At 63.8% G+C, this 54,458-nt stretch carries 55 protein-coding genes, 1 tRNA gene and 1 pseudogene (1 of these 57 running past the window's edge); 33 read left to right on the forward strand and 24 right to left on the reverse strand.

The features are described 5' to 3' along the window. The first annotated feature begins 212 nt into the window (after positions 1-212). The 3 genes from aroA (at position 213) to rpsA (ending at position 4,183) form a co-directional block, all read left to right on the forward strand. Positions 213-1,568, forward strand: coding sequence for a 3-phosphoshikimate 1-carboxyvinyltransferase (aroA, locus tag RTP54_RS00800; RefSeq protein WP_312360118.1), 1,356 nt, complete (start codon positions 213-215; stop codon positions 1,566-1,568). Positions 1,569-1,674: 106 nt separating this feature from the next. Then, positions 1,675-2,310, forward strand: coding sequence for a (d)CMP kinase (gene cmk / locus RTP54_RS00805; RefSeq protein WP_312360120.1), 636 nt, complete (start codon positions 1,675-1,677; stop codon positions 2,308-2,310). A 166-nt stretch (positions 2,311-2,476) separates the two neighbouring features. Beyond that, on the forward strand, positions 2,477-4,183 hold the full coding sequence (rpsA, locus tag RTP54_RS00810) for a 30S ribosomal protein S1 (protein ID WP_077499319.1): 1,707 nt from the start codon (positions 2,477-2,479) through the stop codon (positions 4,181-4,183). A 171-nt stretch (positions 4,184-4,354) separates the two neighbouring features. On the opposite strand, the gene RTP54_RS00815 is transcribed toward rpsA, so the two are convergent. Next, positions 4,355-5,959 (reverse strand): hypothetical protein, encoded by a 1,605-nt coding sequence (locus RTP54_RS00815; protein WP_312360122.1) that lies wholly within the window; start codon positions 5,957-5,959, stop codon positions 4,355-4,357. A gap of 383 nt (positions 5,960-6,342) precedes the next feature. Here RTP54_RS00815 and RTP54_RS00820 point away from each other — a divergent pair, with 383 nt between their 5' ends. Then, on the forward strand, positions 6,343-6,675 hold the full coding sequence (locus RTP54_RS00820) for a DUF6665 family protein (RefSeq protein WP_312360124.1): 333 nt from the start codon (positions 6,343-6,345) through the stop codon (positions 6,673-6,675). Here the strand turns inward: RTP54_RS00820 and RTP54_RS00825 are convergent, their stop codons facing one another. Together RTP54_RS00825 and RTP54_RS00830 are read right to left on the reverse strand one after the other, a co-directional pair. Then, positions 6,676-7,425, reverse strand: coding sequence for a hypothetical protein (locus RTP54_RS00825; protein WP_312360126.1), 750 nt, complete (start codon positions 7,423-7,425; stop codon positions 6,676-6,678). Between the two features lie 147 nt (positions 7,426-7,572). Then, entirely contained in the window at positions 7,573-8,079 is a 507-nt protein-coding gene (locus RTP54_RS00830) for a BA14K family protein (protein WP_312360129.1), read from the reverse strand. Positions 8,080-8,295: 216 nt separating this feature from the next. Between RTP54_RS00830 and RTP54_RS00835 the strand changes: the two genes are divergently transcribed. The 3 genes from RTP54_RS00835 to RTP54_RS00845 all read left to right on the forward strand — a co-directional run bounded on the left by RTP54_RS00835 (position 8,296) and on the right by RTP54_RS00845 (position 11,173). Next, complete coding sequence (locus tag RTP54_RS00835; RefSeq protein WP_312360131.1) at positions 8,296-9,723, forward strand: phosphomannomutase; 1,428 nt, start codon at positions 8,296-8,298, stop codon at positions 9,721-9,723. 77 nt (positions 9,724-9,800) lie between these two features. Further along, positions 9,801-9,887: transfer RNA gene (locus RTP54_RS00840), tRNA-Leu, on the forward strand. A 338-nt stretch (positions 9,888-10,225) separates the two neighbouring features. Further along, positions 10,226-11,173, forward strand: coding sequence for an adenylate/guanylate cyclase domain-containing protein (locus tag RTP54_RS00845; RefSeq protein WP_312360133.1), 948 nt, complete (start codon positions 10,226-10,228; stop codon positions 11,171-11,173). A 21-nt stretch (positions 11,174-11,194) separates the two neighbouring features. On the opposite strand, the gene RTP54_RS00850 is transcribed toward RTP54_RS00845, so the two are convergent. The 3 genes from RTP54_RS00850 to RTP54_RS00860 all read right to left on the reverse strand — a co-directional run bounded on the left by RTP54_RS00850 (position 11,195) and on the right by RTP54_RS00860 (position 14,751). Next, entirely contained in the window at positions 11,195-13,171 is a 1,977-nt protein-coding gene (locus RTP54_RS00850; RefSeq protein WP_312360135.1) for an adenylate/guanylate cyclase domain-containing protein, read from the reverse strand. A 140-nt stretch (positions 13,172-13,311) separates the two neighbouring features. Next, positions 13,312-14,343 carry a hydroxyacid dehydrogenase gene (locus RTP54_RS00855; RefSeq protein WP_312360137.1) on the reverse strand — a complete coding sequence of 344 codons (1,032 nt, stop codon included), beginning with the start codon at positions 14,341-14,343 and terminating at the stop codon, positions 13,312-13,314. Between the two features lie 96 nt (positions 14,344-14,439). Then, positions 14,440-14,751, reverse strand: a complete 312-nt coding sequence (locus RTP54_RS00860) for a hypothetical protein (protein WP_312363114.1) — start codon at positions 14,749-14,751, stop codon at positions 14,440-14,442. Between the two features lie 112 nt (positions 14,752-14,863). On the opposite strand from RTP54_RS00860, the gene RTP54_RS00865 reads away from it, so the two are divergent. Further along, on the forward strand, positions 14,864-15,490 hold the full coding sequence (locus RTP54_RS00865; protein WP_112809255.1) for a ribonuclease D: 627 nt from the start codon (positions 14,864-14,866) through the stop codon (positions 15,488-15,490). A 29-nt stretch (positions 15,491-15,519) separates the two neighbouring features. Here the strand turns inward: RTP54_RS00865 and RTP54_RS00870 are convergent, their stop codons facing one another. Together RTP54_RS00870 and RTP54_RS00875 are read right to left on the reverse strand one after the other, a co-directional pair. Next, complete coding sequence (locus RTP54_RS00870; RefSeq protein ID WP_112816616.1) at positions 15,520-15,864, reverse strand: YqaA family protein; 345 nt, start codon at positions 15,862-15,864, stop codon at positions 15,520-15,522. A gap of 83 nt (positions 15,865-15,947) precedes the next feature. Further along, positions 15,948-16,229 carry a SelT/SelW/SelH family protein gene (locus RTP54_RS00875; protein ID WP_025425523.1) on the reverse strand — a complete coding sequence of 94 codons (282 nt, stop codon included), beginning with the start codon at positions 16,227-16,229 and terminating at the stop codon, positions 15,948-15,950. A 299-nt stretch (positions 16,230-16,528) separates the two neighbouring features. Between RTP54_RS00875 and RTP54_RS00880 the strand changes: the two genes are divergently transcribed. Next, the gene (locus RTP54_RS00880; RefSeq protein ID WP_112809254.1) at positions 16,529-16,984 is read left to right on the forward strand and encodes a DoxX family protein; all 456 of its coding nucleotides are present in this window, start codon (positions 16,529-16,531) and stop codon (positions 16,982-16,984) included. A gap of 141 nt (positions 16,985-17,125) precedes the next feature. On the opposite strand, the gene rnk is transcribed toward RTP54_RS00880, so the two are convergent. After that, positions 17,126-17,533, reverse strand: coding sequence for a nucleoside diphosphate kinase regulator (gene rnk, locus RTP54_RS00885; protein WP_112809484.1), 408 nt, complete (start codon positions 17,531-17,533; stop codon positions 17,126-17,128). 362 nt (positions 17,534-17,895) lie between these two features. On the opposite strand from rnk, the gene RTP54_RS00890 reads away from it, so the two are divergent. From RTP54_RS00890 to RTP54_RS00905, 4 genes and pseudogenes are all read left to right on the forward strand, one after another. Next, a complete protein-coding gene (locus tag RTP54_RS00890; protein ID WP_112809483.1) occupies positions 17,896-18,645 on the forward strand; it encodes a type 1 glutamine amidotransferase in 750 nt (249 codons plus the stop codon). Continuing rightward, positions 18,645-19,124, forward strand: a complete 480-nt coding sequence (locus RTP54_RS00895; RefSeq protein WP_312360143.1) for a GFA family protein — start codon at positions 18,645-18,647, stop codon at positions 19,122-19,124. Before RTP54_RS00890 ends, RTP54_RS00895 begins: the two co-directional genes overlap by 1 nt. Positions 19,125-19,144: 20 nt before the next feature. Then, positions 19,145-19,685 (forward strand): annotated as a pseudogene (locus RTP54_RS00900) (sugar O-acetyltransferase). A gap of 37 nt (positions 19,686-19,722) precedes the next feature. Then, positions 19,723-20,214 (forward strand): GNAT family N-acetyltransferase, encoded by a 492-nt coding sequence (locus RTP54_RS00905; protein ID WP_312363116.1) that lies wholly within the window; start codon positions 19,723-19,725, stop codon positions 20,212-20,214. A 130-nt stretch (positions 20,215-20,344) separates the two neighbouring features. Here RTP54_RS00905 and lepA read toward each other — a convergent pair whose 3' ends face one another. Then, positions 20,345-22,171, reverse strand: coding sequence for a translation elongation factor 4 (gene lepA / locus RTP54_RS00910; RefSeq protein WP_409517082.1), 1,827 nt, complete (start codon positions 22,169-22,171; stop codon positions 20,345-20,347). Between the two features lie 82 nt (positions 22,172-22,253). Beyond that, positions 22,254-23,495 (reverse strand): MFS transporter, encoded by a 1,242-nt coding sequence (locus tag RTP54_RS00915; protein WP_312360146.1) that lies wholly within the window; start codon positions 23,493-23,495, stop codon positions 22,254-22,256. 210 nt (positions 23,496-23,705) lie between these two features. On the opposite strand from RTP54_RS00915, the gene RTP54_RS00920 reads away from it, so the two are divergent. From RTP54_RS00920 to RTP54_RS00935, 4 genes are all read left to right on the forward strand, one after another. Further along, positions 23,706-24,284, forward strand: coding sequence for a helix-turn-helix domain-containing protein (locus RTP54_RS00920; RefSeq protein WP_162703530.1), 579 nt, complete (start codon positions 23,706-23,708; stop codon positions 24,282-24,284). A gap of 2 nt (positions 24,285-24,286) precedes the next feature. Beyond that, entirely contained in the window at positions 24,287-24,814 is a 528-nt protein-coding gene (locus RTP54_RS00925; RefSeq protein ID WP_312360151.1) for a GNAT family N-acetyltransferase, read from the forward strand. A 220-nt stretch (positions 24,815-25,034) separates the two neighbouring features. Beyond that, positions 25,035-26,060 carry a histone deacetylase family protein gene (locus RTP54_RS00930; protein WP_312360154.1) on the forward strand — a complete coding sequence of 342 codons (1,026 nt, stop codon included), beginning with the start codon at positions 25,035-25,037 and terminating at the stop codon, positions 26,058-26,060. 126 nt (positions 26,061-26,186) lie between these two features. Beyond that, complete coding sequence (locus RTP54_RS00935; RefSeq protein ID WP_312360156.1) at positions 26,187-26,534, forward strand: antibiotic biosynthesis monooxygenase; 348 nt, start codon at positions 26,187-26,189, stop codon at positions 26,532-26,534. An 81-nt stretch (positions 26,535-26,615) separates the two neighbouring features. Here the strand turns inward: RTP54_RS00935 and RTP54_RS00940 are convergent, their stop codons facing one another. Continuing rightward, positions 26,616-27,254: an exopolysaccharide biosynthesis protein gene (locus tag RTP54_RS00940; RefSeq protein ID WP_112816415.1), complete on the reverse strand. Its 639-nt coding sequence runs from the start codon at positions 27,252-27,254 to the stop codon at positions 26,616-26,618. Positions 27,255-27,460: 206 nt separating this feature from the next. On the opposite strand from RTP54_RS00940, the gene RTP54_RS00945 reads away from it, so the two are divergent. Then, complete coding sequence (locus RTP54_RS00945; protein ID WP_312360160.1) at positions 27,461-28,126, forward strand: OmpA family protein; 666 nt, start codon at positions 27,461-27,463, stop codon at positions 28,124-28,126. 90 nt (positions 28,127-28,216) lie between these two features. Here RTP54_RS00945 and RTP54_RS00950 read toward each other — a convergent pair whose 3' ends face one another. From RTP54_RS00950 to epmA, 5 genes are all read right to left on the reverse strand, one after another. Continuing rightward, positions 28,217-29,032, reverse strand: coding sequence for a class I SAM-dependent methyltransferase (locus RTP54_RS00950; RefSeq protein ID WP_312360163.1), 816 nt, complete (start codon positions 29,030-29,032; stop codon positions 28,217-28,219). 148 nt (positions 29,033-29,180) lie between these two features. Beyond that, a complete protein-coding gene (locus RTP54_RS00955; protein WP_312360166.1) occupies positions 29,181-30,623 on the reverse strand; it encodes an MFS transporter in 1,443 nt (480 codons plus the stop codon). 195 nt (positions 30,624-30,818) lie between these two features. Then, the gene (gene sigJ, locus RTP54_RS00960) at positions 30,819-31,703 is read right to left on the reverse strand and encodes an RNA polymerase sigma factor SigJ (RefSeq protein WP_312360169.1); all 885 of its coding nucleotides are present in this window, start codon (positions 31,701-31,703) and stop codon (positions 30,819-30,821) included. A gap of 113 nt (positions 31,704-31,816) precedes the next feature. Continuing rightward, the gene (locus RTP54_RS00965; protein ID WP_312360172.1) at positions 31,817-32,869 is read right to left on the reverse strand and encodes a lysine-2,3-aminomutase-like protein; all 1,053 of its coding nucleotides are present in this window, start codon (positions 32,867-32,869) and stop codon (positions 31,817-31,819) included. Beyond that, positions 32,866-33,918 (reverse strand): EF-P lysine aminoacylase EpmA, encoded by a 1,053-nt coding sequence (epmA, locus tag RTP54_RS00970; protein WP_312360175.1) that lies wholly within the window; start codon positions 33,916-33,918, stop codon positions 32,866-32,868. The genes RTP54_RS00965 and epmA overlap by 4 nt, the downstream gene beginning before the upstream one ends. 195 nt (positions 33,919-34,113) lie before the next feature. On the opposite strand from epmA, the gene efp reads away from it, so the two are divergent. Together efp and RTP54_RS00980 are read left to right on the forward strand one after the other, a co-directional pair. After that, positions 34,114-34,683 (forward strand): elongation factor P, encoded by a 570-nt coding sequence (gene efp, locus RTP54_RS00975; RefSeq protein ID WP_112809237.1) that lies wholly within the window; start codon positions 34,114-34,116, stop codon positions 34,681-34,683. 253 nt (positions 34,684-34,936) lie between these two features. Continuing rightward, positions 34,937-36,178 (forward strand): SAM-dependent methyltransferase, encoded by a 1,242-nt coding sequence (locus RTP54_RS00980; protein ID WP_112809236.1) that lies wholly within the window; start codon positions 34,937-34,939, stop codon positions 36,176-36,178. A 39-nt stretch (positions 36,179-36,217) separates the two neighbouring features. On the opposite strand, the gene RTP54_RS00985 is transcribed toward RTP54_RS00980, so the two are convergent. Then, positions 36,218-37,027 (reverse strand): lipo-like protein, encoded by an 810-nt coding sequence (locus RTP54_RS00985; RefSeq protein ID WP_112809235.1) that lies wholly within the window; start codon positions 37,025-37,027, stop codon positions 36,218-36,220. Positions 37,028-37,190: 163 nt separating this feature from the next. Here RTP54_RS00985 and mbfA point away from each other — a divergent pair, with 163 nt between their 5' ends. Beyond that, a complete protein-coding gene (gene mbfA, locus RTP54_RS00990) occupies positions 37,191-38,174 on the forward strand; it encodes an iron exporter MbfA (RefSeq protein ID WP_112809234.1) in 984 nt (327 codons plus the stop codon). Positions 38,175-38,302: 128 nt separating this feature from the next. Here the strand turns inward: mbfA and RTP54_RS00995 are convergent, their stop codons facing one another. Both RTP54_RS00995 and RTP54_RS01000 read right to left on the reverse strand, forming a co-directional pair. Next, positions 38,303-38,923 carry a transglutaminase-like cysteine peptidase gene (locus RTP54_RS00995; RefSeq protein ID WP_112809233.1) on the reverse strand — a complete coding sequence of 207 codons (621 nt, stop codon included), beginning with the start codon at positions 38,921-38,923 and terminating at the stop codon, positions 38,303-38,305. 288 nt (positions 38,924-39,211) lie between these two features. Further along, positions 39,212-40,021, reverse strand: coding sequence for an alpha/beta hydrolase (locus RTP54_RS01000; protein ID WP_312360181.1), 810 nt, complete (start codon positions 40,019-40,021; stop codon positions 39,212-39,214). A gap of 218 nt (positions 40,022-40,239) precedes the next feature. On the opposite strand from RTP54_RS01000, the gene infC reads away from it, so the two are divergent. From infC to pheT, 10 genes are all read left to right on the forward strand, one after another. Further along, positions 40,240-40,776 carry a translation initiation factor IF-3 gene (gene infC, locus RTP54_RS01005; protein WP_077503129.1) on the forward strand — a complete coding sequence of 179 codons (537 nt, stop codon included), beginning with the start codon at positions 40,240-40,242 and terminating at the stop codon, positions 40,774-40,776. 183 nt (positions 40,777-40,959) lie between these two features. After that, entirely contained in the window at positions 40,960-41,505 is a 546-nt protein-coding gene (locus tag RTP54_RS01010) for a hypothetical protein (protein ID WP_112809231.1), read from the forward strand. 337 nt (positions 41,506-41,842) lie between these two features. Beyond that, positions 41,843-42,346, forward strand: a complete 504-nt coding sequence (locus RTP54_RS01015) for a hypothetical protein (RefSeq protein WP_312360183.1) — start codon at positions 41,843-41,845, stop codon at positions 42,344-42,346. A 7-nt stretch (positions 42,347-42,353) separates the two neighbouring features. After that, positions 42,354-43,019, forward strand: coding sequence for a response regulator transcription factor (locus tag RTP54_RS01020; RefSeq protein WP_112809229.1), 666 nt, complete (start codon positions 42,354-42,356; stop codon positions 43,017-43,019). Further along, positions 43,016-44,383: a sensor histidine kinase gene (locus RTP54_RS01025; RefSeq protein WP_312360189.1), complete on the forward strand. Its 1,368-nt coding sequence runs from the start codon at positions 43,016-43,018 to the stop codon at positions 44,381-44,383. The genes RTP54_RS01020 and RTP54_RS01025 overlap by 4 nt, the downstream gene beginning before the upstream one ends. 172 nt (positions 44,384-44,555) lie before the next feature. Then, entirely contained in the window at positions 44,556-44,759 is a 204-nt protein-coding gene (gene rpmI / locus RTP54_RS01030; RefSeq protein WP_025425550.1) for a 50S ribosomal protein L35, read from the forward strand. Positions 44,760-44,798: 39 nt separating this feature from the next. After that, complete coding sequence (rplT, locus tag RTP54_RS01035; RefSeq protein WP_025425551.1) at positions 44,799-45,203, forward strand: 50S ribosomal protein L20; 405 nt, start codon at positions 44,799-44,801, stop codon at positions 45,201-45,203. Positions 45,204-45,293: 90 nt separating this feature from the next. Continuing rightward, the gene (locus RTP54_RS01040) at positions 45,294-46,121 is read left to right on the forward strand and encodes a serine/threonine protein phosphatase (protein WP_312360222.1); all 828 of its coding nucleotides are present in this window, start codon (positions 45,294-45,296) and stop codon (positions 46,119-46,121) included. A gap of 52 nt (positions 46,122-46,173) precedes the next feature. Further along, positions 46,174-47,256 carry a phenylalanine--tRNA ligase subunit alpha gene (gene pheS / locus RTP54_RS01045; protein WP_077503122.1) on the forward strand — a complete coding sequence of 361 codons (1,083 nt, stop codon included), beginning with the start codon at positions 46,174-46,176 and terminating at the stop codon, positions 47,254-47,256. 29 nt (positions 47,257-47,285) lie between these two features. Further along, positions 47,286-49,712 carry a phenylalanine--tRNA ligase subunit beta gene (gene pheT, locus RTP54_RS01050; protein WP_312360228.1) on the forward strand — a complete coding sequence of 809 codons (2,427 nt, stop codon included), beginning with the start codon at positions 47,286-47,288 and terminating at the stop codon, positions 49,710-49,712. Between the two features lie 336 nt (positions 49,713-50,048). Here the strand turns inward: pheT and RTP54_RS01055 are convergent, their stop codons facing one another. Then, a complete protein-coding gene (locus RTP54_RS01055) occupies positions 50,049-50,408 on the reverse strand; it encodes a nuclear transport factor 2 family protein (protein ID WP_112809225.1) in 360 nt (119 codons plus the stop codon). A 105-nt stretch (positions 50,409-50,513) separates the two neighbouring features. After that, positions 50,514-51,509, reverse strand: a complete 996-nt coding sequence (locus tag RTP54_RS01060) for an aldo/keto reductase (RefSeq protein ID WP_312360232.1) — start codon at positions 51,507-51,509, stop codon at positions 50,514-50,516. A 227-nt stretch (positions 51,510-51,736) separates the two neighbouring features. Here RTP54_RS01060 and RTP54_RS01065 point away from each other — a divergent pair, with 227 nt between their 5' ends. After that, complete coding sequence (locus RTP54_RS01065) at positions 51,737-52,627, forward strand: LysR family transcriptional regulator (protein ID WP_112809223.1); 891 nt, start codon at positions 51,737-51,739, stop codon at positions 52,625-52,627. Between the two features lie 9 nt (positions 52,628-52,636). On the opposite strand, the gene RTP54_RS01070 is transcribed toward RTP54_RS01065, so the two are convergent. Further along, the gene (locus RTP54_RS01070; protein WP_112809222.1) at positions 52,637-53,092 is read right to left on the reverse strand and encodes a GNAT family N-acetyltransferase; all 456 of its coding nucleotides are present in this window, start codon (positions 53,090-53,092) and stop codon (positions 52,637-52,639) included. A 19-nt stretch (positions 53,093-53,111) separates the two neighbouring features. Continuing rightward, positions 53,112-54,062, reverse strand: coding sequence for an aldo/keto reductase (locus tag RTP54_RS01075; protein ID WP_312360235.1), 951 nt, complete (start codon positions 54,060-54,062; stop codon positions 53,112-53,114). Between the two features lie 177 nt (positions 54,063-54,239). Here RTP54_RS01075 and RTP54_RS01080 point away from each other — a divergent pair, with 177 nt between their 5' ends. Beyond that, positions 54,240-54,458: the beginning of a Gfo/Idh/MocA family protein gene (locus RTP54_RS01080; protein ID WP_112809220.1), read on the forward strand. Its footprint extends 768 nt past the window's final position; only the first 219 of its 987 coding nucleotides appear in the window; it begins with the start codon at positions 54,240-54,242; the stop codon falls past the right edge of the window.

Genomic DNA, 54,458 nt, shown 5'->3' on the forward strand with positions numbered 1-54,458 from the left:
CCATAATCATCTTGGCCGCATCTGTCAAAGATAAAACTTGAAAGCCCTGCGCCGCCTGCTTTTTCTTCGCACCCGCAGGATGATCGCGCCATCGCATTGTGTTAGGCAGCGCAAGCTTGAGGCGCTCGCGCCTTCGCTGTCGATCGGCGCGTCGCTTAGGATGGCACGGTCGCAGGTTTGAGGAAGGTTTGGCAGGTTTGAGGAAGGTCTGAATGTCCGCTGGCTCGATCGCAAAGTCTGCCCTTGCACGCAAGCCCATGGCGTTGACCGGCACGGTGCGCAGTCCGGGCGACGGATCGATATCTCACCATGCGCTGATCCTTGGCGGGCTCGCGGCCGGGCGGACACGCATAAACGGCCTGCTGGAGAGCAATGACGTCTTCGATACGGCAAGAGCGATGCAGGCGCTCGGCGCGACGGTGCGCCCGGACGGCGACGCCTGGATCATAGACGGTCTCGGCAACGGCGCGCTGCTTGCACCGGAAAAGCCGCTCGATTTCGGCAATCGCGGAGCCGGTTGCCTGCTCGTCATGGGACTGGTCGGCACTTACGATTTCGCCACCACCTTCGTCGGCGAGATATCGCCGGGTGGGTGTTCGGTGGAGTGGGTGCTCGACGCCTTGCGGCAGATGGGCGTTCAGGCGATCGCAACCGGGGGCGGCCACCTGCCGGTGACGCTCCACGGGCCGAAGACGACCAGCCCGATGACCTACCGCTTGGAGACGGCCTCGGCCGATCTGAAATCCGCCGTGCTGTTCGCCGGCCTGAATGCGCCCGGCATCACCACGGTGATCGAGCCGGTGCCAACCGCCGACCATGCCGAGCGACTGCTTCAGGCCTTTGGCGCGAACCTGACGGTCGAGGATGGCGCTGACCGCGAACGCATCATCCGCCTCGAAGGGCAGGGCAGGCTCATTGGTCAAGACATCGACATCCCCGGCGACCCTTCCCTGGCGGCCTTTCCGCTGGTGGCGGCGCTGCTGGTGCCAGGCTCCGACATCACGATCCTCAACGTGCTGATTAACCCGTCCAGCACCGGACTGATCCTGACGCTGCAGGAGATGGGCGCAAAGATCGATGTGCTGAATGTGCGGATCCAGTGCGGCGAGGACGTGGCCGATCTGCGTGTCCGGTTTTCCGGGCTGAAGGGTGTCACTGTGCCGGCGGACCGTGTTCCCTCGATGATCGACGAACTGCCGATCCTTGCTGTTGCGGCCGCCTTTGCCGAGGGGCGCACGGTGATGGCAGGCCCTGAGGACCTGCGGATCCACGACACCGATCGCCTGGCTCAGCTTGCCGCAGGGTTGAAGCATAATGGCGTCCAGTGTGACGCTGAACAGGGTACTCTCGTCGTTTGCGGCCGCCCCGGCGGCAAGGGTCTCGGCAATGCCGTCGGGGCTGCCGTTGCCACCCATCGCGACCCTCGCCTTGCCATGAGCTTCCTCGTCATGGGCCTCGCCTCGGAACATCCGGTCGCCGTCGACGACACGACGATGATCGCGACAAGCTTTCCAGGATTTATAAAGCTGATGGTCGGACTGGGCGCGGCGATCGCGCAAGGTTCGTAATCGACGCAATCTAACTGCCGTAAAGGGACGGTAGCAAAGGACGCGTGGATTCCATGCGGTTTTTGATTTATCTGGCGCAACAAGCTATTTGATTGCAGGACCAACCATGATCACCATCGCCATCGACGGCCCCGCTGCGGCAGGAAAAGGCACGCTCTCGCGCCAGATCGCCGAAGAATACGGCTTTCACCATCTCGACACCGGGCTGACCTACCGCGCGACGGCAAAGGCCCTGCTTGATGCCGGCCTGCCGCTCGACGATGAGGCTGTGGCCGAGCGCATGGCGCTGGAGGTCGAGCTCGCGGGCCTCGACCGTTCTGTGCTGTCGGCTCATGCGATCGGCGAGGCGGCCTCGAAAATCGCCGTCATGCCGGCGGTGCGTCGCGCGCTGGTGGAGGCGCAGCGGGCGTTTTCGAGGAAGGAGCCCGGCACCGTGCTCGATGGCCGCGATATCGGCACTGTCGTCTGCCCCGATGCCGCAGTCAAACTCTACGTCACGGCCTCGCCGGAAGTGCGGGCAAAACGTCGTTTTGACGAGATCGTCGGCAATGGCGCAGCCGCCGACTATGCGGCGATCTTCGACGATGTGAAGAAGCGCGACGAGCGCGACATGGGCCGCGCCGACAGTCCCTTGCGCCCCGCCGATGACGCGCACTTGCTTGATACGTCTGAAATGAGTATAGAGGCGGCGTTTCAGGCCGCGAAGTCTTTGATCGACGCGGCCCTGATCAAGAAGATCTGAAGAAGAGCCTTTTCCCGACACTGTCAGGATCGCTCTTCTTGCATAAGCCTGAAATCCCGTCCACGCGCCGGATTGTTCCTTTGATGGGACGGACTGGGTTCAGGCTTTTTCAACACCAACCCCCGGCGCATGTGCGTCTCTGATTGAGATGCATGCAGGAGATTCCATGTCTGCTACCAACCCAACCCGTGATGATTTCGCAGCGCTTCTCGAAGAATCCTTCGCGAAGACCGATCTGGCCGAAGGCTATGTTGCCAAGGGCATCGTCACGGCCATCGAAAAGGACGTCGCCGTTGTCGACGTCGGCCTGAAGGTCGAAGGCCGCATCGCTCTGAAGGAATTCGGCGCGAAGGCCAAGGACGGCTCGCTCAAGGTCGGCGACGAAGTCGAAGTCTACGTTGAGCGCATCGAAAACGCGCTCGGCGAAGCTGTTCTTTCGCGCGAAAAGGCTCGCCGCGAAGAAAGCTGGATGCGCCTGGAAGTGAAGTTCGAAGCCGGCGAACGCGTCGAAGGCATCATCTTCAACCAGGTCAAGGGTGGCTTCACCGTCGATCTCGACGGCGCCGTTGCCTTCCTTCCGCGCTCGCAGGTCGACATCCGTCCGATCCGCGACGTGACCCCGCTGATGCACAACCCGCAGCCCTTCGAAATCCTCAAGATGGACAAGCGTCGCGGCAACATCGTCGTTTCGCGTCGTACCGTTCTGGAAGAATCCCGCGCCGAGCAGCGTTCTGAAATCGTTCAGAACCTTGAAGAAGGCCAGGTTGTCGAAGGCGTCGTCAAGAACATCACCGATTACGGTGCGTTCGTTGACCTCGGCGGCATCGACGGTCTGCTCCATGTCACCGACATGGCATGGCGTCGCGTGAACCATCCGTCGGAGATCCTGAACATCGGCCAGCAGGTCAAGGTTCAGATCATCCGCATCAACCAGGAAACCCACCGCATCTCGCTCGGCATGAAGCAGCTCGAGTCGGATCCGTGGGATGGCATCGGTGCGAAGTACCCGGTCGGCAAGAAGATCTCCGGTACCGTCACGAACATCACCGACTACGGTGCGTTCGTCGAGCTGGAGCCGGGCATCGAAGGCCTGATCCACATCTCCGAAATGTCCTGGACCAAGAAGAACGTACATCCCGGCAAGATCCTGTCCACGAGCCAGGAAGTCGACGTTGTCGTTCTCGAAGTCGACCCGACCAAGCGCCGCATCTCGCTCGGCCTCAAGCAGACGCTCGAGAACCCGTGGCAGGCGTTCGCGCACAGCCATCCGGCTGGCACGGAAGTTGAAGGCGAAGTCAAGAACAAGACCGAATTCGGCCTGTTCATCGGTCTCGACGGCGACGTTGACGGCATGGTGCACCTTTCCGACCTCGACTGGAACCGTCCGGGCGAGCAGGTCATCGAAGAGTTCAACAAGGGCGACGTCGTTCGCGCCGTTGTTCTCGACGTCGACGTCGACAAGGAGCGCATCTCGCTCGGTATCAAGCAGCTCGGCAAGGATGCAGTCGGCGACGCCGCCGCTTCCGGCGAACTGCGCAAGAACGCTGTCGTTTCGGCCGAGATCATCGCCGTCAACGACGGTGGTATCGAAGTGAAGCTCGTCAGCCACGAGGACATCACCGCGTTCATCCGCCGCGCCGATCTGTCGCGTGACCGTGACGAACAGCGTCCGGAGCGTTTCTCGGTTGGCCAGGTTGTCGACGCACGCGTCACCAACTTCTCCAAGAAGGACCGCAAGATCCAGCTGTCGATCAAGGCTCTGGAAATCGCGGAAGAGAAGGAAGCCGTTGCTCAGTTCGGTTCGTCCGACTCTGGCGCATCGCTCGGCGACATTCTCGGTGCCGCTCTGAAGAACCGCCAGACCAACGAGTAATCGTTGCCTGACGTGTGAAACAAAAAGGCCCGCGGAGAGCGATCTCCGCGGGCTTTTTCGTGCGAGCGTTTCGCTCATCTGAGGCAGTCGCTGTGCTTGCCCGTCTGCTTCCCATAAAGGATGCCTACGGCCGAGCGCGCTGGGCGCGATCATGAATGGCTTGTGGAAGCGTCAGCCGAGGCCGCCAAGCTTGCGATAGAGGTCGTAGACGTCGGGCTCGCCGTTCCCTTCGCCCTCTTCGAGATCCGTGTCTTCGGCCCGATCTGGGTTCTCGGAGGCGTCATCCGACGCGGCCTCGCCATTGTCCTCTGGCGCATCACCTTCGCTTCGGCCTTCGTGCCGCTCGCTTCTTGCCGCCTCATCCTGTCCGTCCTCGACCGTGATCGGATAGGGGATCATGGCAAAGGGGATCGCCTCTCGCGGCAGGCCGTTCTCGATCAGTCGCGCGATTGCCTGCTGCATCGTCGGGTCGTCAGCGGCTTTCTGGAGGCGCTGGGCGGCGGCGCCGCCAGCCGGGCCCGGTTGCTCCGCCTGCTCGTCCGATGCGCTGAGCGCGGCAAGCTCGGCGGCTACAGTGTTGTCGCGCGGGCGCAACGGGTTTGTGCCGCCCGGCTCCGCGCCGTCCGTCTCAGAGTGGGCTGTTGCCGCCATCGCCTGCGCACTTTCATTCTCCGCCGTGCCGACTTCGGGTCCGCCGGTGCCTGCGGGTTGGCCCGGCAGCCCGAGCGTATCGCGAACGATCGTCTTGATCGCGTCTGACAGCGCCGCACGCTCGGCGCGGCTCTCGTTGACGCGCGTGGCCGATCGGTCGTCCGGTCGCTGATCCTCGCCGTCGGGCAGGGGGCGATAGGTGCCGTCAGGCTCCTGGCCGTCGCCGGCGGCGCGGGCGCTACCCGGTGCAGTATCTGCCCTGGCAGCGCCGTTGCGTGGTTCCGCTGGCTTTGTCGGTATCTCGCCATCGTCGGTCGCGGCGGCTGCGCGCGCCGGCGCATCGCCCGCTTCATCCGCTGGGGGCTTATCCGCGCTCGCTTCGGGCTCGATGGTTTCGGGCTCGGCTTCGCCGTTGATCGTGGCCGCCATGGCTTCGATCTCGGGACCATCAAGGGAAGGTGGAAGGCCGGGCGCCGGCCTCGGTTCAGCGCGTTCCGGCGTGGCCTGTCGTGGTGTCGCCGCCATGTCGTCGGCGGCTGGTGCTGCGTCCATGTCCTCCAGAACGAGGCTGGTTGCGTCACTCTCGTTGCCGACGCCAAAGGTCTTTTTCAGGACCGATTGCAACAGTGCGACCTCGCCTGCGACCGGTGCCCTGGCGGCGGCCAGATGCAGCGGGATTGCGGGCTGAAGCGGCAGTTTGCTCGGGCCGGGCAAGGTGCTGCCCGTCAGGATGGATCCGCTGCCGTTGCGGATGGCGGGGAGATCGGCCAGCACGCCGATCCTCAGCGCCAGGCTGCGCCCGCCCAGCTGGCGTTCGAGCGCCAGGCGTTCCGGCATCGGCATCGATTCGAGGAAGGTGACGAGCCGGCGAACGAAGTCGCGCCCGCCTTCCTGCGGCAGAGGCGGAAATTTGAGTATGCGCGCCAGATCCTCCATCAGCCGCACAAGGGCGTCCTTCGGCAGGATCTCGCGGCCGGCGAGATGGCGGGTCAAGGCATCGAGGATCTTCTGGATCGCCTCGCCGCGCTGGGCTGATGTCATCGGCGCTGCCGGCTGCTGGGGTCGGGCGGCAGTCTCCTCCGCGGGTCCGGTCGCGGTTCTGACCGTGAGAATGGGTGTCAGCATTCTGGTCTCCCTCTCGCTTGAGCCTCGGGTTGACGGTCGCCGCTGGCAGTGGGCGCTCCAAATCGGCGCGATTTCATGGGCGTGCGTCGCGCAAGATTGTCATTTCGCTTCGGGCTGGCGCCTCATGCGCGTCTCGGCCAACCGGCCAGACCTGACGCAGCCTGAGGCTGCGGATACGGGAATCGGCATGATGTTTCGACATTAGGAGAGATAGGTTTATGAATTCTTAACCATGCGTCGGGCCCGACCAGGGCCTGCGGCGGTCGTCGTCTCGCCGGACCCTTTGCATCGCGCTCGATCTGGCGGCAAGATCAGGCATTGCGACAGCGGCGCGTTCCCGGGGCCGCGTGGTGCCATCTTATGTCACAGCCATGGAGCTTCGGATGACCGTTCGCCCGCCAAAGTCGCTGAGCCCCTCATACTCCGCATCCGGCGCTCTCAGCGCCCTCGAATACGAGCTGTTGTCGGAGCGTGCCGATGCGCTCGGACGCCATGGTCTGAAGGTCGAAAAGGCGATCGCTGCGTTGCAGGCGCTCGAATCGAGCGAAACCACGCTGGAACGCCGCGAACAGCTGCTTGACGATGCCGCGGATGCGGTCTGGGCGTTTTTCATCCAGCGGGAAATCTGCGGCCTGCGCGACAGCCGTGACGCGGTAAAGCGCTATGGCATCCCAAGGCAAGTCATGGCGCGTCTGGGGATAGTCCGCCGAAAGTGATCAGGCGGCGACGAACGTCTGGCCGGCGAGGCTGTAGAGGCCGATTTCATCGATCTGCAGCGGCAATGGCCGCTTGGCGTCATCAAGCTCGTCCTTGACCAGCAGCGCCTGCAGCTCCTTTTCCTTTTCGGCAACGCTCTCCGAGCCGGCAAGGCGGGTCGGGTCGGTGTTGAGACGGCCCAGCTGCAGCTCGTCGAGCGACTTCGTCTCCGCCGCATCGGCAAGGCGTTGCACCGCCTTCGTCGCGCCAGCGGCCTGGCCGCTGCCGGTGGCGCTCTTGGTCTCCAGCGCGTCTTCCAGTTTCCTGCCCTGGCTGCTGTCAGGGTTCTTGATCGCCTCGATCAGATCCATCAGCGAAACATCGAGATTGGTCAGCCCCAGCTTCTTCTCGATCTCGTTGACCATCGTGGGCTCCAGGCCCTTGACGATCTTTTCGACTTCGCTGCCGAAGGCGTAATCCGAGTTGAAGTCTTCGCGCTTCAGGTCGAAGAGCTTGCCGACCTCGCGGATGAGCACCATCCGGTTGCTGTTGGCGTCGTTTGCGGCCTGGTTGAAGAAGTGGTCGTTGATCCTGGTGTTGGCCGTCTTCTGGGCGTCGTCCGACTTCACCTGTGCCTTCAGGATCTTGTCGTCCTTGGTGCCACTGGCCTTTTCAGCCTCTTCCGCCTGGCGCTTCTCGATATCCTTGAGGATGGAGCCGACCAGATTGGTCGTCGCTGAGGCGCTGAATTGCTGGGTCGGGAGCAGCATCGTTTCGTTCCGGCGAAGGGTTGGCAACGGTATGAAACGGTAGAGTGACGAGGTTAATTGCGGCTTAACCGTTCTTTCCAAGAACTGGGGGAGATCGCCGGAGCGGGAAAGCGGCGCACCGTTGTCGATGCGCCGCCTGGATGTGGTCTACCGGTAGGGCGAATAGCAGGGGCGATAGACGCCGCTATAGGTGAGGAACCGGTTGGTCGCCGGATTGTACGACCGGTAGCGCGACAGGCACCAGTTCACATGGGCGCTGGTGCCGCCGCGAACGTAGTTGTCACGATAGTAGTAGCGCTCGCGGTAGTACCGACGCGGGTAGTAGTCGCCGTAGTAGCGCGAATAGTTGTTGTAGTAGCCGCCGTAATAGCCCTGTCCGAAGTAAAGGCTGAAGCCCGGGCGGTAATAGCCGCCCCAGCCGGGGGCGTAGCCGGGTCCCCAGCCGCTGCCCCACCCGCTGCGACCCCAGCCATTGGGGTACATCACGCCTCCATAGCGCCTGTAGGGGTAGTACTGGACGTTCTGCACGTCGCCCGGCGCCGTGATCTGAAGATCGCGCGCTTGCAGCGGCATGGCCTGGCTGGGCGCGACCGGTGTCATCAGGGAAGCGGCGGCCAAGGCGCAGCCGACAACGAAGTTCCGAATTCCCGTCATGCTTTCCTCGCTTTCCGAAGGGGTTGCTTTCCGGTTGTGTCCCTGCTTCACATTGCCTGTTTTTTCTGAACGCGTTCCTGGCGAAGCGGTGCTCGTCCGCCTGGCCGTTGGTTGGATTTCCACGTCGTCCGTCTATCGGCTAGGATGCGCCGTTGCGGACGCCATGTCACTGTTATTTTTGCCGATTGCCGCCGGTTGGTTTTCACGGAGTATGAGATGCAGTTGAAGTTCGGGACCAGTGGCCTGCGGGGCCTGTCGGAGGAGCTCAAGGGCGAGCCGTCTGCACGCTATGCGACGGCCTTCGCGCGCCATCTCGTCGCTTCCGGACAGGCGAAATCGGGAGATCCGATCCTGATCGCCCGCGACTTCCGCCAGTCGAGCCCCGAGATCGCTGCCGTCTGCACCGCTGCCCTGAAGAGCGAAGGCTTTCGCGTGCTCGATTGCAGCACCGTACCGACGCCAGCGCTGGCGCTCTATGGACTTGCCAACGGCGCGGCCGGCCTGATGATCACCGGTTCGCATATTCCCGCCGATCGCAACGGCATCAAGTTCTATCGGCCGGACGGAGAGATCGACAAGGCCGACGAGCTGGCGATCAGTGCGATCGCCGACGCGATCGCCGGCACGGTCACGCCTTCGGCCGCTTCGGCGGAAGATCATGCGGCCGCTGCCGAAAGCCTGTTTATTGAGCGCAACAGGGCGCTGTTGCCGGCGGGCGCGCTTCAGGGCCTGCGCATCGGCGTCTACCAGCACAGCACCGTCGCGCGTGACATGCTTGTCGACCTCCTCGCTTCGCTTGGCGCCGAGACGATCGTTCTTGGACGATCCGAGCAGTTCGTGCCGGTCGACACCGAGGCCGTTTCGCCGGAAACGCTTGCGAAGCTGGCCGCGTGGGCGCCCGAGAATCGGCTTGATGCGATCGTCTCGGCCGACGGCGACGGCGACCGGCCGCTGGTAGCCGACGAGAACGGCGCGCCCCTTCGTGGCGATCTTCTCGGGCTTGTCGCCTGCGCGTTCCTGGGGGCCGAGGTCGCGGTCACGCCGGTAACCTCCAACTCCGGCCTCGAGCGAGCTGAAGGCCTATCGGTCATCCGCACCCGCGTCGGTTCGCCCTATGTGATCGCTGCAATGGCGCAGGCGGTTCGGGAGGGCGCCACCAAGGTCGCCGGCTTCGAGGCCAATGGCGGCACGCTGACGGCGAGCGACTTTTCCGTCGGCGGCAAGGTTCTCAAGGCGCTGCCCACCCGTGACTGCTTCCTGCCGATCCTGGCGGTGCTGGCAAGCGCCGCAGAGCGCGGGACGACGCTGTCGGGCCTGGCTGCGTCCTATCGCCTTCCGGTCGCGCTCAGCGACCGGCTGGAGAACTTTCCGGTCGAAACCAGCACCCGGCTGATGGCGTTTCTGCGCGCAGAGACCGCAAACCTCGGAAGCTTTCTTGCCGACATTGGCCGCCCGGCAGCCGTCAGCGACATCGACGGTCTGCGCGTGACCCTTGCCGATGGCCGCACGGTCCACTTCCGCCCGTCCGGCAATGCGCCGGAGATGCGCTGCTATGTCGAGGCCGAAACGGTGGCGGAAGCGGAAACGCTGCTTGCTCAAGGACTTTCCACAGTCCGGTCCTGGGCAAAAGCGACGTCAGACTGACTTTTTTGCGTCCTGACACGAAAACTTCAAAATGCCTGTTGACACTTCGGCTCGGTCCTTTTACACCCCCGCTCGTCGCCCAGATGGCGGAATTGGTAGACGCGCCAGCTTCAGGTGCTGGTACTCGAAAGGGTGTGGAGGTTCGAGTCCTCTTCTGGGCACCATTCCTTTAACCAAACATTTGTTTTGGTTTGAAAAACCCCGGCTTGCCGGGGTTTTTTCGTTTCCGGATTTCTGTCCTTCGTTCCTGTGCCGCGGCGGCCCATTTGGCCTGCGGGGCAACGCCTGTGCTCCCACCAGTGCGGCCGCCGCGCCAGTGCCGGCCATGATGGCCTCGGGCGCGCCAATGGCGCCATTTCCACGCAGCGCAGCGATAGATCAGGGCGAAGAGCCGTCAGCCGGCGGACAACCCTTCCGGGCGTCGCATCTTGCGATCTGTGCCGGGCTCACTACTATCTGTGTGTCCGCTGCAGCAGCGGACCTTGTGCGAGGAACAACCGCGATGGCTGAAACGCGTCGCAAGCTGACGACCATCTTCTCCGCCGATGTCCAGGACTACTCCCGCCTGATGCGGGCGGACGAAGAGGGTACGCTTGCCACTCTCAAACGGTACCGGGATGCCATGACGCGCCTGATCGAGGCACATGGCGGTCGGGTCATCAATACCTGGGGCGATGGGCTGATCGCCGATTTCCCGAGTGTCGTCGAGGCGCTGCGCGCAGCGATCGACGTCCAGAGCGAGCTTGCCGGATACAACGCCAAAACCATGGACGGTGTGCCGATGCAGTTTCGCATCGGCATCAACCTTGGTGACGTGATCACCGAGGAAGACGATATCTATGGCGACGGCGTCAACGTGGCCGCGCGCCTGCAGGCCTCCGCGCCTGCCGGCGGCATCGTCATTTCCAATACGGTCTACGACCAGGTGCGCAACAAGGTTGCCGTCGGCTTCGAATTCCTGGGCCAGCTCGAGGTCAAGAACATCGACGGCGGTGTGCCGAGCTATTCCGTGCGCATCGGAACTGCCGACGACGTCGCAGGCGGATCGGAACGCCAAGGCGAATGGGGCCGGCCGGCCGGGCAGCCTGCTCAGCCTGCGCCACCGGTTGCAACCACCACAAGGCTTGCGGGCCTCACCAGCCGGCTTCTCGGCACGCTGGCGGTGGTCGGCGCCGGACTTGCCGCGCTCAATCTCCTGACCTGGCAGGGCACCTTCTGGGCCGCATGGCCAATACTCGGGCTTGCCGTGCTTGCGGCGCTTCGGTGGGTGCGCGCAGACACCCGGATCGATCCGGCCATCGGCACGCTCGCCGTCACCGGTCTGACGTTCGTCGCCATCAACGCCCTGTCCTGGCGGGGCGTGTTCTGGGCCGTATGGCCGCTGCTGGCCATCGCCGTTGCGGCCGGCATCCGCTGGGTGACGCGCCAGAGAGATGGCGCCCGGCGGTGACAGCGGGTGTCGTCACACCTCTCAGGATGAGATGACGGGCGTCTCAGCGGTCGCGGTGTCGACGATCGGGCGCGCGCTCAGAACCTCATAGATTTCCAGAGCCGTGGTGCGCCCCTTGGCCTGCGCCGTGCCGAGCGGGCGGAAGGTGATCGCGTCGGACGCCTGCGCGACCACGGCCCCGCTTGCCATGATCGTCGTGCCGTAGTTCTTGTTCATGCCTTCGAGCCGCGAGGCGACGTTCACCGTGTCGCCCATGGCGGTATATTGCAGCCGTTCCTTGGCGCCGACGCTGCCGACGACGGCGGTGCCGGTGTGGATGCCGAAGCGGGTGCGGAACTCCGGCAGGCCTTTTTCGCGCTGCGCCGCGTTGAACGCCTGCAGCCGCGCCTCGACCGCCAGCGCGCAACGACAGGCATTTTCCGCATGGCGCTCGTCCTGCGCCGGCGCGTTCCACATCGCAAACACGGAATCACCGAGGAACTGGATGATCGTGCCGCCATGGGCATCGACCACCTCGCTGAAGATGTCGAAATATTCCGAAAGCATCGCCACGACTTCTTCCGGCGCGTGCTGCTCGCTCAAGGTGGTGAAGTCGTAAATGTCGGTGAAAAGCGCAGTGACCTCCTGGCGCCAGGCGGCGCGGCCGCTGAACTGGCCGGATTCGATGCCCTTGCGCACCAGTTCGCGCGGGACGTAGAGCGCAAAAGTGAAGATCGCGTCGCGCGCCCGGTTCATCGCGCCGCCGAGGGTGGAAATCTCGCTGACATGGGACGACACGTCGATCGGCGTGGTGAAATCCAGATCCTGCAGCCGGTTGGCGCTGGCGGTCAGCTGGTTCAAGCCCTTGGTGATCAGATGCGCAAGCACCAGGGACGCAAGCACCGCAAGCGCCACGACCGCGCCCGAGATCGCCAATCCCTGCACGAGCGTCCGGTTGGCTTCTGCCATCAGTTCATCGAGCGGCGCCGCCACCACGGCGCGGTTGCCGGAAAGAAGCAGCGCGGATTCGAGCGGCGTCACCATGACGAGGTAGGTTCGGTCTCCGACCTCGACGAGATCGGCCTTGCCCGGCGCTGGCGGATTGAGGCGGATGCTCTTGATCAGGGGATCGCTCTCGGCCTGGACGATCGGGCCATCCTTGTCCTTTGCCGCCATGATGCGTCGCATCATCACCCGGTCGGAATGGATGATGGGTTTGCCCACGGAATCGAGGATGAACGAGACCGAGCCCGCCGTCAGCCGCTCGCGGGCGAGGAAGTCGGTAATCGTATCGAGCACGACGTCGGCGCCGATGACGATCTGCGGATTGCCGCGATGCGCCTGCGAGATCGTCATTCCAAGCGTCTCGGTCGTGGCGCTTTCGTAAGGGCCCGTCGAGACTGCAGCCTTTCCGTTGACGGCGGCGCGATACCAGGGCCTGGTGCGTGGATCGAAGCCCGTGGGGGGCACCCGTCGTTCGGAGAATTGCGTGCCGTCCTTGTCCAGGAAGAGCAGGCGCTGGAGGGGCTTGCCGCTCCCATCCTTTTCCATCGAGCGCACTGCAATGGCCGCACCGCGCGGCGCATCGAGCGCCAGGCGCCATGCGACCTGCTTGAGGTCGACCATCTGAAAGAAGGCGCCATTGGGGTAGCCGACATAGACCCCGTCGATATGCGGCGACCGGCTGATGCCCTCGCGCAGAACGGCCACCTTGTCGTTTATCCGCTCCGGTGGTGGCACGAGGAAGGAGTTGGCAACCGAAGAGACGAGGCTGACCAGTGCGGAGGTATCGCCTGAGAGGACGCCCAGCCGGTCGACCAACCGGCTCATGAAGCCGCGCATATTGGCCTCTGCGTCCGCGATCGCGGCATTGCGCGAGCGGTGGTAGTCGAGCCCCACCAGAATGCCCGACACGGCGATCAGCATGGCCACCATCACCAGGCTGAACAGCGAGCGTAGCGAACTGTGCCAGCTGTCGCCGATCCTGGTTCCGAGAATGCCGGGCGTTTCGTTGGCCATTGGGTATCTCTGATCTCGCGCCTGTCCTGCGTTATCTTAAATGCGTTTCCCATAAAACACGTTAATCGGCAGGATTGCATACCCCGCCGCCGGCGAAGTGCTGGCGTCGCCCAATGGCGCCGCGCCACTGCTGGCCGCCGTCAGTTGACCGTCACCGGTTTCGAGCGCATGCGGGCGACGGTTTCGCGCTCGGCGCGCTTGCAGCGCATCGGTGGCAGGTCCCGGTCCATCAGGTCCATGTCTTCGAGCACCATGTCGCCCATCTTCTTGAACGCGCTGTCGAGTGCGCCCGCCCGGTGCGCCGAGCGCAGGAAGCCGGGAAGGGTGCGCACCTTGTGGTCCCGGGCAAGCGGTTCCTCGGGGAAGACGTCGCTGGCGGCCACGATGTGCCCGCTTTCAACCGCAGCCACCAACGCGTCGAAATCGACGACCCCGGCACGGCTGAGCAGGATGAAGGCGGCGCCAGGCCGCATGCTGGCAAAGGCCTTTGCGCCCAGGAAGCCCTCGTTTTCGCTGGTGACCGATGCGACGACGAAGACGAAATCGCTTTCCGTCAGCACGGTTGCAAGCGATGCCGGTTCGACGCCGTTGTCCTTGAGGATCGAGGCTGGCATCCAGGGATCGAACACGCGGATCCTGGCGCGAAAACCGGCTAGCACCCGGTTCAGCGCTTTGCCCAGATCGCCGAAGCCGACAATGCCGATGTCTGCGCCGGACAGGAGCCGCGCCTGGCGATTGCCGTCGCCGCCCCAGAGCTCCCGTCCCTCGCGAAAGGCCAGGTCCGCCTCGACGACGCCGCGCGCGAGATTGAGGGCCATGGCAAGGCCCATCTCGGCAACCGGCTCGGCAAACACCTGCCCCGTCGTCACCACGTGGATGCCGCGCTCGAACAACACCTCGTAGGGCATGTTGTTGATCAGGTTGCTTTCGACATTGAGAATGGCGCGCAGCTTCGGCAGGCGCGCCAGCGTTGCATGATCGAAGGGCGGCTGGCCGATGATGTAGCGCGTCTCCGACAGCACCTCGTCGCCAAGGCCGGCAACATCGTCCGGGTCGGCCTCAACGATGCGGTAACGCGCATGCAGTTGCTTGAGGGCGTCTTCAGTAAAGATCAGCTCGAGCGTGCGCGGCGCCGGCACGCTGATGGCGAGCGGTCTCGTGTCGTTGGGCATTGGTCCTCCTCGGTGGAAGCAGGACGCCTCCACGGTTCCTCGCCCAAATGTGTAGGAACTATTCGCCGGCTTGCCAAGCCGGGCCGGCGGGGCCGGCTAGTAGCCGAGCCCGCGTTTCTGCCGGTAGAGCGAGGGCGGCAGGTCGCTGCCCTGGAACACGGGGCCGTCGCCGCGACGGCAATTGTAGATCGTGTCGTAGCGTGGGCCGCCGCGCGCGCTCGATTCGAACGGATAATCGCGGTCGACGAGCGTTTGCTCGCAGGTAACCTTGTCGCCGCCATCGTTCAAGGGATCCATCGGCCGCACGCCGGGCAGGTCCGTATAGGACTGCGCAAGGGCTGGCATGGCGGACAGGGCGAGAAGCAGGCAGAGCGTCGAAAGAGCGAGAGCGGGGCGGCAGGAGATCATCAATGCGAACTTTCGAGGATGGCAACGGCGAGCAAGGGGCCATGACACGGTTTCGTCAGGGTCAAACTTGCGCTATAGGCGACACGACTACCGACTGATCTGGGGATTTTCGATGGCGAATGCAATACGGTTTCACGAAGGCGATATCTCCGCAACCGATGCCGCCCGCTACAGAGGCGCGATTGCCATCGACACCGAAACGCTCGGCCTCGTGCCGCGTCGCGACCGGCTCTGCGTCGTCCAGCTTTCCCCCGGAGACGGCACTGCCGATGTGATCCAGATCGCTGCCGGCCAGACGCAAGCGCCAAACCTTGTGGCCATGCTGGAAGACCCGGCCCGCCAGAAGATCTTTCATTTCGGCCGTTTCGACATTGCCGTGCTGTTCCACACCTTCGGCGTGACGACGACACCGGTGTTCTGCACCAAGATCGCCTCGCGCCTCACTCGCACCTATACGGATCGCCACGGGTTGAAGGACAATCTCAAGGAAATGCTCGACGTCGACATTTCCAAGCAGCAGCAGTCTTCCGACTGGGGGGCGGCAGTCCTGTCTCCGGCACAGCTCGAATATGCGGCATCCGACGTGCTGCACCTGCATGCGCTGCGCGAGAAGCTCACCGCGCGGCTTCTGCGCGATGGCCGCATGGAGCACGCGGACGCGTGCTTCGCGTTTCTTCCGACCCGCTGCAAGCTCGACCTGCTCGGCTGGGACGAGACCGACATCTTCGCCCACAGCTGAACGGTCCTTCCAGGGCTTGCGGGATGGTGTCAGGGCGTCAGCCACAGCACGACGCCATAGCGCGCCGCCTTGCCGATCGCCACGAACACCAGGAACAGTCCGAAGGGCATTCGTAGAAGCCCTGCGACCAGCGTCAGCGGATCGCCGACCACGGGCAGCCAGGACAACAGCAGCACCGGTTGGCCATAGCGGGCAAACAGCGTCTCTGCCTTCTGCCGGCCTGATGGCGATATCGGAAACCAGCGCCGACCCTCGAACCGGATGAGGAACCGACCAAGCACGAAATTGACGACGGCGCCAAGCACGTTACCGGCAGTGGCAGCGACGAACAGCGCGACACGGCTCGTCTCGCCGTGCAGGGCTGCGGCGACGATTGCCGCCTCCGACATGCCGAACAGCAGCGTGGCCGAGAGAAAGGCGGCCGAGAAGACGCCTGCAAGAATACCGAAATCCAGGATCAGCTCCTGTCCGTGTGGCCGAGATCGCGCTCCGGCTCGATGATGTCGCGGATGCGCTGCTTCAGTTCCTTCGGCCCGGGAAAGCCGCCGTCGCGTTTGCGCTCCCAGATCAGTTCGTCGTTGACGCGGATCTCAAAATTGCCGCCGGTGCCGGGAATGAGCGCTACTTCGCCCAGCGACTGGCCGAAGGTCTGCAGCAGCTCCTGCGCCATCCAGCCGGCGCGCAGGAGCCAGTTGCACTGCGTGCAATAGAGAATGGTGATCCGCGGCTTCTCGTCCATATCTGCTTCCCGGTTGGCTTGTGCGCGGCAACATACTGTAATTCGCGGCAAGACAGAAACCGCTGAGATCAGAAAATTATGCTGCAAGTTTCGCGCGTTACCATGCCCTGACGCTCCGTCAGCCGCGTCTCGCGCCGACGTGGGGGCGCCCAGACGCCGCCGGTCACGCGCCTCTCACATAATTGTCAACTGATTTAGTCATGTTTTTATCGCCGGTACCCTTGCAAAGGAAAAGGCGCCCGGCGAGACATTGCTGCATTGCACATATTGTCGCAGCCCCCCTCAAAGAGGACCTAACCATGACTGACGCCACCGTTTCGACTTCCCGTCCCCGTGCAATCCTGCCGGCGCTCGAAAAGATCTATCTGCCGCTCGACACCTTTGCCGAAACGCTGCTGCGCGTTCTGTGCGGCGTGCTGCTCGTAACCCACGGTTACGGCAAGATCGTCAATCCCTTCGGCGCCGTTGGCATGGTCGAAAGCCTCGGCTTCTACCCGGGCGTCTTCTGGTCGCCGCTCCTGGCCGCGACCGAGTTCTTCGGCGGCATCCTGATCGCCATCGGCCTTTTCACCCGTCCGGCTTCGTTCGCAGCCATGATCGTGCTGCTTGTGACCGTTTATTTCCACGGCATCGTGCAGGGCGAGGGTCTCGGCGGCGCTGAAAAGTCCATCCTCTGGGCGGCGATCCTGTTCTTCTTCGCCATTCGCGGCGCCAACAGCCAGTCGGTCGACGCCAAGCTCGGCAAGCAGTTCTGATAGGCTTCTGCCTCGTGAAATGCGGGGAGGGCGGTCTGACGACCGGCCTCCTCGACGCGTTCCAGGGGTAGGGGTGCGCAGACTGTCGTCCCTTGTCCGCAGCGCGTGGGCGTCACCGCCCGGCGGCCAGGTTCAGCCGGATCAGGCCTTCTCGGCGGCGGTAACGCTGCGGATGGTCATCCGGTGCACCTTGCCGGAGCGATCGTGCCAATCGATCGACTGGCCGACGGAGAGCCCGATCAGGGCCGCGCCGATCGGCGTCAGAACGGAAATCCGCCCAGATTCGATATCGGCTTCGCCGGGATAGACCAGCGTCACCTGCTTGGCAAAACCATTGTCGGCTTCGAAGGCGACGGTCGATCCCATCTGCACGCTGTCGGCCGGCAGCTTCCCGGGTGCTGCGATGCGTGCACGCTCGAGCTCGGACAGAAGAGCCTCGGCGACTTCGGGAACACGGTCGAGGGCGGACGAGGCAAGCGCCGTCAGGCGCTTGTGGTCCTCGGCATTGATAATGATCGCGGGAAGTTTGTTGCGGGCGTTCGTCGCCATGATGATACCTGACGTTGTCTTCGACGGGCGCCTCAGCGCCGTCATCACTCATTCGATTTGGAAAAACTCGGCGCTCGGATCGTGGCCTGGGAACGATGGTTCTCATTTGCCGACGCGAAAGGCTCCCCTGACCCGGAGAGCGCAAGCATCCGGGCTGGGGTCAGGTTCCTGCGATCGGGCACACCCGGAAGCAGTGAAAAGAGGTAACCGTGAGCATCATGATCCCCGGAAGGTCGGAAAGTTTGAGGCGGAAGTCAAGTCCCCGACGCGTGAGGTTCGCAGCGGGGTGACCGCTTTGGCCTCTTGAACCGCGGCGTTTCTCGTGATCAATCTTGCGCCCGGACGGCGAAGGGAATGTCATCATGCGGGTACTGGTGGTGGAAAACATGGCGAAGACCGAGCTCGGCCAGGTCGGCACGGCGCTTCGCGAGGTCAAGGCGGAGATCGAAGTTCGCCGCGCCTATGCCGGCGAACCGGTGCCGGAAACAGCAGAGGGCTTCGACGCGCTGGTGGTGCTGGGCGGCGAGCAAAGCGCGCTTGACGATGCCGCCTTCCCCTATCTGCCGCAGCTTGCAGCACTGATGCGCCACTTCGGCGACAGCGACCGGTCCGTGCTCGGCATCTGCCTCGGCAGCCAGCTGCTGGCGCGCGCCTATGGTGCGACAAACCTTCTGGGCGAAGCCAAGGAATTCGGCTGGCACGATGTGCGGGTCCGCCCCGAGGGGCAGAGCGACCCGGTGCTGGCATCCGTCGGCGAGAGCTTCCCGATCTTCCAGTGGCACGGCGACACCTTCACGCTTCCCGACGGCGCGGTGCATCTCGCCGAAAACAATGTGACGCGGCATCAGGCGTTTCGCGTCGGGCGCGCCGCCTATGGCACGCAGTTTCATTTCGAGGCCGACACCGATCTCGTCGAGGACTGGAACCGGGCGTTTCCGCAGACGATCAACCGTCTCGACCCGACCTGGCTGGCTGAGTATCCGGCCCATGCGCGGCGTCATGGCGAGAAGGCCAATGCCGCAGGCCTCTCGCTCGCTCGCGCCTGGGTCGCCACGATCCGGCAGGGTGAGGCCAGAGCTCCGAGCGACGAGGTGTTGGAGGAGGCCTGCTGATGGACGACGGGTGGGGCGGCGGCTGTTTCTGCGGGCGCATCCGCTACCGGCTGAAACGCAGGCCGATGTTCGTCAATTGCTGCCATTGCAGCGATTGCCAGCGTCAGGTGGGAAGCGCCTTCGTCATCAACGGCGTCATCGAGCGGGAAAATATCGAGCTGACGGCGGGCGAGCCCGTCGTCGTGTCGCTGCCGACCGACAGCGGTCGTCCGCACGATGTCTATCGCTGTGCTGAATGCCAGACGGCGCTCTGGAGCGATTACGGCCGGCGCGGCTGGCTTTCCTTCCTGCGCATCGCCAGCCTCGACCATCCGTCGGATTTCCCGCCGGATGCCCATATCTTTACCCGCTCGAAGGTCGCCTGGCTGTCGCTTGAAGGCGGAGCGCCTGCCTTCGAGATCTACTACGACATGAAGACGATGTGGCCGCCGGACAGTTTGGCGCGGCGCGCGGCGGCCGAAGAAAGGGCCAGGGCGTAAGCGTGAGCGAACGTCAAAAGATGGCGGCGGGCGATTGGTACTGCTGCCTCGACCCCGAGCTTGAACGATTGCGAGAGCGCGCGCGATGCCGTGCACCAGCATAACACCATGGCGCACGACGCGCGGGGCGCGATGGCGCCGGCGCTGCGGGCGCTGTTTTCGAGCGCTGCCGACGATGTCTTCATCGAGGCACCGTTTCACTGCTCCTACGGCATGCATGTTTCGCTTGGGTCGCGCGTCTATCTCAATGCCGGCTGCACTCTGCTCGACAGCGGTCGCATTTCGGTCGGCGATGGTTCAATGCTCGGTCCCGGCGTGCAGATCTATTGCGCCGAACATCACAAGGACGTGCCGCTCAGGCGCCGCGGCATCGAGATTGCAAGACCGGTCGTGATCGGCAAGGACGTCTGGATCGGCGGCGGAGCCATCATCCTCGGTGGCGTGACGATCGGCGACGGCGCCATCGTCGGGGCCGGATCCGTCGTCACGAGAGACGTGGCGGCCGGCGCGACTGTTGTCGGCAATCCGGCGCGGCCGCTGTCGCCATCCGGCAAACAATAATTCAAAGGAGATTCTGGTGGCCGACGAGACGACAACGATCAGGGTGCGCCCGGCAACGACGGGAGACGTGCCGGAGCTTTGCAGCTTCCTCAACGAGATCATCCGGATCGGCGGCACCACCGCCAACGAGACGCCGTTCACAGCAGAGAGTTTTATCGCCCACTATCTCGCCGGTCCCGGCTTCGTCAGCTGCTTCGTCGCCGAGGATGCCGATGGCCGCCCTTGCGCCTTCCAGGCGCTGGAGCGCTATGACGCATTACCCGAAGGCTGGGCTGACATCGGCACCTTTTCCCGGCCCGACGCCAAGGTGCGCGGCGCCGGCACGGCGCTGTTTGCGGCAACGCGCGACAATGCCCGTGCGTTGGGCCTGAAGGTGATCAACGCCACGATCCGCGCCGACAACACGGGCGGCCTTGCCTATTACGGCAAGATGGGCTTCGTCGACTACAAGGTGGACAAGGCAGTACCGCTGAAGAGCGGTCTGCCGGTGGATCGAGTGTCGAAGCGGTTCTTGTTGACCGAAGGCTGAGGCGGGCTCGCACTTTAGCTTGTTCGTGCTGAGCGCACGCGCTCCGCCTGCGGTCGATGTATGGATCAAAAAAAACGGGCGAACTCGAGGTCGCCCGTTTTGCACGTTGATGTCGTGTTCGTCGAACCGCCTATTCGTCGCCCATCTTGAGTGCGGCGATGAAGGCTTCCTGCGGGATCTCCACCTTGCCGAACTGGCGCATGCGCTTCTTGCCGGCCTTCTGCTTTTCGAGCAGCTTGCGCTTGCGGGTGGCGTCGCCGCCGTAGCACTTGGCCGTCACGTCCTTGCGCAGCGCCGAGATGGTTTCGCGGGCAATGACGTTGCCGCCGATGGCCGCCTGGATCGGGATCTTGAACATGTGCTTCGGGATCAGCTCCTTGAGCTTCTCGCACATTTCACGACCGCGCTTTTCAGCGGCCATCCGGTGCACCATCATCGACAGCGCGTCGACCGGCTCGCCGTTCACGAGGATCGACATCTTCACAAGGTTGCCTTCCTTGTGGTCGGTGATCTGGTAGTCGAACGAGGCATAGCCCTTGGAGATCGACTTCAGGCGGTCGTAGAAATCGAACACCACTTCGTTGAGCGGCAGGTCGTAGGTCAGCATCGCGCGGGTGCCAACGTAAGTCAGCTCGATCTGGATGCCGCGCCGGTCCTGACAAAGCTTCAGAATGCCGCCGAGATAGTCGTCGGGCGTCAAGATCGTCGCGCGGATCCACGGCTCGTGGATCTCGGCGATCTTGACGACGTCGGGCATGTCGGCCGGGTTGTGCAGCTCGCGCTCGGAGCCGTCGGTCATGAACAGCTTGTAGACGACCGAAGGCGCCGTCGCGATCAGGTCGAGGTCGAACTCGCGCTCCAGGCGTTCCTGGATGATTTCCAGGTGCAGGAGGCCGAGGAAGCCGCAGCGGAAGCCGAAGCCGAGGGCTGCGGACGATTCCATTTCGAACGAGAACGACGCGTCGTTGAGGCGCAGCTTGCCCATCGCCGCGCGCAGATCTTCGAAGTCGGCGGCATCGACTGGGAACAGGCCGCAGAACACCACCGGCTGTGCCGGCTTGAAGCCCGGCAGTGCCTTGGCGGTCGGGCGCTTGTCTTCGGTGATGGTATCGCCGACGCGGGTGTCGGCCACTTCCTTGATCGAGGCAGTGATGAAGCCGATCTCGCCGGGGCCGAGTGCATCCATCGCCACCATCTTCGGCGTGAGCACGCCGATGCGTTCGACGGAGTACTTGGCATCCGTGCCCATCATGCGGATGGTCATGCCCTTTTTCAGGGTGCCGTCGATGATGCGCACGAGAACCATGACGCCGAGATAGGTGTCGTACCAGCTGTCGACCAGGAGGGCCTTCAGCGGCGCGGTTTCGCCGCCCTCGCTCTTCGGCGCCGGCAGTTTGGTGACGATCGCCTCGAGAACATCGGGAATGCCGAGGCCGGTCTTTGCCGAGATCAGCACGGCGTCGGACGCGTCGATGCCGATGACTTCCTCGATCTGTTCCTTGATCCGCTCCGGTTCGGCGGCGGGAAGGTCGATCTTGTTGAGCACGGTAACGAGCTCGTGGTTGTTGTCGATCGCCTGGTAGACGTTGGCCAACGTCTGGGCTTCGACGCCCTGTGACGCGTCGACGACCAGCAGCGAACCTTCGCAGGCCGACAGCGAGCGCGAGACTTCGTAGGCGAAGTCGACGTGGCCGGGCGTGTCGATCAGGTTCAGCACGTAGGTTTCGCCGTCATTGGCCTTGTAGTGCAGACGCACGGTCTGGGCCTTGATGGTGATGCCGCGCTCGCGCTCGATATCCATGCTGTCGAGCACCTGCTCGGACATTTCCCGCTCGGCAAGGCCGCCGGTCGACTGGATCAGTCGGTCGGCCAGCGTCGATTTGCCGTGGTCGATATGGGCCACGATCGAGAAGTTTCGGATATGCGACAGGGGCGTCTTGGAAGATGTTGTGCTCATGGGCCGCATATAGCAGTGCCTTCAAGCCGCGCAAAGCGGGAAATGAAGGCTTCGTTCACTATAAATCGCAAGGCTTGCGCGGCTATTCGGCTCTGGCCTCGGCGTCGATCAGCGCGCCGGCGTTCGGGATCTGCGCGCTCTTCAGTTCGAAGGTCTCGCGCTCGCCCGCCGGCACCTCGTCACGCTTTCTCAGGCGCGCCAGCACGAACAGCGCGTAGAGCGCTGCAACGGCCATCGCGGCATAGATGAAGGTGCGCGGCCCGAACACCGGCGTCAGCACGGTCACGAGCATCGGCACCAGTGTTGCTGCCACCGACCAGGCAACCAGCATGGTGCTTGCCAGCGGCACGAAGTCCGCCGGGTCGGTGCGGTCGTTGGCATGCGCGTTGGCGATCGAATAGACGGTCTCGACCGCGCCGGCGAAAAGCGCGAAGACGACCATCAGCAGCAGGAGGTTGCCGAAGCTTGCCGAGAGCGCGAAAAAGCCGGCGACGACGATGATGAGGCAGGTGGCGATCAGCACCAGCCGGCGGTCGATCCGGTCCGACAGCGTGCCCATCGGATACTGGATCGCGATCAGCCCGAGCTGCATCACGAACATCAGGTTGGCAACGTCGCCCTGGCTCACCTGGTTTGCCGCCGCATAGATCGGTGTGAAGCCCTGCACCACCATCGACAGCCCGCCGGCGGCAAGCACGCCGATGAAGGCGACGGGCGAGGCGCGCCAGACCATCGGAATGTCGATGCTGACCTTGGCCGGCGCGGGTGGCGTCGGCAGGCGGGTGAGGCCGATCGGCAGGATGGCGATCGCGGTAAAGAAGATGGTGATGAGCGGCGGCATGTTGCCGTCGGCGGGGATCTGTCCGAACAGCCAGGCGCCCGTGCCGAGCCCGATCACATAGGCCATGTAGAACATCGCCATTGCCCTGCCGCGCCAACGATTGTCGCTCGCATGGTTGAGCCAGCTCTGGCTGATGATGAAATTGGTGTTGCCGGCAGCGCCGTAGAGGCCGCGGGCGAGCACCCACAGGATCGGGTGCATGCCGAGGCTGATCGTCAGCGCCGAAAGGATGACGAGCGCCATCGAGCAGGAAAACGCCCGGGCATGGCCGACGCGGCGGATCATCGGCCCGGCGATGACGCAGCCGACGAGGCCGCCGAAGGCAACCATGGTGACGGCCGCGCCCGGAACCCAATCGGGCGCGTCGGACCGCGTCAGCACGAAGGGCACATAGGCGAGCATCATGCCGTTGCCGATCGCGACCGATGTCATCGACGTCACGATGCTGGCGATCGACGTCAGCGAGGAAGGCTGCTTGTCCATGTCTTGCCGGTCCGTTTTCGCATGTCGCAACGGCATGTTGCGTAAGGATCGTCTAAATTGTTGAGGTGGAACGTCTTTTCGGTTCGAATGTCGTCGCGGACCTTAGCCGAAATCGCCTCGCTGCAATGTCGCCAAAGCGGCATTTGCCGCCTTATATTTTCGGTTCGCAATGGTCTTGACTCTATTATATGAGAAATGCAATCTCAAATAATGGAAAACACCACCGACCCACTCGAACAGGCCATCGGCGAACGCGTTCGCTCGCTCAGAGCCGAGCAGAACCTGACGCTCGACGACCTCGCGACGCGATCTGGCGTCAGCCGGGCAATGATCTCGCGCATCGAGCGCGGTGAGGTGAGCCCGACGGCGCAGCTGCTGGCGAGACTATGCAGCGCGCTTTCCACTACGCTGTCGGCGCTTTTCGCCTTCGAAGGCGCAGAGGCTTCGCCGGTGGCAAGGAGAGCCCAGCAGCGCGTCTGGCGGGATCCGGAATCCGGCTATCTGCGCCGTTCGGTCTCGCCGGAGGGCGTCGGCTCGCCGGTCGATATCGTCGAGGTCGAGTTTCCCCCGGGCGCGCGCGTCGTCTTCGAACGCCAGCCGGCCGACCGCGGCATCACCCAGCATCTCTGGCTCTTCTCCGGACGGCTCGAACTCACCATGGAAACCGGGCCGCATGCGCTCGAAGCCGGTGATTGCCTGTTCATGGGGCTCGAACAGGCCCACGTCTTTCACAATCCCCATGATGAGCCGGCTCACTACGCCGTCATCCTCAGCCGCACCAGGACCTGACCATGCCTGAAATCACGACCCGCCTTCTGAGCGAAACCGAGGCCCGCTCCGCCATGCCGGCTTTGGCCGAAGTCTTGTCCGATTGCGTCGAGGGCGGGGCCTCCGTCGGCTTCATGCAGCCCTATCCGCCGCAGGCGGCACTCGCCTATTGGCAGGGCGTTGCCGATGCGGTCGCCGCACGCGAAACGCTGCTGATGGTCGCCGAAGACCAGGGGCGCATCGTCGGCACGGTCCAGGTCGGTGTGGCGCAGATGCCCAACCAGCCGCATCGCGGCGACCTGAAGAAGCTGCTCGTCCATCACGCCGCCCGCGGCAGGGGCGTCGCGCGCCTCCTGATGCAGGCCGTCGAGAGGGAAGCGGCTCTGAACGGCAAGACGCTGCTGGTGCTCGACACCGCAACAGGCAGCGAGGCCGAAGCGATCTATCCGCGGCTCGGCTGGGAGCGCGTCGGCGTCATCCCCGATTATGCGATGTGGCCGGAAGGCGGCCTGTGCGCCACCACGCTCTTTTACAAGCGCATCGCGACGTAAGGGTTTCTCTCTTTTTCTGCATGGCTCCTCTCCTTGCGGGGAGAGGGAAAACGGGAGCTTGCCGCATGTCCCTTCGCCCCGCTTGCGGGGAGAAGGTGGCCGGCAGGCCGGATGAGGGGCGCCTGGCGCTCCGGCAGGCTGGACGAGGGGCGTCGAGGTTGCCAAGGCCGCATGCTCGGGTAGTCTGGCGCCCTTTGTTGCTGACTTCAGGACCCTTCCCATGCGCATCTTCTTCTCCGAGGACCACAAGCTCCGAGACGCCAGGACCGAACTTTTCGGCGGCGAACTCGTGTCGCCGTTCGAGGCGCCGTTCCGGGCCGAATGGATCCTGGCAGCGGTGAAGGAAGCGGGGTTCCGTGACGTCGTCGCGCCTTCGCGCCACGGGCTGGAGACGGCCGGCAAGCTGCATGCCGCCGACTATCTCGACTTCCTCGAGACCGCCTGGGCACGCTGGGTCGCCGACGGTTATCGCGGCGAGGCGATCCCGACCAGCTTTCCCGCGCGCCGCATGCGCCAGCACCCGCCCAGGGATATCGACGGCGCACTCGGCTACTACGCCTTTGCCGCGGAGACATCGATCACCGAAGGTACCTATGCGGCTGCGCGCGCGGCGATGGATTGTGCGTTGTCGGCGGCCGAAGATGTCAGTGGTGGCGCGAAAGCGGCCTTTGCCCTTTGCCGCCCGCCCGGCCACCATGCGGCGATCGATCTCTATGGCGGCTATTCCTTCATCAACAATGCCGCCTGCGCCGCTCAGCGGCTGCGCGATCTCGGTGCCGCCAGGGTCGGCATACTCGATGTCGACTTCCATCACGGCAACGGCACGCAGGATATTTTCTACGAGCGCGGCGACGTCTATTTCGCCTCCTTGCATGGAGACCCTGTCGACGCCTTCCCCTATTTTCTCGGCTTCGCCGACGAGGAGGGCAAGGGGGAGGGCCTCGGCTCCACGAAAAACTACCCGCTGCCGCGCGGGACCGAATTTTCCGCCTGGTCGGCCGCGATGGACGACGCGCTCAACCGAATCGAAGCCTTCGGCGCCGAGGCGCTGGTGGTCTCGCTCGGGGTCGACACCTTCGAGCGCGATCCGATCTCGACGTTCAAGCTGAAATCGGACGATTACCTGCGCATGGGCGAGCGTCTGAAGAAGTCAGGCCTTCCGGTCGTCGTGTGCATGGAGGGCGGCTATGGCGTGCCGGAAATCGGACTCAACGTCGCCAATGTGCTGAAGGGCATTGTCGCCTGAGCGGACACTGCGGATTTTCGACCGCCCCCTGTTGACCTCAACTTTGCTTGAGGTCGTACGCATGTCCCTGCCCATCGTCGAATGGTCGCCGGCGGGCCCTTGAAGAGACATCTGAGGGAGAATTTCATGAGCAGCAACATACCGGCTGGCGACATCGCGCCGCTCTATCGCATCAACAAGTTCGCCGTGCCGGCTTCGGCCCGGGCCGAATTCGTGGATCTGGTGGAAAAGACGCTTGTGGTGATCCGCAGCCAGGACGGTTACGTCAAGGATCTGTTCCTCGAGCAGCATGCCGGCCCGGGAAAATATAACTTCTGCACCATGATCGAATTCGAAAGCGAAGCGTTTGCGCCGAAGGTTGCGGCCGCGATCGCCGATTTCGACACACGCCTCGGCGTCGACCGTGCCGCCCTTATGGCCAGGCTCGGCGTCGAGACCGATTCCGCCAGCTACAAGAGCTTCCAGCCGGCCTGACATCCGTCGCCCCTGCGCATCCGCCGGACTGGCGACCGGCGCGTCGACCGTGACGCGCCAGGCTTTCTGTGGCGTTGCCGATCAGGAAACGAAGAAGGTGGACAGGCCCTGGCCGGCCGCAAAGGCCATATAGGCGAGAACAGTGAAGTAGATCGTCGTTGCGATCAGGAAGAGATAGCCGCCGGCGACCATCAGCCCGTCGCGCTGGATGATACCGAGCGACAGGAGCAGGATGGCGATGCCCGGCAGCGTGTTCGACAGCGGGATGAGGCCGAGCGGAAACATCAAAAGCACGCCGCCGGCCATGATCATCAGGCCGTTGAAGCGGTTCATCAGCGCCCCTTGCGTCAGGAAGCCGAAGCGCGGCTTGACGAAACGGTCGAGCTTGGAGACGAGGGCGGCACCCTTCTGAAGCGTCGGCACCAGCTTTTCCGTCTCGATCTGCCGGTCGAGGATACGTTGCGGCATCCAGGGCATGCGGTTGAGGGTGATCGAAATCGAGATCAGGATGATGGCCGCGCCGAAGACGGTGCTGACGCCGGGAATGGAAACCGGCAGCAGGAACGGCAGGGTCAGCAGTGCACAAAGGAGCAGAAAACCCTGCTCGCCGATTCCGGTCATCAGGTCGCGAAGCGTGATCGTATTGCCGCGGATCGAGCCGATCATGCCGTTCAGCGTGTCGCTGAGACTGCGTTGCGTGTCGCCAAATTCGATTGCCATCAGATCGTCCGCCTCGATTTTTCCAGAACGCACTTGCTATCAAGAGCGCGTGAAGGATCGGTTAGTATCGGGCCGCCTCGTGACCTGGATTGCGACCGATGCGCCATTTGTCGTCAAACCATGGCATCAGTGGGACGCCTCTTCATCTTCCTGCCGCAATCGCTAGTATGAAGCACTTCAGAGCACGAATAGGGACCATTGATTCTATGATCAAGAAATGCGCCATAGTGGCTGTTGCGGCCATCTATCTCTCGGGATGCACGACCACCGATCCCTATACGGGTGAGCAGAAGATGTCGAACACCGCCGGTGGCGCGCTGATCGGTGCCGGTCTCGGTGCGGCGACCGGCCTTCTCGTCGGCGGCAGTGCTGCAGGGCGGCGCGATGCAGCGCTCGTCGGCGCCGGCATCGGCGCGCTCGGTGGTGGCCTCGTCGGCAACTACATGGACAGCCAGGAATCGGAACTGCGCGCGCAGCTGCAGGGCACCGGCGTTTCGGTCACCCGCGCCGGCGACCGCATCATCCTGAACATGCCGTCGAACATCACGTTTGCGACCGACCGCGACCAGGTGATCCCGGCCTTCTACGACACGCTGAACTCGGTGGCGATCGTGCTGCGCAAGTTCAACAAGACGCTGATCGACGTCGACGGCCATACCGATTCCACTGGCAGCGCCTCCTACAACCAGGGGCTTTCCGAGCGTCGTGCAGCGTCTGTTGCCAACTACCTGGCAAGCCAGGGCGTCGACCAGCGCCGCATGGCCACCATGGGCTTCGGCCCGCAACGGCCGGTCGCCTCCAACGCCAGCGAAGCCGGCCGCGCGCAGAACCGCCGCGTCGAGATCTCGATCGCGCCGATCAAGCAGGGCTGATCGGTCTAAACCGATTGCTGACATCCAGGAGGGTCGCACCGCAACCGGTGCGGCCCTTCTTTTTTTCGGGGAAAGGGGCAGGCGGGGTTGTCAGAAGCGGTAACGCAGGAGCCGTCCCATCCGATGCAGCGCCGGGATGACGCTGAAGAGCTGGACGGCGATGCGAGCGGGCAGCGACATCCTTTCGATCTGGCTCGGCTCGTAATCCGTCACCTCTTCCAGAAGGCTCAGACCCGGCACCTGCCGCTCCAGCATTGCGGGATCGTCGATGCCCCAGGAGAGGGTGGCGCCGGTGGCGCGGATCGCGGGGTTGAAGCGTAGCAATTGCAGGCCGAGATGGCTGTAGCCGTCGAACACGATTTCGCCCGCCGGCAGATGATCGACGAGGCGGGCAAGCAGACTGTAGACGTCGTCTGCCGCCAGATAGGGCAGGACGCCTTCAGCGACGACGATTGCCGGCCTGTCGTGCGGAATGTTGGCAAGCCACCCCGTTTCCGTCACTGACGATTCGATCAGCATGGTGTTGGCACGTTGCGGATAGAGCCGCCGGCGGAGCGCGATGACATCAGGGAAATCGACGTCGAACCACCGCACCTCGGGCGGCGGATCGATGCGGAAAACCCGGCTGTCGAGGCCACAACCGAGGTTGAGCACCGTGGCATCCGGGTGCCGGGCGATGAACGACTGTGTCCAGCGGTCGACGAGATGGGCGCGCATGGCGATGCCGATCGTCATGTCGTGGCCGACGTCGAGATGCGGTGCCGCCTTCCCGAGACGCCGAATGGCATCGGCGGCAAAATGGTCGCGCAAGAGGGAGTGAGGCATACTGCTTTCCGCGGCCTTCGCCTGCAGCGTGATCAGCAGCGTTTCCCGGGCACCTGTGAGGTCGATCCGGTCGCCATCCATCGTTTCCTCCTTGAGCGCTGCGCGTCGGTCACGGCCCGCAGGGCCGTTACCGCGCTTCCAGCCTGCCGGGCATTTTAACCCCGAATCCGCTGCGATTTAAGGGCCAAAAGGGCAGGCGGCCGAGGAGGAGCTGGCGCCGATCCGCGGTCTACTCGCCAGCGGCTCTCGCCGCCCGCGCCCGCCGCACGCGCCTTGCCGTCAGCATCGCGAGCGCCGGGGCAAGCGCGAACAGCCAGAACAGCCACTGCGTCGCCCGCGCCACGCCTTCGGCGGCGCTCGCTTCGATGCCCGCGAGATTGGCCGTCAGGCCGGCAAGCGCAGCCCCCAGCGCGGCGGCGAAAAGCTGCACGGTGGTGATCGAGCTCGACGCTTTCTCTTCCTCGCCCTTGGGCGCCAGGTCGTAGACGGCCGTGACGATATGCGGCCAGGCAAAGCCCATGCCGAAACCGACCGCCATGATGCCGGCCGACAGCGGTACGGCGATCGTGGCGAAGCCGAAGCCGGACATCGGCATGAACACGGCAATCAGCGCCAGGCCGACAAAGCCGAAGCCCGGTCCGGCGAAGATCGTCTGTTGCGCCCGGTCGCCGTGCCAGTGGGCGCTCGTCATCGATCCGGCGGTCCAGCCGATCGACATCAGCGCGGCGATATAGCCGGCCACGAGCGGCGACAGCCCATGCAGTTCCTGCAGCAGGTAAGGCACGTAGATCTCCGGCTGCATGCCGATCATCAACAGCGTGATCGTCGCATAGAGCGCCGCCAGCGGGGCTGTGATTGTGAAACTGCCGCTCGGCAGGAGCTTGCCGGCAGCTCGGCGTTCGACCAGCAGAAGTGCCGCAAACATCGCGACGGCCGCGCCGACGGAAGCAAGCTGCTCGGTCGGTGTCGACAGCGTGCTGGCGATCGAAAGAGCAAGGACAATGCCGATCAGAAGCATCAGTTGCAGCACCGGCAACGGCGTGCGGCTGCCTTCCGACGAAGCGTTGCGCGGCAATGTCCAGAAGGCAAGCGCTGCCAGAAGCGCCGTCAGAGGCAGCAGCGACCAGAAGGCCGTGCGCCAGGTGGCAAATTCTGCAAACATGCCGCCGACGGCGGGGCCGATCAGCGTTGCGGTGCCCCAGGTGGCCGAGATCAGGCCGATGGCGCGGGTCCACAAAACAGGCGCGAACACCAGGCGGATGACGCCATAGGCGAGCGCATAAAGCAGGCCGCCGCCAAAGCCCTGGACCGCCCGGCCGCCGAGCAGCACCAGCATGTCGGGAGCGGAGGCGCAGAGCAACGTGCCGAGGCCGAAGACGAGCGCGCCGATGGCGTAGGCCGTGCCGGCGCCGACGGCGGCAAGCAGCCGGGCCGAGAGGGCCGCGCCGAGGATGGAGGCTGCGACGAAGACGGTCGTGCTCCAGGCATAATATTCCAGTCCGCCGATCTCGCGCACGATCGATGGCATGATGGTGGTGACGACATAGATGTTGAGGGCGTGCAGCGCCACGCCGCCGCTCAAAACGATGGAATGGATGGCGTTTTCGCCTGACAAGAGCGCGAGCCAGCCGCTCTCGGCCTTCTCGGTGGTTTCAGGTGTCTTGTCGAGCATATGTCTGCGCCTTTCCTGTGCGTCGCGACGGTACATCCCGACTGCGGCGCATCTGTCCGCACCCGTTGACATGACCCATCGGTCGCAAGAGAACGCTCCCGCCTTGTAAAGGGCCGGGGAGCCGCTCTATCCGTTTGTTGCCACGCATTTCCCGGCGGAAGACCGCCTCGCGCTTTTCTCTGGAAATGTTCTAAGTCAATGGACCGCAGCGTCACCGAGATGGGCGAGCTTGTCCGGATTGCGAACGATGAAGATATCGTTGACGTTTCCATCGCCGTCATAGCCGAATGAAACGCTGGCGGCGATATCATTTTCGGCCTCGCCCCGGAGCACAATGCCGCGGCCGCCGTTGATCTCGGCAATCTCCCAGACATAATGTGCCCAGTATTCCGTGAGCCGCTCGGCGATGAAGGCGACCACGGTCTCCTTGCCAGCGAGCACGCCGAGCACGGTCGCCACCTTGCCGCCGCCATCGGCGGTCAGGCGCACGTCGGCGGAGAGCAGGCTCGAAAGCCCGGCAATGTTGCCGCCGTGGATTGCCGCATGGAAGGCTGACAACAGTTCGTCCTGGCGCTCGCGCGGCGTCTGGTGACGGCTCTTTTCGACGCCGATATTGCTCTTGGCACGCGATACGAGCTTGCGGGCGGCCGCCTCTTGCATGTCGAGCGTTTCGGCAACCGCATCATAGGGTTGACCAAAGATTTCGTGCAGCAGATAGGCGGCACGCTCCTTCGGCGTCAGCCGCTCCAGCATCAAAAGGAACGCGGTGGTGAGCGACGAGGTCAGCGCCAGCTTCTCCTCCGCATTGTCGTCGCTTGCCGTGTGGATCGGTTCCGGCAGCCAGGCGCCGACATAGTCGACGCGCTTGCGGTGCGCCGCCTTCAACAGGTCGAGACAGCGGCGGGTGCAGGCGGTGGTCAGCCAGGCTGCCGGCGTTTCGATCGCCTTCTGATCGGCTTCCTGCCACTTCACGAACGTGTCCTGCACCGCGTCTTCGGCATCGGCGCGCGAGCCGAGGATCCGGTAGGCGAGGCCGAGAAGTCGCGGCCGTGCCTCTTCAAAGATATCGATGCTGTTCATGTGACCCATCTTGGCGCCTCGGCTGCGGTTCAAGCGGCTGGTCGCCGCGATCGTTGATCATGACCATCTGACGAACGACCTTGCGCAGTTGTGACGCTACCTCGAAAATTTTCTCAGATCTTTGGCGGGTAGGCGTGCTCCTCGCCGCGGAAGTCCGTGACGGTGTAGCCGCCGCCGCCGTCGGCCTCGATCGACGCGGCGCTGATGACCGCCTTGCCGTGGCCGCCGGGGATGTCGAGGATATAGGTCGGCTGGCAGAGGCCGGAGACCCGGCCGCGCAGCGACGCGACCAGCGCCTGGCCCTCCTCGATCGAGAGCCGGAAGTGGCTGGTGCCGGGAGCCAGGTCCGGGTGATGCAGATAATAGGGCTTGATCCGGGTTTCGACGAAGGCGCGCATCAGGGCGGCCAGCACGTCCGCATCGTCATTGACGCCCTTCAGAAGCACCGACTGGCTGATCATGACGATGCCGGCGTCGATCAGCCGGGCAGAGGCGTCGCGGGCGTCTAGCGTCAGTTCGCGCGGATGGTTTGCGTGCAGCGCCACATAGGTCGCCTTGCCGCTCGCCTTCAGCGCCGCGATCAGATCGGCGTTGATGCGCTCCGGCTCGACCACCGGCACGCGGGTGTGAAAGCGCACGATCTTGACGTGGGCGATGGGCTTCAGCCGTTCCATCAGCTCGGCGAGCCGGCGCGGCGACAGCACCAGCGGATCGCCGCCGGTGAGGATCACTTCCCAGATCTCCTCATGCGCGGCGATATAGGCGATCGCCGCGTCGAGCTCTGTTGGCGTCAGTGTGCCGAGCCCCTGCGGCCCGACCATCTCGCGGCGGAAGCAGAAGCGGCAATAGACCGGGCAGACATGCACGGCCTTCAGAAGCACGCGGTCGGGATAGCGGTGGACGATGCCGGCAACGGGACTGTGCGGCTTGTCGCCGATCGGGTCCTCGCGCTCTTCCGGCAGCAGCGTCAGCTCGGCGGCATCGGGCACGAATTGCCGGGCGATCGGGTCATGCGGGTCGTCGCGGTCGATCAGCTTTGCGATCGCCGGGCTGATGGCGACGGCATAACGCTCGGCGACATCCGAAGCGGCGGCCCGTTGCGATGGTTCGATCAGGCCTGCCTCGACGAGGTCTTCGGCGGTCCTGACCGGGCGGTGAACGTTCATCTCGCGGTCTCCGCCACTGGCGCCCAGAGCACCTGGTCGATGCGGGTGGCGCCGGTCGCCAGCATCGCCAGCCGGTCGAAGCCGAGCGCGATGCCGCTCGCTTCGGGCATGATGACAAGCGCTGCCAGAAAGTCTTCGTCGAGTGGGTAGGTCTCGCCGTAGACGCGGGCCTTCTCCGCCATTTCCATCTCGAAGCGGCGCCGCTGCTCGGCTGCGTCGGTCAATTCGCCGAAGGCATTGGCAAGTTCGACGCCGCAGGCATAGAGCTCGAACCGTTCGGCGACGCGACGGTCACGTGCCGTCGGCCGGGCAAGGGCGGCTTCCGCCACCGGATATTCGTCGAGGATCGTGGCGCGGCCGAAGCCGAGATGCGGTTCGATCTTTTCGACGAGCACACGGCTGAAGAGATCCGCCCAGGTGTCGTCGGCGGCCACGCGTAGGCCGACCGATGCCATGGCGGCGGCAAGCGTCTGGCGGTCGGTCCCGCCATCGGAGGCGATCGAGGCCAGCAGGTCGATGCCGGCAAAGCGCTGGAAGGCGTCGGCCACGGCCAGCCGTTCCGGCTCGGCGAAGGGATCGCAGGTCTGGCCCTGGAAGGTGAACTGGCGCATGCCCGTCGTCTCCGCGGCGAGTGCGAGGATCTCGGCGCAATCGCGCATCAGCGTCTCGTAGGTCTCGCCGGCCCGATACCATTCGAGCATGGTGAATTCGGGATGATGCAGCGGCCCACGCTCGCGGTTGCGGTAGACATGGGCAAAGCAGGCGATGCGTCTTTCGCCGGCGGCAACCAGCTTCTTGCAGGCGAACTCCGGCGATGTGTGCAGGTAGAGCGGATGGGCGGAACCGTCATGGTTGAGCGCTTCGGTGGCGAAGGCGTGCAGATGCGCCTCGTTACCAGGCGAAACCTGCAGCGTCGCGGTATCGACCTCGACGAAATCGCGGGCGTCGAAAAACCGGCGCAATGCCGACTGGATGCGGTTGCGTCCGATGAGAAACGGACGCCGGTCGGCATGGACATCGGGCGTCCACCAGGGTGAGGCATGCGACATGGTCGTTCGATCCAGGCTTTCTTCGGCCCCCGGGGTTTTTCAGTGCCCGGGGCTTTCTTCGCGCCAATGCCGGCGCAGGCTGGCTATTTGCACGAAATTAGGGTAGTGGCGGCGCGATATCATTATTTTCGCGTCTTTCGGGGCCGGCTTTCCCGGCGCGCCGTGTCGCGCATACCTCTGTTACAAGGAAGACTAATGGTCAAGGTCATCGCTTCATCTGTCCGCAAGGGCAACGTTCTCGACGTTGACGGCAAGCTCTATGTCGTTCTGACCGCGCAGAACTTCCACCCGGGCAAGGGCACGCCGGTCACCCAGGTCGACATGCGTCGCATTTCCGACGGCGTGAAGGTTTCGGAACGCTACCGCACGACCGAACAGGTCGAGCGCGCCTTCGTCGAGGACCGCGAGCACACTTTCCTTTATGAAGATGGCGAAGGCTTCCACTTCATGAACCCGGAAAGCTACGACCAGCTGGTCATGACCAGCGACGACATCGGCGACCTGAAGCCCTATCTGCAGGAAGGCATGGCCTGCATTCTTTCGATCCACGAAGGCCTGGCGATCGCCATCGACCTGCCGCGCCACGTGACGCTCGAAATCACCGAGACCGAGCCGGTCGTCAAGGGCCAGACGGCGTCGTCGTCCTATAAGCCGGCGATCCTTTCGAACGGCGTGCGCACGCTGGTTCCGCCGCATATTCAGGCCGGCACCCGCGTCGTGATTGCGACCGAAGACGGCTCCTATGTCGAGCGCGCCAAGGACTGATCCGGTCTGACGACCGTTACGAATGATTATCGCATGAAACGGGGACGGCGGGTGCAACCTGCCGTCCCCGTTGCCGTTTCTGCGGCAGACCTTGCCTGAGCGTTGACGCCCGCAGGGCAGAACCCCTTGCGCATTCGCGTCCCTGCACGCCGTGCCGACAGCTCGATAAGCAACCACAAATTTAGGGGGAGCATTTCGAAAAACGGGTGCTAGGATGCCGGCGCACTGGCGTTTCTGTCACGAGAGGGTCTGCATGTTTCCACTGTCGCACATGATGAAGTCGTTCATTCGCAAGGGTCGCCTGACGGTGATCGACGCCGATGGCAAGAGGCATGTTTTTTCCGGCGAGCCCGGACCCCACGTAACGATGCGGCTTACCGACAAGAAGCTCTATCGCAGCCTCGTGTTCAATGCGGAGCTTGCGGCCGGCGAGGCCTACATGGACGGCACCATGCGCTTCGAGGAAGGCTCGACGCTCCGGGATTTCCTGACGCTGTTTTCGATCAACCGGCTGTCGCTCGGCTCCTATCCGATCCAGAAGCTGCTGCGCGCGGTCAAGATGCGCTTCCGCAAGCGCCAACAGGCCAATCCCAAGGGCAAGGCGCAGGAGAACGTCGCTCACCACTACGATCTCGGCAACGATTTCTACAAGCTCTTCCTCGACGAGAACATGCTCTATTCCTGCGCCTACTTCCGCGAGCCGGACGAGAGCCTGGAGAAGGCCCAGCGTAACAAGCTCAGGTTGCTTGCCTCCAAACTTTGCCTGGAGCCGGGCATGAAGGTGCTCGACATCGGCTGCGGCTGGGGCGATCTGGCGATGTACCTGGCGAAACTCGAAAACGTCGAGGTGCTGGGCGTAACGCTTTCGAAGGAGCAGCAGGCGCTCGCAACCCAAAGGGCAAAAGCCGCCGGGCTTGCCGACCGCGTTCGCTTCGAACTCAAGGACTACCGCGATGTCGTGGGCCCGTTCGACCGCATCGTTTCGGTCGGCATGTTCGAGCATGTCGGCGTGCATCACTACGACGAGTTCTTCAAGAAGCTCAACGCCCTGATGCCGGACGACGGCGTGGCGGTGCTGCACTCGATCGGCCATATGAGCCCTCCGGGCATGGCAAGTGCGTGGCTCAGGAAATACATCTTCCCTGGCGCCTATTCGCCGGCGCTGTCGGAAGTCTTCGACGTCGTCGAGCGCAACAGTCTGTGGGTCACCGATCTGGAATTCCTGCGTGTGCACTATGCAACGACGCTGGCCCATTGGGGCGCGCGCTTCGATGCCAACCGCGACAAGGTGATCGCCCTTTATGACGAGCGCTTTGCCCGGATGTGGGAGTTCTATCTCATCAGCGCCGAGATGATGTTCCGCACCGGCAGCCAGCTGGTCTTCCACATGCAGCTGTCGCGCGCGCGCGATGCCGCACCGATCGTGCGCGACTACATCACGGACCGCCAGCGCGACTACATGGCGCGTGAGCCGGCGCTCGACCTCAACATCTGATCGGCTTTACCCGGCGTCATCTGGCCGGCGTCATGTCGGTCAGTCGCCGTTCCAGCGCAATCGCTTGTAGTCGAAGCCGAATTCGAGCGTCGGTTTGACGATCGAGAAGAACGGCGAAAGATCGAAATCGCGCGGCGTGTAGAGCGAGTGGTGGCGGATATGCAGGATCTCTTCGCGTGAATAGGTGGACGTGGCGGCGGCGCGCCCGGGTGCGCGCGTGACCTCCGGCAGGATCGGATAGCGGATCCGCTCGAAGGCTTCGGCAATCAGCGTCGAGCAGATCGCCCGCGTCGGATCACCCGAACCGAAGGCCAGAAGACGCCGTCGCCAGCGCACCGGCACCGGCGGTGTCGGCATGAAATAGCGCAGCATGTCGAGAATGTTCTTCAGGTCGTATTTCATGCCGAGCCGGGAGATCATGAAGCCTACCAGCGCCGAGCGATCGTCTGGCGTCAGCGCCACCGGCCGGCAGATGCGGGTGTTGAACGAGGCGTATTTCTTTAGCGGCACGGCGACGCAGCCTTCGCCGATATTCACCTCGATCAACTGCGGTCGTTCGATCACCGGCAGGGTTGCCTGATCGAGCGTCAGCGGCATCTGGTCGCCGGCGAAGAACGCCGCATGCGACCAGGTGGATTGCGTCAGATACTTGATCGCGGCCGAAACCTTCTGGTTGCCCTCGATCAGCAAAACGTCGCCCGGACGCAGCGTGCGCGCCAGCGTTTCCGGGTCGGAGGGCGTGTAGGGCTCATAGCCGAGTGTCTGCGTCTGCAGCCGTGCGGCGAGGCGGGCGCCGAACCGGTCCAGAAACGTATCCTTGCTTTGTGAAAGCGGATAGATGGTCCTCATGGAGGCGATCGCTCCAGTGGTGGGAAGGGATTTAGCATGCACGTCTATGGTGTCCGAGCCGCGACACTCTGTCGAGTGATTGTCGCGTGATTGCACGGCTTTGGCCTTGACGCGCACGGTTGCGGTTTCTATTTTAGAATTATTCTAAAGAAGGTTTTCGCCGATGTTTTCCCGCCTCTTCTCCCGCTCAAAACGTCCCTTTCTCTCGCTCAACGAACAGGAAATCCTGGCACTCGCCATCTCGTCGGAAGAGGACGATGGCCGCATCTATCTCGCCTATGCTGATGCGCTGAGGGAGAAGTATCCGCACTCGGCAAAAGTGTTCGAGGAAATGGCGGAGGAAGAGAGCCACCACCGGCAATGGCTGATCGACATGCATGTCCAGCGCTTCGGCAACCGCATCCCGCTGATCCGGCGCGAACATGTGCGCGATTTCCCCGATCGAAAGCCGGATTGGCTGATTGCCGAGATGCCGATCGAGAAGGCGCGCGCAGAAGCCGAGGCGATGGAGGAGACGGCGCACCGCTTCTATGTCGAGGCGGCGGGCCGGACCCAGGACGCGGCGACACGCAAGCTGCTGGGCGATCTGGCCATCGCGGAGAAGTCGCATGAATCGCTTGCCCGCAGGCTGGGTGAAAAGCACACACCGGACGACGTGCGCGAGGAGGAGGACCAGACCGCCCGTCGGCAGTTCATCCTCACTTACGTCCAGCCGGGTCTCGCAGGCCTCATGGACGGCTCGGTCTCGACGCTGGCACCGATCTTCGCGGCGGCATTTGCGACCCAGGATACCTGGCAGACCTTCCTCGTCGGCCTGTCGGCCTCTGTCGGTGCCGGTATCTCCATGGGCTTCACCGAGGCCGCGCATGACGACGGCAAGCTTTCGGGACGCGGATCACCGATCAAGCGTGGTCTTGCTTCGGGTATCATGACGGCGCTCGGCGGCCTTGGCCACGCTCTGCCCTATCTCATCCCGCATTTCTGGACCGCGACCATCACGGCCGCAGTCGTCGTCTTCTTCGAACTCTGGGCGATCGCGTTCATTCAGAACCGCTACATGGAAACGCCGTTCCTGCGCGCCGCATTCCAGGTCGTGCTGGGCGGCGGCCTGGTGCTCGCCGCGGGCATCCTGATCGGCAACGCCTGATCAGCCGCAGGCTGAAACGCAAAAAGGGCCGGTTCGACCGGCCCTGGTAAAGTGATGAACTTGGTTGCCTGCCGTGTCTCTCCGTCATCCTCGGGCTTGACCCGAGGATGACGGAGAGATGGAGGCTATCAGTTGCCGACCGAGCCGACGACGACTTCGGCGCCGTTGTCGATGGTGACCCAGCGGCCGCTGTTGAACGAAGCCTGGCGCTTGAGGTAGCGGTAAGGCGTCTGGGTCCAGAGCTTCACGCCATTTTCGAGATTGTCGAGCACGAAATCGCCCTGGGCGGTGCGCACGGTCAGGACCGCGTGGCCTTCGCCGTCAGGCTTGCGAACGACCGTGATCAAAAGTTCGCTGGCGGAGAAGCCCTTGCGCATCAGGCGCTTGCGCTTTTCGAGAACGAAGTCCTCGCAGTCGCCGGCGTCCTGCGGATAGGCCCAGACCTCATCCCTGCCGAAGAGCTCCTGGTCTGTGACCGGCGTGATTTCGCGGTTCACCTGGGCGTTGACCTGGCGGATTGTCGCCCAGCCGCGCTCGGTGACGCGCGGCGCCACGCTCGTCTTCGATTTGACGCTGCATTCGCTCTTGTGCTTCTGGCAGAACTCGTAATGTCCGATCGGCTGCGAGGTAACGGAGCCGGTCTGCATCCAAGGAGAGGATCCCGCCTGGGCGGGAATTGCCGTGTTCGCTGAAATGAAAAGTGCGCAAAACGCCGCGATACTTCCCTTAACTCCAGTCCAAGACGCCATTCATGTCCCCTGCGTAACGCGGTATGCCGAACTCTTCATGTTCGGACGTATTCGCGCAATCCTGAGTTGCTGGCGGCTTGTTCGGATCTTCCGTTTCACGCCGCTCTAATCGTTAATAAAGAGTTAATAGCGTTGGGGGAGGAGAGTCAATCTACTGATTCGGGCATCGGGCTTTATGGTTAAGGCCGTTGCCGAAATGCAGCTCAAAGCCTTGCGTTGCAGGGGGTCTGCAGCACAAGGCGCCTGTTGAGCAGGGGGTAGGTGGATGTCGGGCGCTGACCTTGCGGCTTAAGCCGAAGGCAGCATGTTGCCGATCGTCTGTCTCATTTTAGCAATGTCTTCCTCGCGTGAAAGACGATGATCGCCGTCGCGGATCAGCGTCATGACGACGTCATCGGAGGGAAGATGCTCCATCAGTTTCAGCGCGTGCGTGTAGGGCACGTCGGGGTCGCGCATGCCCTGGAGGATGTGCACCGGGCAGCCGGTGGTGATCGTGCCGACGAGCACGCGGTTGTCGCGGCCGTCCTCGATCAGCGCGCGCGTGTAGATGTTGGGCTCGGGGCTGTATTCGGAGGGCTCTTCGAAATAGCCGCGCTCTTGAAGCGAGCGCTGCTCGATCTCGGTCAGGTTGGGCTCGATCAGCTCGGCGGTGAAGTCCGGGGCCGGGGCGATCAGCACCAGCCCGGCGACGCATTCGCCCACGCCGCGCTTGCGCAGTTCTTCAATCAGTCTGAGCGCGATCCAGCCCCCCATCGACGAGCCGACGAGGATCAGACGACGCCCGGGGGCTGCGTGGTCGACGACGGCAAGGCTTTCTTCCAGCCAGCGCGAGATCGTGCCGTCCTTGAAGGCGCCGCCGGAAGCGCCGTGGCCGGAATAGTCGAAGCGGACGCAGTCGGTTGCTCTCTCGCGAGCCAGCCGCTCGACCTCTATGGCCTTGGTTCCGGTCATGTCGGAACGATAGCCGCCGAGCCAGACGAGCGTCGGCCGATCGGAAGCCGTCTGGCCGCGCAGGATCCGCATGGCGATGCGGCGACGGGCGGCGTCCGTGCCAACCTCGAGGAAGGTCGTTTCGGTTTCGGCTGGCGTCGTTTGCATGTCATTTCTCTCCAAATGCCCGGATTGGCGGCGAATTTCTTTCTAAAACAGATTCGTCTTGGCTTCGACAGGTGGTGATTTTCCCTGCGAGCCATGCTATTGACTCTCCCGTCGCAATTCACACATTGCCGTCGGTGGCTGATTGCAGCTTTTCGGCCAAGGCCGCGCCGACCAGAAATTGAACCGTATTTCGTAAACAGCTCGAGGAGAGTACGACCATTCGCAGACCGTTCAAAACGGACGCCCCCGTCAAGGAGGGACCGCGCTCAAACAAGGAAATCCGGGTACCCCGGGTTCAGCTTATCGATGCCGAAGGCCAGAATATCGGTGCCGTCCCGATCGACCAGGCGCTCCGCATGGCGGAAGAGGCCGGTCTTGATCTGGTAGAGATCGCACCGAACTCCGAACCGCCGGTGTGCAAGATCCTCGATCTCGGCAAGCTGAAATACGCCAACCAGAAGAAGGCGGCCGAAGCGCGCAAGAAGCAGAAGATCGTCGAGATCAAAGAGATCAAGATGCGTCCCAACATCGACACGCATGACTATGAAGTGAAGATGCGCGCGATGAACCGCTTTTTCGAGGAAGGTGACAAGGTCAAGGTGACCCTGAAGTTCCGCGGCCGCGAAATGGCGCACCAGGAACTCGGCATGAAGCTCCTGCTTCAGGTCAAGGACGACACCCAGACGATCGCCAAGGTGGAAGCCGAGCCGAAGCTCGAGGGACGCCAGATGATGATGGTCCTCGCGCCGCGTTGACCTCAAGGTGTCCGGGCACAGTGCCCGGAGACGCGATCAGGTAGGAAGCCGCCCATGGGGCGGCTTTTTGCGTTTCAGGTCCTCGCCGCTTTGCTGACAGAATGCTGACAACCGGGCTCAGCGAGCTGTCAGTGGCGCCATGCCATTCTCCCATCATCGAAATCGGGAGAAGGACAAGAGATCATGACCGCCACGCTTCGAAAGGCCTTGCTTGTTTCCACCATGGGCGTTTGCGCTCTGGTATCGGCGCCCGTCGCCTCCTCCCTGATTGCCGCCGGTCCGGCGCATCCGTTTGCCACAGCGGCGCTTGCCCACGGCGGCGATGACGACGACAGCAGCAGCAGCGGTCGCGGCGGCAATGACGATCGCGACGACAACGACGATCGTGGCGGCAACCGCGGTTCTGGCGGCGGCCACGACAATGATGATGACGATGATGACGACGACCGCGGCCGGCATGATCGCGACGATGACGACGGCGACGACCAGAACGACGATCGCGATCGCGACGATCGGGACGAAATGACGCTCAACGTGTCGGAAGACAGCCTGCGCGGATTGCGCGACGGCTCGTTGATCGCCGTCGACAATCTCGGCCGCGTGCTCGAGGTGGAAGTCGAGTTCGAACACGGCCAGCGCGTGGTGAAGGTCGAGCCACATGGCGGCGACGCCCGCCGCAATCCGGGTCCCATTACCAGCGTTTCGATCGTGCCCGCCTCGGCGCGGTGATCTGAACGGCGAATGTCCGGTGCTTCCGCCCCCGTAGTGCACCGGAACGACGGGCTCATTTCGCTTAACGCCCGCCCAGCGGAGTGGCCCAATGAACGCATGACCCCCCGCGCCGGAAGCGACGCAGGGGGTCATGCGCTTTTGCCTGTTCGGGCTGACGTTGCAAGCGTCGCGCTCTTGCGCTTGACGGTGCCTGGGGTCAGTCTGTCTGTGCTGGGCGCAAGCGGGAGATGATCGTGCGGGCAGAAAATGCGTCTTGCGATGCCGAAACGCCGACGACGAAACCGGGGAACCGCCTTCGAATGCGGGAGAATGTGGAACTGACGAAACGATGCCGATGAAACGTCGAACCCTGGTGGCGCTGTTTTGCGCCTCATTGCTGCTCTCGCTCGGCCCGCAGCCGGGCGGGCTTTCGGCGTTTGCCAAGGATGACGACGATGACGACGACAACAGCGGCAGCGGCAGCGGACATGGCGGCAGCGGCTCCAGCGGGCATGGCAACGATGACGATGACGACGACGACCACAGCGGGCCGGGCGGGGGTGGCCATGGTGGCAACAACAACAATGACGATGATGACGACGACGACAATTCCGGCAGCGGCCGGCGCAGCGACCAGGAGCGCGCCCGCGATGGCGTCGCAAAGGGCCGCATCCTGCCGTTGAAGGATGTGCTTCGGCTTGTCGATGAGGATAAGTACGGCACCGTCATTGCCGTCGATCTGCGGCGCCTCGACGGGGACGAGGTCTATCGGCTGCGCACGCGCGACCGACAGGGGACGATCCGAAATCTGCGCATCGATGCGCGCACGGGCAAATTCATGAACATCTTCGGATTCTGAGGGCAGGATGCGCATTCTTCTGGCTGAGGACGATCGCAATATCGCCGCCCATGTGGTGACGAAACTGGAGGCCGAGGGCTACGGGGTCGACACGCTCGCCAACGGACCCGACGTGTGGGAAAAGGGCGAGCACGGGGCGTATGCCGCCATCATTCTCGATCTGGGCCTGCCGGGCATGGACGGCCTGTCGATCCTCAAGCGCTGGCGCCAGGCGGGATTGGAAACACCGGTCCTCGTGCTGACGGCCCGCGGCTCCTGGATGGAGCGGGTCGACGGCTTCGACGCCGGCGCCGATGATTACCTGCCGAAACCGTTTCGCGCCGAGGAGCTGGTGGCGCGCCTGCGTGCGCTGCTTCGGCGCGCCGGTCCGCGGCTTCAGTCCGTGCGCTCGGCCGGCCGCTTCACGCTCGACGAGGCGACCCGGCGCGTCACCTTCGATGGCGAGGTGCTGGAGCTGAGTCCGCTCGAATATCGCATGATCGCGCTGTTCGTGGAGCGTAAGGGCCAGGTTCTGACCCAGCTCGAACTCGCAAGTCACGTCCAGGGCCGCGAGGATGACGCTGCCAAGAATGCGGTCGAGGCGATGATCGCACGCGTACGAAAAAAGACCGAAAGCTCGGCGATCGAGACGCGGCGCGGCTTCGGCTACCTGCTTCCGGATGACGGCAGATGATCCGCTCGCTTCGGCTGCGGCTGGCGATTGGCGCGCTGATCGCCATCGGCCTGGTGCTGCTTGTGGTGTGGTTTTCGCTGTCGCGGCTGTTTACCGATTATGTCGTCGGGCGCTACCGTGCTGAAATGGCGACCATCGTCGATACGATTGCCGCCCAGGTGGTCGTCAGCGATGGCGAGATCGCCTTGCCGCGCGAGCCTGCGGATCCGCGCTTTTCGCTGCCGGCCGGCGGTCGCTACTGGCAGCTGGCCCCGGCGACAGGCGCGCCTATCCGGTCCCGATCCCTGTGGGATACCGTCATCGATACCCAGGCCCGGTCGACGGGCAATTACGAGGGCTTCGTCGAGCTTGAAGGACCTGACGGTGCGCCGATGCTCGTTCACGGGCAGGCGCTTTCCCTCGGCGATGGACCTGATGCCGAGCGCTTCTCCGTTCAGGCCGGTTTCGGCCGCAAGGAGCTCGACGACGCGCTTGACGCCTTTCATGGTCGGATGCGGCTGATGTTGCTCGCAACCGCCGCGGTCCTTGCCGGTGCCGCCTTCCTGCAGGGCGCGCTCGGGCTTGCGCCGCTTCGAAAGTTACGCGAACGGGCAGCCCTCGTGCGCGCAGGCAGCGAGCGCAATTTCGGTTCGGCCGGCCCGAGCGAGGTCGGCCCCGTCGTCAACGAGATCAACCTGCTCCTGGCCGAACGGGAAACCGCCGTCGAGCGCGCCCGCGCCCGTGCCAGCGATCTCGCCCACGGCCTGAAGACGCCGCTGACCGTGCTTGCGCAGCTTGCCGAGGGGCTGCCCGATGCCGAGCGTCGGGTGGCGTTGCAGCAGGTCGATCTCGTGCGCCAGCGCGCCGATCGCCAGCTCCAGGCCGCCCGTATGGGGGTCGAACGCATGGTGACGACGTCGGTCGCAGGCATGGCGGGCAAGCTCGTCAGCGTGCTGCATCCGGTTACCGCCGAACGGCACATCGTCTGGGACATGGCGATCGATCCTTCCCTGTCGCTCGATATGGATCCGGCCGATCTCGCCGAATGCCTCGGCAACCTGCTCGACAATGCGGCCAAGTGGGCGCGCTCGCGCATCCGCGTCTCGGCGACACGCATCGAGGATCGATTGCAGATCGTCGTCGGCGACGATGGGCCGGGTATCGCAGAGGGGGACCGCGAAAGGGTCATGCGGCGCGGCGGCCGCGTCGTGGACGGCGAGGCCGGCGCCGTGCCCGGAACCGGCCTCGGTCTTGCCATCAGCGCCGATATCGCCGATGCCTATGGCGCGACGCTGACGCTCGGGCGTTCGCCGCTCGGCGGGCTGGAGGCGGTGCTGGCCTTCGAAACGTCCGGCGGCCGAAAGCGCTCGCGCGATCCCGTTTGAGGCCGGATGTCGGTTCTGTGACGCTTCTGCGATTCACCGGTTGCGCTTTTCGGGATGTCCGGGTATAAGCCCCCGTCCGAACGGTCCGGCAGGGCATGCCGTGGCCGTTCTTAACGCTGGAAATGGACCTCGTCTGTCCGTTTCGCATTCTTAAGAACAATGGAGTAGCAAAATGCCCAAGATGAAGACGAAATCGTCTGCCAAGAAGCGGTTCAAGATCACCGCAACCGGCAAGGTTCGTGCAGCAGCCGCCGGCAAGCGCCACGGCATGATCAAGCGTTCCAACAAGTTCATCCGCGACGCACGTGGAACCATGGTTCTCGCGGAGCCCGATGGCAAGAAGGTCATCAAGAACTACCTGCCCAACGGTCTCTAAGACTTTCAGGCATTTTGGACACGTTAAGGAGATCATGACATGGCACGTGTAAAACGCGGCGTAACCGCTCACGCCAAGCACAAGAAGACACTCAAGGCAGCCAAGGGCTTCTACGGCCGCCGCAAGAACACCATCCGCGCTGCAAAGGCTGCGGTTGATCGTTCCAAGCAGTTCGCTTACCGCGACCGCAAGGTCAACAAGCGCAACTTCCGCGCTCTGTGGATCCAGCGCATCAACGCTGCCGTCCGCGAATTCGGCCTGACCTACGGCCGCTTCATCGACGGCCTGAACAAGGCTGGCATCGAAGTCGACCGCAAGGTTCTGTCCGACATGGCTATCCATGAGCCGGCAGCATTCGGCGCCCTCGTCGAAGCTTCCAAGAAGGCACTTGCCTACCTCAAGGAAGCCGGCACGACCAACGAGTTTGAAAGCGCTGTTCGTTAAGCCAGCGTTTTCCCAAAACCGTTCTTGAATTTGTTGGGAAACCCGCGCTGGCAGGGCTAGCGCGGGTTTTTCTTATTTGGCGAGATGAAGGTGCACGACGATCGAAAAGGACCGCATGCGGTTCCGCAGCTGGACGACGAGGACATGGCGGCTCTGCTGGCAGCACTTGCCTGCGGATCGTCCCGTGTCGAGTGCTGCCAGCTTGGGGATCGCGCTGTCTGGATCAAGCGCTACCAGCGCCTCGGCCCCCGTATCGGCCAGCGCCTGCAATGGCTCGCCGCGCGCCTGAGCGGTGTCACCATCCTCAGGCCGGCGCCCATTCTCGATCCGCAGGGCATGCTCGACCGCGAGGTCCGGCAGATCGAGGCCTTTTCCGCCGCCGGTTTCAGGACGCCCGAGATCCTGTACCGCGGCAAGATGGCACTGGTGCTTTCCCATCTCGGCCTGCCGGTCAGCAAGCAGATGAGCGCGCTTCGCGACAAGGATGCCGATGCTCACGATGCGCTGCTGGTGCGCTGCGCCGTCGAGCTTGGCCGGCTGCATGCGGCGGGTCTCTGCCACGGCCGCCCGCATCCGCGCGATTTCATCCTTGAAAACGGCGAGTTCTGCTTCCTCGATTTCGAGGAAGAACCGGCTGCCGTCATGCCGCTTGCCACCGCCCAGGCACGCGATGTCTGGCTGTTGTTCCTGCAGATCGCCAGCCGCGCGCTGAAGCCGGAGACGCTGGACCGGGCCTTCGTGGCCTGGAAGCTTGCCGCTCCGGCGCAAACCGCGGTCGCACTCGCGGAAATCATGCCCTTCTTCGCGCGGCTCTTGCCGCTGGCGCGCTTTCTCCTGCGCATCCAGAACGGCCAGGATCTGGTGCGCTTCGTAGCGGCGACGGACTATCTGGCGGGCGTTACGCAATCACAATCCTGAAGACAAATACCGATATAGAACCGAACCCATTCCCGCATCGAGGCAGGACAGAATGAGCGAACTGGAAACACTGGAACGGACACTGCTGGCGGACATCGATGCCGCTGGCGATGAAGGATCGATCGAGGCGGTGCGCGTCGGTGCGCTTGGCAAGAAGGGCTCGATCTCCGAGCTCCTGAAGACGCTCGGAACGATGACGCCGGAAGAACGCCAGACCCGCGGCGCCCAGATCAATGCGCTGAAGACCACGGTCGCCGACGCGATCACCGCCCGCAAGTCGGCGCTGAAGGACCTGGCGATCGCCGAGCGCCTGGCGCGCGAAACCGTCGATATCAGCCTGCCGGTGCGCTCGTCGCCGGCCGAGCGTGGCCGCATTCACCCGATCAGCCAGATCGTCGACGAGATCACCGCCATCTTCGGCGACATGGGCTTCTCGATCGCCGAAGGTCCAGATATCGAGACCGACTACTACAACTTCACGGCGCTGAACTTCCCGGAAGGCCACCCGGCCCGCGAGATGCACGACACCTTCTTCTTCAATGAAGACGACAAGGGCGAGCGCAAGGTGCTGCGCACCCACACCTCGCCCGTGCAGATCCGCACGATGGAGGCGCAGGACCCGCCGATCCGCATCATCATCCCCGGCAAGACCTATCGCCAGGATTCCGACGCCACCCACTCGCCGATGTTCCATCAGGTCGAAGGCCTCGTCGTCGACAAGTCGGCCAACGTCGCCAACATGCGCTGGGTGCTGGAAGAGTTCTGCAAGGCCTTCTTCGAGGTCGACCAGGTGACGATGCGCTTCCGCCCGTCCTTCTTCCCGTTCACCGAACCGTCGTTCGAAGTGGACATCCAGTGCGACCGCTCCGGCCCGATCGTCAAGTTCGGCGAGGGCACCGATTGGATGGAAATCCTCGGCTGCGGCATGGTCCACCCGAACGTCCTGCGCTCCGGCGGTCTCGATCCGGACGAGTACCAGGGCTTTGCCTGGGGCATGGGCCTCGACCGCATCGCCATGCTGAAATACGGCATGCCGGACCTGCGTGACTTCTTCAACGCCGACGTCCGCTGGATGAACCATTACGGTTTCCGCCCGCTCGACATGCCGACGCTGTTCGGCGGTCTTTCGGCCTGATCGCGAAAAATTAGGACACAGGTGAAATCATGAAATTCACGCTTTCCTGGCTCAAGGATCACCTTGAAACCGACGCCACGCTCGAAGAGATCTGCGCGCGCCTGACGATGATCGGGCTCGAGGTCGAGGACGTCGACGACAAGGCCGCCTTCAAGCCGTTCGTCATCGCCAAGGTCGTTTCCGCCGAGCAGCATCCGAATGCCGACAAGCTGCGGGTGCTGAAGGTCGACACCGGAACGGGCGCGCCGATCCAGGTCGTCTGCGGCGCGCCGAACGCGCGCGCCGGCCTCGTCGGCGCCTTTGCCGCCGCCGGCACATACGTGCCGGGCATCGACGTCACGCTCTCCGTCGGCAACATTCGTGGTGTCGAAAGCCACGGCATGATGTGTTCCGAAAAAGAGCTTGAAATCTCCGAGGACCACAACGGCATCATCGACCTGCCTGAGGACGCGCCTGTCGGTACGAGCTATGCCGCCTATGCCGGCCTCGACGATCCGATGATCGAGATCAACCTGACGCCGAACCGTCCGGATTGCACCAGCGTCTACGGCATCGCCCGCGATCTTGCAGCCTCCGGCCTCGGTACGCTGAAGACCCGCCCGTCGCCGAGCTTTGCGGTCGAAGGCGAGACCACGACCAAGCTGACGATCGACCTCGGCGAAGACCGCCATCTTTGCCCGGGCTTCGGCCTGCGCCTGGTGCGCGGCGTCAAGAACGGCCCGTCGCCGAAGTGGATGCAGCAGCGGCTGCTGTCGATCGGTCTTCGCCCGATCAACGCGCTGGTCGACATCACCAACTACATGACCTTCGACCAGGGCCGGCCGATGCACGTCTTCGACGCCGCCAAGGTTGAGGGCAACCTGACGGTACGCTGCGCCAGGGACGGCGAAACCGTGCTGGCGCTCGACCAGCGTGAATACAAGCTCGGCGCCAACAACGTTGTCATCTCCGACGAAAGCGGCATCGAGTCGATCGGCGGCATCATGGGTGGCGAACACTCCGGCTGCGACGAGAACACCACGGATGTGCTGATCGAATCGGCGCTCTGGGATCCGATGAACATCGCCAAATCCGGCCGCACGCTCGGTATCATCACCGATGCGCGCTACCGCTTCGAGCGTGGTGTCGACCCGGAATACATGGTGCCCGGTCTCGAGCGCACCACCGAGCTGGTCGTCGAGCTCTGCGGCGGCACGCCCGCCAGGGCCGAGATCGTCGGCTATGCCGGCTATACCGCCAAAACAGTCGATTTCCCGATGTCAGAGGTCAAGCGCCTGACCGGACTTGAAGTCTCGTCCGAGGAGAGCGTGACGATCCTGAAGAAGCTCGGCTTCGGCGTCGAGGGTTCGGGCGAACGCGTCAAGGTTTCGGTGCCGTCCTGGCGCCCTGATGTCGACGGCAAGGCCGATCTCGTCGAGGAAGTGATGCGCATCCACGGCGTCGACAATATCGTTGCAGCCCCGCTGCCGAGCCACGGCACCGTCAACGGCAAGATCCTGACGACCCTGCAGATCCGCACGCGGCTTGCCAAGCGCGCGCTGGCAAGCCGCGGCATGCTGGAGGCCGTCACCTGGTCGTTCATCTCCGAAGATCAGGCAAAGCTCTTCGGCGGTGGTTCGCCGGCCTTGAAGCTCGCCAACCCGATCGCCGTCGACATGTCCGACATGCGTCCGTCGCTGTTGCCGGGCCTGCTGACGGCGGCCCAGCGCAACGCCGACAAGGGCTTTGGCGACGTTGCGCTCTTCGAAGTCTCCGGCACCTATGAGGGCGACAGCCCGGACCAGCAGCGCCGGGTCGCCGGCGGCGTGCGCCGCGGCACCGCATCGCTCACCGGTTCCGGTCGCCTCTGGTCGAACGCCGCCAAGGGCGGCGGCAAGCCGGTCGACGTCTTCGACGCCAAGGCCGATGCCATCGCCGTGCTTGAGGCCTGCGGCGTGCCGATGGGCAATGTTCAGTTCGAAGCCGGTGGCCCCGCCTGGTATCATCCCGGCCGCTCCGGCACGATCAAGCTCGGGCCGAAGATCGTGCTCGGCTCCTTCGGCGAATTCCACCCGAAGACGCTCGAGGCGCTCGACGTCTCCGGCGCGCTCGCAGGCTTCGAGATCTATGTCGACGCCATGCCGGAACCGAAGAAGAAGGCGACCCGCACCAAGCCGGCGCTCGACCTTTCGCCCTTCCAGGCGGTCAAGCGCGACTTCGCCTTCGTCGTCGACAAGGGCGTCGAGGCAGGCGTGATCCTGCGTGCGGCCTCCGGTGCCGACCGCAAGCTGGTGACCGGTGTCAGCGTCTTTGACGTGTTCGAAGGGGCTTCGCTTGGCGAAGGCAAGAAGTCGATCGCCATCGAAGTGACGATCCAGCCGGTCGAGCGCACGCTGACGGACGAGGATTTCGAAGCTTTGACCGCCAAGATCGTCGCCAACGTGACGAAGACGACCGGCGGCGTGCTGCGCGCCTGAGAATGGTTCGCTCCATGAACATCAAAGAGGCCGCTGCTTGCAGCGGCCTTTTCCATGTTGGCACCGCATCGAGCATGCCTGTTTGACGGGAGACACACACCGTTCTCCTCTCATTCCGGCCCTGTGCCGCAATGCAGCGAACGGACGTCCGTCAGGTAGAAGGGCATTTCAGCCCAAGGACCTGGGTTGGCCCCGCAGTTCTTGCGGAAAGGCTCGAGATCCCTGTGACCGGCATAGGGATGAGGGAACCTCTCGTTGACGCTGGGCTTTCTACGCGCCCGAGCAACGCTTTGCGCGTGTGTTGCAACAGCCCAAGATCGTTGCGCGCTCCGCTCTTCAGGCGTGAAGATGATAGATCTTGTTGACGATGACCCAGCGCCCGTCGATCTTCACCAGCGACAGATAATCGGAAAAGCGCTCGCCGGCAAAACTGTCGATCACCTTGACCGTCGCCGCATCGCCGGCAATGTCGGTCATTTCCACATCCATCTCCGGCTGGGTGCCGGGCGGCGCTGCGCCCTGGTCGAGCACCGCCTTGATGAAGCCGTCGCGCGTCATCCATTCGAGCGCGCCCCTGTAATTGCCGATGATCGCCGCATCCGGGTGAAATGCCTTGCGCAACGCACCCTCGTTGGCAAAGGCCATGCCGTCGACATAGAGATGCACCACGGCGCTGATCGCCTGCTCGTCGGACATTCCCGCTCCTCCGCAAATGTTGGTTCCGTTTGCAGAGGTAGTGCGGCCGACCCAAAATTCGATGGGGCCTTGCCCCGCCACGGCAAGCTGGCGGGGCAAGGGCGTTCAACGATTGGTGAGCGCCAGCGAGGCGTCGGTGTAGCGTTTGCCGGCAACCAGCGTCGGTGACAGGGCGTCGCCGAGCCGGGCGCGCTCGTCGGCGGTGAGCGCGATATCAGCGGCCGCCGCGTTCTGCTCCAGGTGGTTGAGCTTCCTCGCGCCGGGGATCGGCACGATGAAGTCGCCCTGGTTGATCACCCAGGCGAGCGCCAGTTGCGCGGCGGTCACGCCTTTTTCCCGTGCGAGCGTCTCCAGGGTGTCGACCAGCGCGGCGTTGGCGTCGAAGTTTTCGGCCTGGAAGCGCGGCAGCGAGCGGCGGAAATCGTCGGGCGCCAGATCGTCCGCCCTGCGGATCGCCCCCGTCAGCATGCCGCGGCCGAGCGGGCTATAGGGCACGAAGCCGATGCCGAGCTCACGGCAGGTGGCAAGCACGTCCTCTTCCGGGTCACGAGACCAGAGCGAATACTCGCTCTGGACGGCCGCGATCGGATGCACCCTGTGGGCGCGGCGGATCGTTTCGGCGCTGGCTTCGGAGAGCCCGAGCGCGCGCACCTTGCCCTGCCGCACGAGGTCGGCCATTGCGCCGACGGTTTCCTCGATCGGAACCGCCGGGTCGACGCGGTGCTGATAATAGAGGTCGATCACATCGACCCCCAGTCTTTTCAGCGAAGCATCAGCCACGGCTCTGGCGTTTTCCGGACGCCCGTCGATGCCGTTGATCGCCTCTGCCCCCGACTTTCCGGGCGCGATGCGGAAGCCGAATTTGGTGGCGATCGTCACCTGGTCGCGAAACGGCTTCAGCGCCTTGCCGACAAGCTTTTCATTCTCGTAGGGGCCATAGACTTCGGCGGTGTCGAAGAAGGTGACGCCGAGGTCGACGGCGCGTTGCAGCGTGCGGATCGATTCCGCCTCGTCGGCGCTGCCATAGGCAAAGCTCATGCCCATGCAGCCGAGGCCGACGGCGGAGACGGTCAGTTCATTCCCGAGTTTGCGGGTTTTCATGTGATGTCCTTTCGGGGTGGGGCGGCGATACCTGGCGCGCCGGAGTGGCGGCCCAAAGTATCGAAGCAAAAGGCATGGTCGTGGCTGGCTCGGCCGCCCCGAAGCGGCGCTCCTGGGCGCCGCGCCTTTCGGGGCCGTTTTGCCGTGTCGATAGCGAGAGGATAGAGCCGGGGAACGCCGGTGAAAATCTCTGTCAATTCTCACGGGCTGTTCTATTATTTAGATCAATGAACCGAACCCAGCTTTCCCAGCTCGCCGTTCTCGCCGCCGTCGCCGCCCATGGCAGCTTCCGTGGCGCTGCCCGCGAGCTTGCCATTGCGCCTTCGGCGGTCAGCCATGCTGTCGGCAGTCTCGAGGCAAGCCTCGGTGTCCGGCTGCTCGCCCGCACCACCCGCAGCGTCGCGCCGACAGAGGAGGGGCGGCGGTTGCTGGATCGTCTGGCACCGGCGCTCGATGAGATCGCCCACGCGCTCGAGGCCGTTGCCGACACGCGTGACCGGCCGGCCGGCAACCTGCGCATTACTGCGCCGCGGTTTGCGGCCGACCTCATCCTGGCGCCCCGGCTCGGCGAATTCCTCGATCGCTACCCGGACATCGTGCTGGAAATCGCCAACGAGGACGGCTTCACCGATATCGTCGAAGAGGGGTACGATGCCGGCATTCGGCTGGGTGAAAGCCTTGAGGCGGACATGATCGCCGTCAGGGTCGGGCCGGAGCTCGAAAGTGCGGTCGTTGCCTCGCCCGGCTATTTCGAGCGCTTCGACCGCCCTTCGCATCCGCGCGACCTTGCCGGCCACCGTTGCATACGGCGGCGCTTTTCCAACGGCACGCTCTACCGCTGGGAGTTCGAACGGCAGGGCGAAGAGCTGACGGTCGCGGTCGAAGGGCCGCTGATCCTCGGGGAAGACAGGCCGATCATCAAGGCTGCCATCGGCGGGGCGGGGCTTGCCTATCTCTTCCTGTCGCGGGTGGAAACGGCGATCGCCGAGGGCCGTCTGGTCCGCGTGCTCGACGACTGGTGCGCGCCCTATGCCGGGCCGTTTCTCTACTATCCGAGCCGGCGCCAGATGCGACCGGCGCTTCGCGCCTTCATCGATTTCTTCAGATATGCCGGGTAGGTGAGATCTTCAGCTGAACGTGCCGAAGTTCAGCTTGTAGCGGACGTGCTCGTCGGTTGCCGAATAGCGATCATAGAGACGGCGCGCCACCGCATTGTCCCGTTCGGTATACCAGTAGAGCCGGTCCCAGTCCGACGCCTGGCAGAGCGCGATCAGGTCGTCGATCATGGTGCGGGCGACGCCTTGCCCGCGCGCCGACGGATCGACATAGAGATCCTCGATGTAGCAGATCGGCCGTCGAAAGAAGGTGGCGAGCTGCTCCTGGCAGATGGCGAAACCGACCGGTTCACCATCGAGGATCGCCAGTCGGGCAAAGAGCGGTGCTGCGGGATCGATCAGCCGGCTCCAGGTGAGATCGATGATGTCTTCGGCGAGTTCGGTGCCGGAAAAGGCCACGTAACCGGCCCACAGGCGGCGCCAATGCGTTTCGTCGCCGGCGGTCGCCGCACGTATGCTCAATACCATGACCTTCGTCTTGTCCCTGCTATTCGCTGACGTCGTTGAGCTTGCGCATCGCCTCGTCGCTCAAGGTCAGCTCGGCCGAGCGGATAAGGCTCGTCAGCTGGTCGAGGTTTGTGGCGCTGGCAATGGGCGCGGTGATGCCCTTGCGGTTTCTGACCCATGCAAGGGCGATCTCCGCCTGGGTCGCTCCGGTCTCCTCGGCAAGTTCGTCGAGGACGCCGAGAATGCGCATGCCGCGGCCGTCGAGATATTTTTCGACGCCCGAGCCGCGGGCCGATCCTTCGAGATCCTTGTGGGTGCGGTATTTGCCCGAGAGGAAACCACGCGCCAGCCCGAAATAGCTGATGACACCAATCTCCTCGCTGACGCAGAGATCGCGCAGGGGGCCGTCGAAGCTGTCGCGGTCGTAGAGATTGTATTCCGGCTGCAGCACAGCATAACGGGGCAGGCCGCCATTGGCGGCGACGTCGAGCGCTTGGCGAAGTTGCAGCGAATTGAGATTGGACGCGCCGACGGCGCGCACCTTGCCCTCGGACAAGAGCTGGTCGTAGGCGGCCAGCGTTTCCTCGTAGGGTGTTTCCGGGTCGGGTTTGTGCGACAGGTAGAGGTCGACATAATCCGTCTGCAGCCGCTTCAGCGAAGCTTCGACCGCCTGCAGGATCCAGCGACGCGACAGGCCGTTGGCATCCGGCCCAAGCTCGAATCCGACCTTGGTGACGATGATCGCCTGGTCTCGGCTGCGGCCGGATTGCTTCAGCCATTTGCCGATGATCGTCTCGGATTCACCGCCCTGGTTTCCCGGCACCCAGGAAGAGTAGACGTCGGCGGTGTCTATGGCATTGAAGCCGGCATCGAAGAAGGCGTCGAGCAAGGCGAAGGACGTCTTTTCGTCCGCCGTCCAGCCGAAGACGTTGCCGCCGAAAACAAGCGGCGCGATTGTCAGGTCGGTTCGGCCAAGTCTCAGTTTTTCCATGGTTTCGCTCCATTGGACTGGATGAAAGCAAGTGCGCGATCGGGAGGACTGCCGGCAGGAACATAAGGCAAGCGAACAAAGTTTGTCACCTGCCGCCCGACTTTTTTATCGTCGCTGGCCGCTTGATAGGTACGTACCTCGCCGCTAGTCTCTGGCGCGCAATCAGGGAGCCCCGCCATGTTTCGTTTCGGAATTCTGTCCACGGCCAAGATTGGCCGCGACCTCGTCGTGCCGGCCATTCAGGACGCCGAAAACTGCGTCGTTTCGGCGGTCGCCAGCCGCGACCTTGCTAAGGCGCGCGCCATGGCCGACCGCTTCTCCGCGCCGCATGCCTTCGGCTCCTACGAGGAAATGCTCGCCTCCGACGTGATCGATGCGGTCTATATTCCGCTGCCG

Source organism: Ensifer sp., assembly GCF_031989085.1.
GTDB lineage: Bacteria > Pseudomonadota > Alphaproteobacteria > Rhizobiales > Rhizobiaceae > Ensifer.

Excerpts from the sequence above, each read along its gene's own strand:
- aroA (WP_312360118.1), top strand. The coding sequence starts at position 213 with ATGTCCGCTGGCTCGATCGCAAAGTCTGCCCTTGCACGCAAGCCCATG.
- cmk (WP_312360120.1), top strand. The coding sequence starts at position 1,675 with ATGATCACCATCGCCATCGACGGCCCCGCTGCGGCAGGAAAAGGCACG.
- rpsA (WP_077499319.1), top strand. The coding sequence starts at position 2,477 with ATGTCTGCTACCAACCCAACCCGTGATGATTTCGCAGCGCTTCTCGAA.
- RTP54_RS00815 (WP_312360122.1), bottom strand. The coding sequence starts at position 5,959 with ATGCTGACACCCATTCTCACGGTCAGAACCGCGACCGGACCCGCGGAG.
- RTP54_RS00820 (WP_312360124.1), top strand. The coding sequence starts at position 6,343 with ATGACCGTTCGCCCGCCAAAGTCGCTGAGCCCCTCATACTCCGCATCC.
- RTP54_RS00825 (WP_312360126.1), bottom strand. The coding sequence starts at position 7,425 with ATGCTGCTCCCGACCCAGCAATTCAGCGCCTCAGCGACGACCAATCTG.
- RTP54_RS00830 (WP_312360129.1), bottom strand. The coding sequence starts at position 8,079 with ATGACGGGAATTCGGAACTTCGTTGTCGGCTGCGCCTTGGCCGCCGCT.
- RTP54_RS00835 (WP_312360131.1), top strand. The coding sequence starts at position 8,296 with ATGCAGTTGAAGTTCGGGACCAGTGGCCTGCGGGGCCTGTCGGAGGAG.
- RTP54_RS00845 (WP_312360133.1), top strand. The coding sequence starts at position 10,226 with ATGGCTGAAACGCGTCGCAAGCTGACGACCATCTTCTCCGCCGATGTC.
- RTP54_RS00850 (WP_312360135.1), bottom strand. The coding sequence starts at position 13,171 with ATGGCCAACGAAACGCCCGGCATTCTCGGAACCAGGATCGGCGACAGC.
- RTP54_RS00855 (WP_312360137.1), bottom strand. The coding sequence starts at position 14,343 with ATGCCCAACGACACGAGACCGCTCGCCATCAGCGTGCCGGCGCCGCGC.
- RTP54_RS00860 (WP_312363114.1), bottom strand. The coding sequence starts at position 14,751 with ATGATCTCCTGCCGCCCCGCTCTCGCTCTTTCGACGCTCTGCCTGCTT.
- RTP54_RS00865 (WP_112809255.1), top strand. The coding sequence starts at position 14,864 with ATGGCGAATGCAATACGGTTTCACGAAGGCGATATCTCCGCAACCGAT.
- RTP54_RS00875 (WP_025425523.1), bottom strand. The coding sequence starts at position 16,229 with ATGGACGAGAAGCCGCGGATCACCATTCTCTATTGCACGCAGTGCAAC.
- RTP54_RS00880 (WP_112809254.1), top strand. The coding sequence starts at position 16,529 with ATGACTGACGCCACCGTTTCGACTTCCCGTCCCCGTGCAATCCTGCCG.
- rnk (WP_112809484.1), bottom strand. The coding sequence starts at position 17,533 with ATGGCGACGAACGCCCGCAACAAACTTCCCGCGATCATTATCAATGCC.
- RTP54_RS00890 (WP_112809483.1), top strand. The coding sequence starts at position 17,896 with ATGCGGGTACTGGTGGTGGAAAACATGGCGAAGACCGAGCTCGGCCAG.
- RTP54_RS00895 (WP_312360143.1), top strand. The coding sequence starts at position 18,645 with ATGGACGACGGGTGGGGCGGCGGCTGTTTCTGCGGGCGCATCCGCTAC.
- lepA (WP_409517082.1), bottom strand. The coding sequence starts at position 22,171 with ATGAGCACAACATCTTCCAAGACGCCCCTGTCGCATATCCGAAACTTC.
- RTP54_RS00915 (WP_312360146.1), bottom strand. The coding sequence starts at position 23,495 with ATGGACAAGCAGCCTTCCTCGCTGACGTCGATCGCCAGCATCGTGACG.
- RTP54_RS00920 (WP_162703530.1), top strand. The coding sequence starts at position 23,706 with ATGGAAAACACCACCGACCCACTCGAACAGGCCATCGGCGAACGCGTT.
- RTP54_RS00925 (WP_312360151.1), top strand. The coding sequence starts at position 24,287 with ATGCCTGAAATCACGACCCGCCTTCTGAGCGAAACCGAGGCCCGCTCC.
- RTP54_RS00930 (WP_312360154.1), top strand. The coding sequence starts at position 25,035 with ATGCGCATCTTCTTCTCCGAGGACCACAAGCTCCGAGACGCCAGGACC.
- RTP54_RS00935 (WP_312360156.1), top strand. The coding sequence starts at position 26,187 with ATGAGCAGCAACATACCGGCTGGCGACATCGCGCCGCTCTATCGCATC.
- RTP54_RS00940 (WP_112816415.1), bottom strand. The coding sequence starts at position 27,254 with ATGGCAATCGAATTTGGCGACACGCAACGCAGTCTCAGCGACACGCTG.
- RTP54_RS00945 (WP_312360160.1), top strand. The coding sequence starts at position 27,461 with ATGATCAAGAAATGCGCCATAGTGGCTGTTGCGGCCATCTATCTCTCG.
- RTP54_RS00950 (WP_312360163.1), bottom strand. The coding sequence starts at position 29,032 with ATGGATGGCGACCGGATCGACCTCACAGGTGCCCGGGAAACGCTGCTG.
- RTP54_RS00955 (WP_312360166.1), bottom strand. The coding sequence starts at position 30,623 with ATGCTCGACAAGACACCTGAAACCACCGAGAAGGCCGAGAGCGGCTGG.
- sigJ (WP_312360169.1), bottom strand. The coding sequence starts at position 31,703 with ATGAACAGCATCGATATCTTTGAAGAGGCACGGCCGCGACTTCTCGGC.
- RTP54_RS00965 (WP_312360172.1), bottom strand. The coding sequence starts at position 32,869 with ATGAACGTTCACCGCCCGGTCAGGACCGCCGAAGACCTCGTCGAGGCA.
- epmA (WP_312360175.1), bottom strand. The coding sequence starts at position 33,918 with ATGTCGCATGCCTCACCCTGGTGGACGCCCGATGTCCATGCCGACCGG.
- efp (WP_112809237.1), top strand. The coding sequence starts at position 34,114 with ATGGTCAAGGTCATCGCTTCATCTGTCCGCAAGGGCAACGTTCTCGAC.
- RTP54_RS00980 (WP_112809236.1), top strand. The coding sequence starts at position 34,937 with ATGTTTCCACTGTCGCACATGATGAAGTCGTTCATTCGCAAGGGTCGC.
- RTP54_RS00985 (WP_112809235.1), bottom strand. The coding sequence starts at position 37,027 with ATGAGGACCATCTATCCGCTTTCACAAAGCAAGGATACGTTTCTGGAC.
- mbfA (WP_112809234.1), top strand. The coding sequence starts at position 37,191 with ATGTTTTCCCGCCTCTTCTCCCGCTCAAAACGTCCCTTTCTCTCGCTC.
- RTP54_RS00995 (WP_112809233.1), bottom strand. The coding sequence starts at position 38,923 with ATGGCGTCTTGGACTGGAGTTAAGGGAAGTATCGCGGCGTTTTGCGCA.
- RTP54_RS01000 (WP_312360181.1), bottom strand. The coding sequence starts at position 40,021 with ATGCAAACGACGCCAGCCGAAACCGAAACGACCTTCCTCGAGGTTGGC.
- RTP54_RS01010 (WP_112809231.1), top strand. The coding sequence starts at position 40,960 with ATGACCGCCACGCTTCGAAAGGCCTTGCTTGTTTCCACCATGGGCGTT.
- RTP54_RS01015 (WP_312360183.1), top strand. The coding sequence starts at position 41,843 with ATGAAACGTCGAACCCTGGTGGCGCTGTTTTGCGCCTCATTGCTGCTC.
- RTP54_RS01020 (WP_112809229.1), top strand. The coding sequence starts at position 42,354 with ATGCGCATTCTTCTGGCTGAGGACGATCGCAATATCGCCGCCCATGTG.
- RTP54_RS01025 (WP_312360189.1), top strand. The coding sequence starts at position 43,016 with ATGATCCGCTCGCTTCGGCTGCGGCTGGCGATTGGCGCGCTGATCGCC.
- rpmI (WP_025425550.1), top strand. The coding sequence starts at position 44,556 with ATGCCCAAGATGAAGACGAAATCGTCTGCCAAGAAGCGGTTCAAGATC.
- rplT (WP_025425551.1), top strand. The coding sequence starts at position 44,799 with ATGGCACGTGTAAAACGCGGCGTAACCGCTCACGCCAAGCACAAGAAG.
- pheS (WP_077503122.1), top strand. The coding sequence starts at position 46,174 with ATGAGCGAACTGGAAACACTGGAACGGACACTGCTGGCGGACATCGAT.
- pheT (WP_312360228.1), top strand. The coding sequence starts at position 47,286 with ATGAAATTCACGCTTTCCTGGCTCAAGGATCACCTTGAAACCGACGCC.
- RTP54_RS01055 (WP_112809225.1), bottom strand. The coding sequence starts at position 50,408 with ATGTCCGACGAGCAGGCGATCAGCGCCGTGGTGCATCTCTATGTCGAC.
- RTP54_RS01060 (WP_312360232.1), bottom strand. The coding sequence starts at position 51,509 with ATGAAAACCCGCAAACTCGGGAATGAACTGACCGTCTCCGCCGTCGGC.
- RTP54_RS01065 (WP_112809223.1), top strand. The coding sequence starts at position 51,737 with ATGAACCGAACCCAGCTTTCCCAGCTCGCCGTTCTCGCCGCCGTCGCC.
- RTP54_RS01070 (WP_112809222.1), bottom strand. The coding sequence starts at position 53,092 with ATGGTATTGAGCATACGTGCGGCGACCGCCGGCGACGAAACGCATTGG.
- RTP54_RS01075 (WP_312360235.1), bottom strand. The coding sequence starts at position 54,062 with ATGGAAAAACTGAGACTTGGCCGAACCGACCTGACAATCGCGCCGCTT.